A 40,422-nucleotide genomic window follows, 5' to 3' on the forward strand; every position below is an offset into this window, starting at 1 on the left:
ACGGCCAAGAGGATACGGCGCATAGGCATCAGGATTACCGTGATTATTCATTTTCATCAGTAACCTGAATCAATGGGATGGACTCCTCCTCACCTCACCGGCATCTACGTGCCAAAATGGTGAGTGATTTGGCGAGAGTCAGTGGGGCGATTTCATCCATGAACTCAACCATCATCCCTGTGTTGATTTTGCCGAGCGCAAACCGAACAACCAGCTGCATGTCGTCTACGATGGAACCCATTGGTCTCTTGACGAGTTAATGGAACTGATCAAAACCCACGGAGGCGGGTTGCAGGCCGGGTGGTGGACCCAGCGGAAACTGGCGTGGTGTCGGTTTACAGACGACAATGTTCGGGCCAACGCAAAACATGATCCGTTTTGCTGTTCCAAAATTCCACCTATGAAGCGTAAATAGAAACGACAATAACCGGAGGTTGAATGAGCAGGGAGCAAGACAGAACCACTCGCTATCAGGAAGGCAGTCTCACCCTGCCAGGAACCGTCATGCTGGGTACCGGCGTCATGATAGGCGCTGGTATTTTTGCGTTGACCGGACAGATGGCACAGATGACGGGCGTTCTGTTCCCCCTGGCGTTTCTGGCGGCCGCCGTGATCGTCAGCTTCAGTGCTTATTCCTACATCAAAATTTCCGATGCGTACCCGTCTGCGGGCGGTATCGGCATGTACTTACACAAGGCCTACGGAAACCGGCTGCCGACCGCATTTAACGCCTTGCTGATGTACTTTTCCATGGTGATCGCCCAGAGTTTTCTGGCCCGCACGTTCGGCTCCTACACCATGCAGCTCTTCGGTGGCGACGAAAGCGGGCGAATGGTGCCCATTCTCGGGGTGTCACTGATCCTGGCAGCGTTTCTCATAAATCTGCTGGGTAACCGGATGATTCAGGGTGTGGCTTCCTTTATCGGCGTCCTGAAAATCGGCGGCATACTGATTTTCGGGTTGGTGGGGGTATGGGTCGCCGACTCCATATCGGTTGACTTCTCGAATCCCGGAGAGGCCGGAACTGTGGGCAACTTCCTTGGAGCAACCGCGCTCGGAATTCTAGCTTTCAAGGGCTTCACCACCATTACCAACAGCGGCTCCGAAGTAATAGACCCCAAGCGGAACGTAGGACGGGCGATCATTATTTCCATTGCAGCCTGCGTGGTGATCTATACGTTGGTTGGTTTTGCTGTTGCCAGCAACTTGTCCCTGGCCGAGATTATCGAGACACAGGACTACTCCCTTGCCGCCGCCGCCCGCCCGGCACTGGGGGAGTACGCCGTGTGGTTCACCGTTGCCATTGCCATGATGGCTACTGCCGGAGGCATTCTGGCCAGCATTTTGCGGTGTCCCGGATGCTGGCGATGCTGACGGAAATGAAACTGGTCCCCCACCGGCATTTCGGCATGCCAGGCAGTATTCAGAAGCACACCCTGGTTTATACAGTGGTCCTGGGGCTGGTCCTGACGGCCTTTTTTGACCTCTCCCGGATTGCTGCGCTGGGTATCGTGTTCTACCTGGTAATGGATGTTGCGATTCACTGGGGTGTTCTTCGTTATCTACGCGAAGACGTGAAGGCCAGCGCCTGGGTGCCAGTCATGGCCATTTTGCTGGATTTGCTCGTTCTTGGGGGCTTTGTGTGGGTCAAGCTGAATACGGACCCGTTTGTCATCGGTGTTGCGGTGGCCACCATGATCGTTATTGCAGTGGCAGAGCAGATTTTTTTGAAAAAGTCCGAGAATTCCCGGCAATCGGGAGATGAGGAATCTCATGCTCATGATCACCATTAACCGGCATTCGACGTGGAGGGCAGTGCTATGATGGAAGATAATATGTTTGGCAACACCATGTGGGCAGGGCACTGGCTGTGGATGCTGGTGATTGCCATTGTAGTTGTGATTCCGGCCTGGCGTATTTGCCAGCGTACCGGGTATCCGGGCTGGATGGGCTTCCTGATACTGATTCCCATCGTCAATCTCGTATTACTTTATTTCATAGCGTTCAGTGACTGGCCAAGCAACAGAAACAATGACGGGAGATCTTGATGAACAGTACGAAAACACAGGCACCGCAAAGGCAAAGGGACCTTGAGCTGATTGTGCCGGGAATGGGGTCAGACCACTGCGCCGGCATTATCAACAAAACGATTGGCCGCTTGGACGGAATCGACCAGATAGAGACTAACATTGCCAAACATAAGGTGAGTGTTCGCTCCCTTGCGTCGGGGCCTGACGGGGAAGCCTTAAAACACGCTGTGGAGGGTGCCGGTTACGATGTGGCCTCCGTGAGGGAAGTGGGTGGCAGGACTTTCAGGGTCACGGTACCCGGAATGGGGTCCGACCATTGTGCGGGTATTATCAAGAGTACGCTTGCGCGACACGACGGCGTGCAGACGACGTCAACCAACATAGCCAATCACACAGTGAGCGTGGTAGTCGGCTCGGATGGGCCGACAGAAAATGAGCTGAAAGAGCTGATAGAGGGCGCCGGATATGATGTTGCTGCTGTCGCTCTTGAGGGAGATGCCAGTCAGGAGGAGGACTCGGCCGTTGAAGAGGCCTATCTGAAGCTTGCATTACGCAGGTTCTGGATCGCTGCGGTACCGACAACACTGATCATGGTGTTGATGATGTTTCATATGTTCTGGCAGCCCATTCCGGGGTATCTGGCTATTATTGCAGTGCTCGGCTTCCCGGTAGTGTTTTTTTATGGCGGTGCCGCTACCCACAAGGCTTCCTGGCGTTCACTGAAGAATGGCACCTTCAACATGGATGTGCTCATTTCCATGGGCAGCCTTCCCCCCTACCTGATTGGTCTGGTGGGCTTTGTCTATCCGATGACCTCTTTCATCGAAATGGCCGTTACCATCATGACCTTCCATATGCTTGGTCGGTACCTGGAAGCAAAAGCCAAGGGCAAGGCCTCGGAGGCCATCCGGAAATTGCTCACCCTCGGCGCTAAGACCGCCCGCGTGGAACGGGAAGGGGAAGAGGTCGAAATTCCCGTGAAGGATTTGGCTCCAGGCGACATCATGATTGTCCGGCCCGGTGACAAGGTGCCCACTGATGGTGAAGTGGTGGATGGTGAGAGTCATCTGGATGAATCCATTGCCACTGGCGAGTCTGTCCCGGTATACAAAAGCACGGGAGACACGGTTATTGGTGCCACCATCAACAAGGAAGGTCGCCTGAGAGTCAAGGCTACCCGTGTTGGTGGTGATACCTTTCTGGCCCAGGTGGTGAAACTGATCGACGAGGCTCAGGGCTCCAGGGTGCCAATCCAGGAGTTTGCTGACCGCATGACCGGTCGCTTCGTGCCGCTGGTTCTTGTTATTGCCCTGGGCAGTCTTGTGGTCTGGCTGTTTGCAGGCGATACACTCCGACCAATCCTTGAATGGGGCGCCGCTTTCCTGCCGTGGGTAGACCCGACGGCGGCCACGCCGGTGCTGGCTATCCTGGCGGCTATTGCTGTGCTGGTAATTGCCTGCCCCTGTGCATTGGGGTTGGCAACGCCGACTGCGCTGATGGTGGGTTCGGGCGTCGGCGCCGAGCGGGGCATCCTGATTCGTTCTGGAGAGGCCATTCAGACCTTCAAGGACGTCAAGGTAATGGTCCTCGATAAAACGGGCACCATTACCAGGGGTGAGCCGAAGCTTACCGATGTAGTACCCGCCGACGGCGTTTCGGAGACCGAACTGCTGGAGCTTGCCACCGCGGTAGAAAATGCTTCTGAGCATCCCATCGCCCGTGCCATTGTGGACGGTGCCCGGGAACGTGGAATCAAACCCGGGAACGTTGTTGATTTCCGCTCCACCGGCGCCAGAGGTGTTTCGGGAAGGGTCGGTGAGAGCACCGTGCTGATTGGTAACCGCCTCTTGCTGGAAGAGCAGGGCGTTAATGGACTGGAGGCCCTGGACAAGAGTCTTTCCGACCTTGAGGATCAGGGCAGAACTGCCGTTATTGTTGCCCGTGACGGCAAGGCCTACGGCATTGTCGCGGTAGCCGACACGCTCAAGGACGAATCGGTGGCCGCCATTCGGGCCATGCACGAGCAAGGACTGTATGTTGTGATGATGACTGGTGACAACGAGCGTGCAGCCAACGCGGTTGCCCGCGAAGTAGGCATCGACGAGGTTCGCGCCGGGGTGTTGCCGGAAGGTAAGGTGGATGCCATTCGGGAACTGCAGGAAAAGTACGGCAATCATGTTGCCATGGTGGGTGATGGCATTAACGACGCCCCGGCACTCAAACAGGCTAACGTAGGCATTGCCATAGGCGCTGGTGCGGATGTGGCTATCGAAGCTGCTGACGTTACCCTGGTCCGTGGCGAATTATCTGGTGTTGTTGACGCCATGGTGCTGTCACGTGCGACCTTCAAAAAGATCGTTGAGAACCTCCTATGGGCCAGTGGATACAACGCTGCGGCTATTCCTATAGCTGCGGCGGGGCTGCTGCATCCGATGATTGGTGTAGTGGCGATGACTGTCAGCTCGCTCTCGGTCATTGGTAACTCAATGTTACTGCGTCGGCGTTACGAGAAGGATCACCGGTAGGCCGGATGAGCTCTGCTGCTGGGCCGGACGCAGTGCAAAGCGCGGTGATGAGCGAACAATTTGCCATTGGCTGCATCGGCCTGGGTGCGGGGGTCATTGCGTTCGCTATGCCCGGTGGAGTGCATTGGAGTCGAGTAAAGGCCCCTGTTCGGAAACAGCGTTTAAGTGTATTTTTTAAAGTATACCTTCCGCGAGGGATGAGCCCGTATGGATATCAAAACACTCGGAGAGCTAATTGACTGGACGAGCAAGCTCCACTCGCACTTGGCGCGGTGTCTGTCCCATTGTGAAACAAAGCACGAAGACAAGCAGGCAAGGGCCCTGTTGGACTATCTGGCCACCCATGAATCTGAAATCGAGCGCATTGTGAGGGAGTTTGAGCGCCAGGGAGATGCGAAGGCATTGGAGAGTCGCGTTTACGATTATCTATCTCATGATCCCATAAAAACCCATCGGACCTGCGACGAGCCATACGTGAGGCTTGATATTGCTGGCATCTGCCGTGAAGTGTTCGACGTCCACGAGCAAATTCTTGATCTCTATCAGACCCTTGTCGAAAAAGCCGAAATTCCCGAAGCACGGGAGCTGCTCCAGTCGCTCCTGACCTTGGGAGAGAATGAAACCAAGCGCCTGGCCCGCCAGATTGGCCGTATGGATGATTTCTGACTGTGTTTGATATCTGCGACAGTGCGCAGCTCAGTACCACTTGTTAACACTGAATCTCGGCCAACCACCCTCCGTCTAATAGGGGGGGGGTACAAACTCCAAAATCGGCCGCCCCCCTTAAATTACGGCCCAGTATTCAAGCCTGAAAACCCCTGAAAGCCACGTGGCACAAGGGATACGGGCGAACGCATGGCATTACAGGCTGTGTCATAGCCAGTGGCTAAACAAGGGGGGGACCCGCGTGCGGCGGGTTCCTTGTTGGCCGAATAGACGACCAAGCAAAGTACTAAACCCGTGAAACAGAGAATCAGAGGGTTACGGCACGATTTCCACACAAAGTGCTAAACAAACTTAAAGTTGATTCTAGAATAGGGCGCTGGCCTGGGCTTCCACACAAAGTGCTAAATTCGGCGTCCGACTCGGAGTTTGGAATAGTCTCGCTGGAACGGAAAGATTGGAGGCAAACAACAAGCCTTGTAAGCAGGGGACGCAATTAAACAATAGCGAACATTGGTGAGTACGTGATCCAAGCATCGTGGCTAAGTTTGGTTAACTCCCGAGCCCAGTAATGGGCACCGGAACAGGCCTCCATGCCGATCAGGCACGGTGGCAGTTACGCGAAGAACGCCAGCAGCTTAGGGCGATTGAGCCGTTTACGAACCACGGCCTTGCCGTCTTGATTGGTGCCGTGAATACTGAACACAGTTTTCGCCAGATCAATGCCAATGGTTGTAACATTCATGATGACCCCTCCTGCTCTGGCTGAAGACGTCAGACACCTTCAATGTGGCACATCGATGCCTGGGGAGCAGGGGAAGCTTATATCATTCGTTAGGTGTTTTAATGGAGTATCTCTACAATGTACTTCTATTCCTTGCTCAAATTGTGTTCTTTTGGATTATACTTAGCGGTAAGGTTTCGATAGATAGAAGTTGGCTGGTTGTTCAATATGGCTGGGTACTCAAGGTAGTTGTGATCGTATTCACTTTGTTTTTCTCCCTTGTTTTATATTCTGCAATTCAAGAAGAGAGAGTTATTCAAGTAGTTTACTGGTTTCTTTTCTCTATCGTCGGAGTAGGGCTAGTGAGCTTGAATGAGGTCTTTCGTCGAAAAATTTGGTTCGATGAAAAGATGATTTACTACCAATCAGCTTTCGGCAAAAGAGTCAGATTACCGCTTTCGGAAGTCGTGTCCATAAGCCGTGGCCGGTATGGGTCCTCGTTTAAAATAGTCGGGGCGAAGGGACAAAAAGTTGAATGCTTCCTTCATATGGCGGGTAGCATTGAGTTTTATAATTATGTTCGCTCAATATCAAGAAATGACCAAACCTAACCAACGCATCAACCTCGCCATGGACTTCCAACTGATGCGCAAGGCGTTAATTGACATGAGCAGAGTCGTTGAGTTGGTAGATGGAGCCCATTTCGTAGCAACTCTATGGTGCTTGTCTCCCCTAATTCCGGTGTCGTTGCTGGCTTCTGAGGAGGTAGTTTGGATGCCTTACGCTGGGGCGTGCATATTTGCCTTATTCGGATATTCCGTTTGCAAGCTGCGTTCAAAACGCAAGCGCGAGTCTCGTTGGGGGTATTCTGATGCAGTTGCATATATTGTCCTACCACTCACGTTATTTGGTCTCTCGTCGTACGGAATGTTCAGCAGTGCTGTCACTTAACCAATCCCGTTAGTCCCGAGGCCTTTGAAAAGGCCTCCGTTTGAGGCTGAGGTGTGTCATATGCATCGCGGTAAGTCCAAAACGGAGACAACTCCATTGGCATTGGTCGCCTTATCCGAATGTTCGCTTTGCGACCGCCTACGCCTTCCCAACTACTCTAAATAAAAGGATTCTCGATGCCTCCTCCTCGCGATCATCTAATAACATTGGCACCTGATGTCCAATGATCCGTTCCTACTGATCGCGGAGAGGCGAAGTATTTAAAGAATATCGGGGTGTGCCCTGGTTTTTTCAGTCATACCGGCTTGGTCTGTGTGCCTGGTCATCAACCTCTGACAAGGGCCCGGGCAGCCGACAAGACGCATTCCTGAAGGGGCTGCATGAAATTGGGGCTCAGGGTGCCTGCGTCAATTATATTCATGGTCAGCAGCCTTTGCCCGGGTAGCTGATCGATTTGGAAAGGGCGAACCCTTGAGGACGTAATCGACGACTCTGGCAAAAGGGCCACTGCCAGTCCAGATTCGACCGCCGAGTATAGGTTTGCCATGTCCGAACTGGTCAGTACCGGATGATAGTCCAAGCCGGACTGCCTCAGATCCGAGGCAGCGAGATCCCGCAACGCGCAGTCGCTTTCCAGCAAGGCAACCGGGAGTGCCTCCTCTGTATTGATCGGTAGCCCGGCCGGGGCATACCAGTACAGAGCTTCCGACCACAAGTTTTTCTCCGGGGAGAACTGAGGCTCGCCCGTAACAATGGCCACATCCAGATCCCCGGTGGTTACCAGTTCCCGGAGTTTACGGCTGCGGCCACAGGTAATCCGGGGCACCAGCTCGGGAAAGGCCTTCCGAATGCGAGGAATGAACTGCTTTAGGAACGGGTGGGCATAATCTGTGGGTATTCCGAAGTGCACCGGCCCTCGCAGGGGCTCCGCGCTAAGCGCACTCAGCGTCTCATTGTTCAGACGCAGCAGTCTGTCAATGTAACTCAGCAACGTTTTACCGGGCTCCGTAAGCTTGATGCCCTGGTTACTCCGTTCAAGAAGTCGCTGCCCCAGCTGTTCTTCCAGGCGCTTGATCTGCATGCTGACAGCTGCTTGCGAGCGGTACAAGCGACTCGATGCCTCTTTAAAACCGCCTGCCTCTACCACGGCGGCGAAGGTGTTCAATAGGTCCAGATCCAGTAAGGGTTTCATAGGATTCGTCTTCGTTCATGTATCACAAAACCTAAATTATCATATCAGCAATATTCGTTTGATTGAACTACTCTGCACTTTTATGATGTCGCCATATTCATTGCAATTGACGATTTAGTGATCAGGCCAATGGGTCTGGCACGAACGAGGAGATGACACCATGAATCACATCGATATCCCTGAGACCATGACAGGAGTTGTTCTCACCGGGCATGGCGGTTTGGATAAACTCGAATTCCGGGAGAACCTTAACGTGCCCAAGGCCGGGGTGGGAGAGGTGCTTATCAAGGTCGGTGCTAGTGCCATTAACAACACCGACATAAATACCCGCACAGGCTGGTATTCCAAGGGCGTGACAACGGGAACGGATCAAGGAGCGGCATCCGGATTTGAGACGGCCAGCGAGGAAGACGGTACCTGGTCCGGAAAGCCCTTGAGCTTTCCGCGTATTCAGGGAGCCGATGTGTGCGGAACCATCGTTGCGGTCGGTGAGGCAGTGGACCGGGGACGGATCGGCGAGCGAGTGCTGGTTCGCCCCATGCAACAGTCGCCTGATAACCCGTCCTCCTACAACCTCATCACATTTGGTTCCGAGTGCAATGGCGGCTACGCCGAGTATGCCGTGGCGAGATCCAGCGAAGTGTTTGCGGTTAACAGCACACTGAGCGACACCGAGCTGGCGTCTTTTCCCTGTGCATACTCAACCGCTGAAGGCATGCTGGACAGAGCCGACCTGAAAGCCGGAGAACGGATTCTAATCACAGGCGCTTCCGGCGGCGTTGGATCAGCAGCAATTCAGCTGGCGAAACGCCGGGGTGCCGAGGTCATCGCCGTGTGCGGTGAATCCAAGTTCGACGAGGTGCGTTTGCTGGGCGCTGACCAGGTCGTTCCCAGGGGGGAATCGCTGCTGGAAGTACTGGAGCAGGACAGCGTTCAGGTAGTGGCGGATCTGGTCGCTGGCCCGCAGTGGCCGGAGTTATTGGAGGTGCTTAGCCGAGGCGGTCGTTACGTCGCCTCGGGGGCCATTGCAGGGCCAATGGTGGAGCTGGATGTTCGTACTCTGTACCTGAAAGATCTGAGCCTGTTGGGTTCCACCTGGCAGCCCAAAAAGGTGTTCGAGAATCTGATTGGCTACATTGAGCGGGATGTAATCCGGCCCGTAGTAGCGAAAAGATACGCTCTGCGTGATGTGGTAACGGCTCAGCAAGATTTTATGACCAAGCGCTTCTCCGGCAAACTCGCGATTGAAGTTGCCGAACAGAATCACTGAACAAGAGAGCAGGTAGGAAGAGAAAGCTGATAAAAACGCACCGTCCCTGGTGCCAAGACGCAAATGAAACTTCTGAAACAGGAATGCCTCAACCGTGGCTTTCGGAGCGCACCTCGCCACGGATAACAACCTGACCGCTGTAAGGGGCCGGCTCTGCGTTTTCATGGTTCGCGTTCCGGTCCTGAATTTCACCACGAATAACGACCTGGCCGCTGTAGGGCGCGGGATGGGCCTCTTCGGTGCTCGGCTGGTCTGACTTTCGGTCTGCCAGAGTTGCGTGAGCGGGAAGGGCAGTCGCAGCCATGAGTGAAGCCAGGGTAATCAGTGCAGCTTTACGCATTTCAATTCTCCAAACATTGAGTGGGTTCAGCTGATCCCGCGGCAAAAGCTGTTCGGGCATCAGATGGGAGAATTATGGAGGCGAAGGCTGCCGAAGGAATAATTCTTAAACGGTATGGCTAACATCATTTTCCGTGATGTAACTAACGCGCAACCGCACATTTAGTGGCCGTATTTATGCTTATACATAACCCTCAATGATGTTTTGAATATCAATCCATAATTAGTCCTGCCAGCCCGCTACTTGAAAAATAGCAGCCAACTTTTCGACCGATCTGAATTCGGAGTTGGCTATGTTTCGTCGTTTACTAATTGCTTCCCTCGCAACAGTTGTATTCGCTCCTTTTGCGCACGCAGAGCCTGGCGACTCGGTACTTGCGCTTTCGACAGACAATGACCTGTTTGCGCCGACACAAACAGACAGAGACTATACAGCGGGTCTCGCCATTACCTATTCATCCAACTCACAAGAATTCATTGATAACCCCGTGTCCCAGGTGAGCCAAGGCTTGGACGGTTTGTTGCTACCTATTGTGGGGGGCAGCGTCGAAATCCCCGAAAGCGCCGCGCTTGAATTCGGTGCTTATGGTTTTACCCCTGAGGAGATCAGCGCATCGGACATTGATCGAAGTGATCGGCCATACAGCAGCCTGGTCTATATGTCGTCTAGCCAGAGTTATGAATCCCCCGGTGCAGGCTCCGGTTGGACAACGTCGATGACCGTCGGGATTCTCGGGCTCGACGCGTTCAAAGCCGGGCAAAATGCTGTGCACAAGGTGGTGGGTAGCGATCGCGCAAACGGATGGGATCATCAGATCTCGGAGGGCGGTGAGCCGACGTTCCGATACTCAGCGGCGTATCACCAGTACCTGGACGCCAGCCAACCCGATCAGCAATACAAAGTGACCTATTTTGGATCAGTGGGCTATTTGACGGAATTCGGCGCGGCGCTGGTGTTCCGTGATGGACTGATTTCCTCGCCAGACAACCGTTTTAACCCTGAGCTGATGGCTTATGGCGAACGAGCGCCGGGTGTTTCGGCACCAGGTGGCAGTGAGAGCTATTTCTGGGGCGGTTTGTCCGTAAAAGCGCGGGCGTACAACGCATTTCTTCAGGGGCAGTTTCGCGATTCAGACCACGAGCTGACCGCCAATGATCTGAACATTCTGCTGGCTGAAGTCTGGGGAGGCTACACCCACAGTTTTCTCGGCGGCAGCGAAATCAGTTACGTGCTGCGAGTTCAAAGCTCCGAAATTAAATCTGGTACGGGAAACCGCACGCTCGCCTGGGGTGGCATTGTGTTTAGCAAGCGGCTGTGAAGGCCGCCGGTGACCATTCAGCAGATCACTGAATGGAACATATACCGCACCGGAATTAGTTTTAACCCCGTGAAGGCCTCATTCTTTCACTAACCCACAGGGCAAAGGAGACTGTGAAATGAGCAAGATCATCGAAGTAACCGATACAAACTTTAAAGAAGCGGTCGAGCAAAGCGAGCAGCCGGTGCTGGTGGATTTCTGGGCACCGTGGTGTGGGCCATGCAAAACTGTTGCACCAATGCTAGAGGAGATCGCCGATGAGTTCGGCGAGGCGCTAACCATCGCCAAGGTCAACGTGGACGACAGCCCCGAGATTACTGCAAGAATGCGTATCCGGAGCATTCCGACGCTGGCTCTCTTTGATGACGGCGGAATGATCGCCCAGAAAACCGGAGCCGGAAGCCTGGGTGAACTGAGAACCTTTGTAAAAGGACATCTGTAAACCGGAACCAAAGCCTCCCTAGCGGAGGCTTTCTGCGTTCTGTGGGCGGCAAAAGGTCTACAGGAATACCGCAATTGCGGTTGTGTGTAATCCGGGCCAGACTTATGCCGGTTCAATCGCCCCAGGTATATGGAATGAAAACACAAGAACTACAGTTGTTGTATATTTTTGACGCCATCATGACCGAGCGGTCGGTGACACGCGCAGCAGACCGGCTCGCCATGACGCAGCCGGCGGTTTCCAATGCTATATCGCGAATGCGTCAGATCTGGAACGATCCTCTTTTTGTGCGAAAAGGGCGTCAGATTGAACCCACGTCCTATGCATTAAGCCTCTGGGACCAGGTCAGCGATCACATGTTTGCACTGACCAACGCGGTCAGCGCAACCCAGTTTGATCCGAGCACGTCAAACCGCACCTTTCGTGTTGCGGTCACGGATGCCATTGTTGAAATGATCTGGCGTCAATTGGTGCAAATGCTTGAAAGCGAAGCGCCCGGTGTTGATGTACACGCGGTGCCTTACACACCCGAAGGCACCCACGCCGATCTGAGAGAAGCCCATGTTGATGTGGCGGTGGGCGTTTTATCTCAACACGATTACAGCCTGCGAAGCACCTGGCTTTTCGAGGGGGGCTACGTGCTCGCCATGCGCGCCGACCATCCGCTGGCCGGTCGACAGATTACCATGGAAGAATTCCTTGAGGCGCGACATCTTCTGGTAAGTATGTCAGGCGATGCCCATGGCTTCGTGGACAGCTATCTCGATCAGAAGGGTATGAGCCGCCGGATAGCGGCGACTGTTAATCATTTCTCAACAGTTCCGGTAGTACTCAGAGAAACCAACCTCATTGCTGCTGTCCCAGAATTGATCAGCCAGGATTGTGGTTTCGTGAACGGCCTATGGATGGGTGAGCTTCCCTTCGACGTCGATCCGACGAGTCTATACCTGATCTGGCACGCCCGTCATGACCGCGACCCCGGAGTCGTTTGGCTCCGGGAGAAGATGGAGAATCTGCTCCAGGAACGGTGGCATGACATTATGGTCAATTCTCCCTGTGGACGGCACCAGCTGAAGGCTGTCTGAGTCGATGCAGCGTTTCAGGCGGTGGTTTGCAGCGCCATAGTGACCGCTTGTGGTGGCTGCCCGTAAAACCGCTTGAATTCCCTGCTGAACTGGCTCGCGCTTTCGTAGCCCACCAGGGATGCGGCCTGGCTCACCTTCACACCCTGATCTGAAAGCAACTCCCGGGCTCGGGTGAGCCGGATGCGTTTGATGTACTGGATGGGGGACTGCGCAGCCACCTGCCGAAAATTGCGGTGGAAGGTCGCCGGACTCATGTTGGCAAGAGCGGCCAGCTGTTCGACATCCAGCGGTTCCGAAAAGTGCGCATGAACGTGCTTGAGCACCGGCTCCAGTCGGGAAAGTTGGGTGTTATGCCGCACCAGATCTACCAGCGAGGCGCCGTTCGGGCCCCGGAGCGCGTGCAGCAACAGTTCCTTTTTCAGGCCCGGTCCGAGGGCCTTGGCCGCCAGCGGGTCATTCAGCGCCTCGGCAAGCCGCACCACGCTGGCGTTGAAGGCGCGAGTGGCCGGAGCCACGTACAAGGTGTGCGCATTCAACGAAGGAGCGTTGGCGCCGCCGGTCTGCCGGCACTCATCAAAAATCCGCACCAGCTCATGCAATGCCGACAGATCCAGGTCCATGACCAGGGAGAGCAGGGGACCGTCGGGTGGCGTGATTGCCTCGCAGTCAGCGGGCGTGGGTAGGGTCAGCACAAGGTAGTTGTCGGGGTTGTACTCGTACACCTGGTTGTCGAGAAACACCCGTTTGGTGCCTTGGGCCATGATAATGATGCCCTGGCTGTAACAGAGCGGCTCTCTGCCCGTGGTTTCGTTGCTTCGGTAGACCCCGACGCCCTCAATCGGTGTTGGGTTGTAGCCCTCGGTCGCTGCAAGTGGGGCCAGCAGTTGGGCGAGTGTGGGCATCGGTCGGTCTCCTGAATGGGTGAAGACGCCATCTTACCTGCGATGCATTAAAATGCCTAGTCGTGTCGTTAATGATAGGAAAAGGCATGCCAGTGATCGAAATGCCCATTCTGATTTGGTCTTGCGGCGATACAATCTCTCCACGCTTTGATGAGGAGAGAGGATTATGCAAAATTTCGATTTCTACAATCCAACCCGTATTGTTTTCGGCAAAGACCGTCTGCAGGAGCTGGATCAGCTCATTCCCAAGAATTCTCGGGTGCTGGTTCTGTACGGTGGCGGCAGCGTCAAGCGGTTCGGTACCCTCGATAAAGTTCTGGCCGGCCTGGGTAATCGGACGGTGTTCGAGTTTGCCGGCATTGAGCCCAACCCGCGCTACGAAACCCTGATGGAAGCGGTGGATCTTGTCCGCCGGGAAAGCGTCGATTTCCTGCTGGCCGTTGGCGGTGGCTCGGTGATGGACGGCACTAAGTTCGTGGCCGCGGCTGCGCCGTTTGAGGGCGACGAGGAAAGTCTGCTGGAGCATGGCTTTGCCGGCCTTCCAGTGGAACAGGCACTGCCACTCGGCACCGTCGCCACCCTGCCGGCGACAGGCTCTGAAATGAACATGGGCGCCGTCGTCTCCCATAAGGGCGGGAAATGGCCGGTAATGAGCCCGCTGTTGTATCCGACGTTCTCGTTCCTGGACCCGTCGCTGACCTTCTCCCTGCCCACCAGGCAGGTCGCCAACGGCGTGGTCGACGCCTTCGTGCACGTGGTTGAACAGTATGTAACTTATCCGGTCAACGCGCAGATTCAGGACCGCACCGCTGAAGGTATTCTCAAGACCCTGATCGAGGTGGGCCCGGTCACCCTGGCCAACCCGGAGGACTACGATGCCCGTGCAAATCTGGTCTGGGCGGCTACCTCCGCGCTGAATGGCTACATTGGCGTGGGCGTTCCCCAGGATTGGAGTACCCATATGATTGGGCACGAACTGACCGCCATGTTCGGCATCGATCACGGGCAGAGTCTCGCCATTATCCTGCCGTCGGTCTGGAAACTCCGTAAAGAGCAGAAGCGGGAAAAACTCCTGCAGTACGCCGAGCGAGTATGGGGCATCGTCGACGGCTCTGAGGAAGAGCGCATCAATCAGGCCATCGCCCAGACCAGAGCCTTTTTCGAAAGTCTGGGAGTTGCAACGCGACTGGATCAATACGGGGTCAAAGAAAATCAGGTGGCCGACATCGTCGAGGCGTTGAAAGCCCATGGTATGACCGAGCTCTCGGAGCGGGGCGACATGACACCAGAGATCAGCCACCAGGTTTTGATCGATGCCTTCAGTGAGTGAGAAATCCCGGAGCATCGATCGATAACCTGCCCGAAGTGAACGCTGTTCTGTATGATGCGAAACCATGAAGAACGCGCGATCAAAAATCCAACTGAAGAGTTACAGCGATCATGGGCAAACACACGCCCATGATCATCATCAGTTGGTGCTGCCCTTGGTGGGAAAACTTTCTCTGTCGGTAAATAGTCGGGCCGGGGAAGTGGCTGAGGGCAGAGCGGCGATCATCGCCGCCGGTCAGGATCACGATTTCGAAGCCCGGGATGACAACCGGTTTGTGGTCGCAGACGTTCCAGATGGCTTGGCTCCGATGCTGGACCGGCTGCCCTGTTTCGTGCAGCTCGATGCCGGGTTGGAGCATTACGTGCAGTTTCTCCATGCCCAGTTGCAACAGGGCGCGGAAGGCTCCCAGACTCAGCACCAGATGTTGCTGTTGCTGATCCAGCTGCTGCAGGAGCGCTTTGGAGACCGTTTACGGCTGGATCGTCGAGTGGACGTGGCGAAACGCTTCATCGACGAGCATTTCCACCAAAAGATCACCGTTAATCAACTGGCCACCATCGCGCACCTGAGTGTGCGGCAACTGAACCAGCTGTTCCGGGAGCAGGTGGGCTTGCCCCCCCCATCATTACCTGACGGAGTTGCGCATGCAGACGGCGTGGCAACTTCTCGAGCGGGGTGACCTGTCGATCCAGCATATCGCCGACGCCGTCGGGTACAGCTCACTGTCAGCCTTCAGTGATAGATTCGCCCAACATTTCGGGCATTCTCCCAGTCATTTTCGCCGACTTTCTAAATAACCCTTCCGAATTCTGGAAGCCTGCCCATCACCGGCTCAATAAGCTGTTGCGTCTGAACTGATTGATCTCTGACTTAGAGGGACGCAACTATGACCGCGGCATCCGCCACCTGGATTGGCTCAATATCTGTGCTTTTATGGGGCACCCTGGCTTTGCTGACCAAGCTTACCGGCGGGCAGATTCCGGAATTTCAGCTCATGGCCATGACCTTTACACTGGCTTTTGCACTGATGTGTGTCCGTTGGTTCAAGGGCGGGCACTCGGGCATCCGCTTCGCGAAGCAATCCGCATTTGCCTGGACCATCGGTGTGGTGGGCCTGTTCGGCTATCACTTTGCCTACTTCAAGGCCATGACCCTGGCACCGGCGGTCGAGGTCAGCCTGCTGGCCTATCTCTGGCCGCTGTTCATTGTCCTGTTTTCGGCGCTCTTGCCGGGCGAGTCCTTGCGGGCACAGCACATCGCCGGGGCGGTGATGGCACTGGTTGGCTGCTGGTTGCTGATCGGTCGGAATAGCAGCGGCTTCAGTGCCCAGAATCTGGATGGCTACTTAGTGGCGTTCGCCTGCGCCTTGATCTGGTCGTCCTATTCGGTGCTCAGCCGTCTGGTAAAATCTGTGCCTACCGATGCTGTTGGCTGGTTTTGTGGTGTTACCGCGGTCCTGGCTTGGATGTGCCACCTGATGTGGGAGCAAACGGTGTGGCCGGATGGCGCAAGCCAATGGGTCGGAGTGGTCGGGCTGGGCCTTGGTCCCGTGGGCATAGCCTTTTTCACCTGGGATTACGGGGTAAAACACGGGAACATCCAGCTGCTGGGAACCCTGGCATACAGCGCACCCCTCATTTCGGTCATCTTGCTCATCGTTTTTGGCTTCGGCGAGGCAACCATGGCCGTCGCAGGTGCCAGCACGCTGATTGTGTCCGGATCACTGGTAGCTGGAAAAACCCGAAACACAGAGACTGCCAAAACTGTAAATCATGAAGCTGTGTAACAACGGAGGATGAAGAATGATTTCCTGGGAAGATTTTGAAAAAGTGGAATTAAGAGTTGGCACCATTATTGAAGTGCAGCCGTTCCCTGAAGCTAGAAAACCGGCCTACAAACTGAAAGTGGACTTTGGCCCGGAAGTGGGCGTGCGAAAGTCCAGTGCCCAGATTACGGAGCTGTATTCGAAGGAGGACCTGCTGGGCAAGCAGGTATTGGCTGTCACGAACTTCCCTCCGAAGCAGATCGGTCCGTTCGTCTCTGAGTGTCTCGTAACCGGGTTCAAAACCGAAACAGGCGTGGTAACGCTGGTAAGCCCTGATTCTGAGGTCGAGAATGGGGAACGGCTGTTTTAATCTAAAGAGTGCGGTTCGCTGCGTTCCCGGGCTTTCTCTCCTAGAGAGTCGATCAGCGCCCTGACTCTGAGGACGTTCTGGCTCTCCAAATCCCCCTCCTGCATGAATCCTGAGCATTATCACCAGTGATGATGAGTGCAATACCGCATGGTGATTATATTTACCCTGCTTGAGCAAAGATAATTCCCTCCACGAACCACTCCGGCGCGGGTCCGAGGTCCAACCTCACCGCGCCGGCTCGGAAGTCCCCATCACGAACGATTAAGGATCAAGCTCATGGCTTATCGAATTCTTGCCGTGCTCAGCGCGGCCGTGTTTGTTCTTGCCGGCTGCGAAAGCGCAGCTCAGGGCACCGCGAGCCAGCCGGAGCCGCCTTCGGTAGAGGTGGTTGCCGCCGCCAGTGCCCGGGTTCAGCCCCAGAAAACCTACACCACCCGTATTGAAGCCCCAGAAAACGTCGAGCTGCGGCCCCGACTGTCCGGTGTGGTTGATGAGGTGCGCTTCGTAGAAGGTCAGAAGGTGAGCAAAGGCGACATCCTGTTCCAGCTGGATGACCGTCACCTGACAGCCCGAGTGGAGCAACTTAATGCCGAACTGTCCCGCGCAAAAGCGGCCCTCTATCAGGCCAAGGCGGAAGCCGAACGGGCAGGGCGCCTGCTGCGGAGCAACGCCATTTCTGAAGAACAGGCTGAGCTGCGGGATTCCGCGCGCCAGCAGGCCGAGGCCGAGGTTTCCTCACTCAACGCCCAGCTCAAGGAGGCGGAACTGCAGCTGAGCTATGCCACGATCCGCTCGCCAATTGACGGGGTTATTTCCCGGGCAAACATTACCGCGGGAAATACCGTAACCGCGAACCAAAGCCGGTTGACCACCATCGCCTCGAATCAGAACCGGTACGCCTACTTCGATATGGATGAGGGCACCTGGTATCGATTCTTCCGCGCCCGCGATCACGCCCTGGGCTCGCCGGTGCGTATTCAGCTCACCGGAGAGCAGGACTTCCCCCACGTGGGCGAGATCGACTTCGTTGATAACACCATCGATACCAACACGGGCACCCTGCGTCTGCGCGCGGTATTGGCCGATTCCGGAGAGGCTCTGGTACCGGGTGCCTTTGCCCGTGTGAAAATTGCCGTGGCCGCAACCGAGCAGAAGATCATGGTTCCTGATCGTGCCATCGCAACCGATCTCGACAGCCGCTTCGTGCTGACGGTCAACGAGCAGGGGGAGACGAGCTACACCCCGGTAACCGTCGGTGAGCGTTTCGGTACCTTCCGTGTGGTTGAGCAGGGCATTGCCGAAGGCGATGTACTGGTGGCGAACGGGACGGCCAAGGTAGGTCCGGGCATGACCATCGCTCCGGTCATGCTGTCAGAGGCACCGTCCGACGTGGCCTTCACGCTTGAAGAACACGCACCAGAAGTCCAGCAGACCGCTGTCGTAAAGTTCTGAGGCCTGAGTGATGAAATTTCCCCATTTTTTTATAGACCGGCCAATATTCGCCTCCATGCTGTCTCTGATCATTCTGATCGGGGGTGGCATCTCTCTGTTCCAGTTGCCGATCAGTGAGTATCCGGAAGTGGTCCCGCCCACAGTGGTGGTCACGGCCAACTACCCGGGCGCAAACCCAAAGGTGATTGCAGAAACGGTCGCGTCGCCGATTGAGGATGAGATCAACGGCGTGGAAAACATGCTGTATATGTCGTCCCAGGCAACGGCCGATGGCCGCATGACCCTCACAGTAACGTTTGCGCTGGGTACTGATCTCGATAAAGCCCAGGTTCAGGTCCAGAACCGGGTTGATATTGCGCTGCCGCGTTTGCCGGAAGAGGTGCAGCGCCTGGGAGTGGTGACTGAGAAATCATCCCCTAACCTGAGCATGGTTGTTCACGTTCATTCTTCGGATGAGAGCCGGGACATTACCTATCTGGCCAACTACGCCGAGCTGAATCTGAAAGATGAACTCTCCCGCCTTGGCGGCGTTGGTGACGTTCAGTTGTTCGGTGGCGGTGAATTTGCGGTTCGTCTCTGGCTGCAGCCGGATGAATTGGACGCCCGGAATCTCAACGCCTCGGATGTGGTGAACGCCGTGCGTGCCCAGAATCGTCAGATTGCGGCCGGTACCCTTGGCGCACAGCCGGCACCGAACGACAACCAGTTCCAGTTGATGCTGAACGTCCGCGGGCGCCTGACCTCCTTGGATGAGTTTCGGGACATTGTTTTGAAAATTGGTGATAACGGGGCCATCACGCGGCTCTCTGACGTTGCGAGAGTCGAGCTTGGCCAGAACACTTACGCCCTTGAAGCGGGTCTCGATGGAAAGCCGGCGGTTGCCATGCCGATTTTCCAGCGCCCTGGGGCTAACGCTATCCAGCTTTCTGACGATGTTCGTTCAACCATGGCGCGGTTGTCCCAGGATTTCCCGCAGGGCGTCGAGTATGAAATTGCCTACGACCCCACCGTGTTTGTTCGCGGTTCCATCGACGCGGTTATCACCACCTTGCTGGAGGCGATTTTACTGGTTGTGCTGGTGGTGGTGCTGTTCCTGCAAACTTGGAGGGCGTCCATTATTCCGCTCGTTGCGGTGCCTGTATCACTGGTGGGCACCTTCGCCGTGATGCAGTGGTTGGGTGTTTCCATCAACACGCTGTCGCTGTTCGGAATGGTGCTAGCGATCGGTATCGTGGTTGATGATGCCATCGTGGTGGTCGAAAACGTGGAGCGGAACATTCATCGGGGGCTATCGCCTCGTGAAGCCACCAAAGTGGCCATGAACGAAGTAACCGGCCCGATCATTGCCATTGCACTGGTGTTGTGTGCGGTCTTCATTCCGACGGCCTTCATTTCTGGTCTTTCCGGTCAGTTTTACAAGCAGTTCGCATTGACCATCACGATTTCAACCGTGATCTCCGCCTTGAACTCGCTGACCCTGTCGCCGGCGCTGTCCGCGTTGCTTCTCAAGGGCCACGACGAGAAGCCCGACCGGCTTTCCCGCGGCCTGGAAAAGGTGTTTGGTCGCTTTGTGTTCCAGCCGTTCAACCGGTTCTTTGACCGCACAGGTAATGCCTATGAAGTCCTGGTCAAGAAGCTGATCCGCTACAGCGCCATCGTTGGCGTGGTGTATGTCGGATTGACCGTTTTCGCCGGAGGCCTGTTCAACGCGGTACCGGGTGGTTTCATTCCGCAGCAGGACAAACAATACCTGGTCGCAGTTGCCCAGCTGCCGGATGCGGCGAGCCTTGACCGGACCGTGGACGTGGTCAACGAAATGCAGCAGATCGCGCTGGAGACCGAGGGCGTGGCAAACACCATTGCGTTCCCGGGCCTGTCCGTGAACGGCTTCACCAACAGTCCGAACAGCGGCATCGTGTTCCTGCCGCTGACCGATTTCACCGAGCGCACGTCCCCGGAACTCAGTGCGGGTGCGATTGCAGGCAAGTTAAACGGCGCCTTTTCAAGCATCGACGAAGGGTTTGTGGCGGTGTTCCCACCACCACCGATCCTGGGCCTGGGCACCACGGGTGGGTTCAAGCTGCAGATCGAAGATCGAAGCAGCAAAGGGTTTGAAGCCTTGTTCGATACCCTGCAAACCACCATCAACGAAGCTCGCAAGCATCCGGCATTGACGGGTCTTTACTCCAGCTTCCGGGTTCAGGTACCCCAGTTTGACCTGGATATAGATCGGGAGCGAGCAATGCTGCTTGGCATTCCGCTGGAGTCCGTGTTCGACACACTGCAGGTGTATCTGGGGTCGGTGTACGTCAATGACGTGAACATGTTCGGCAGCACCTATCAGGTGATTGCCCAGGCCGAGTCCGACAAGCGCCTTGATCCGGAGCACATTCTGAATCTGAAGGTTCGCAACCAGCAGGGCCAGATGATCCCGCTGTCCGCGGTGATGAGTGTCGAATCGACCATCGGCCCGGATCGTGTGATGCGGTACAACGGCTATCCAACGGCCGAGCTCAACGGGTCTCCGGCCCCGGGCTTCAGTTCGGACCAGGCTCAGGCTGCTATCGAAGAGGTTCTAGCACAGACTCTGCCCGAGGGCATGGCGTTTGAGTGGACCGAGGTGACTTATCAGCAAAAACTCGCCGGCAACACCATGGTCTATGTGTTCCCACTGGTTATCTTGCTGGTATTCATCGTGCTGGCCGCTCAGTACGAGAGTCTGCGACTGCCGTTTGCAATTATTCTGATTGTGCCGATGACCTTGCTGTCGGCTCTGGCCGGGGTATGGGTGACCGATGGTGATAACAACATGTTCACCCAGATTGGTCTGATTGTTCTGGTGGCATTGGCGAGTAAAAACGCCATCCTGATGGTGGAGTTCGCCCGTGACCTCAATCTCCAGGGACACAGTCATTATCAGGCCATTGTCGAGGCCTGCCGTTTGCGTTTACGGCCGATCCTGATGACCTCGATTGCCTTCACTGCAGGTGTGGTACCGCTGGTGCTTGCGACCGGAGCGGGTGCGGAGATGCGTCACGCCATGGGGATAGCGGTGTTCTCGGGAATGATTGGTGTCACCGTGTTCGGCTTGCTGTTCACCCCGGTGTTTTACGCGGTGATTCAGCGTGCCAAGGCCGATACCAGGACGCCCGCCAACACCAAGGAAATACCTGAACAGATCACGGAGAATGACCATGCATAAACGGGCGGTTAGTGTCTTGCTGGGGTCTGCGCTGCTGGTTGGCTGCGCTGCAACCCCGGATTATGAGCCCCAACAGGAGGCGAACGAACGTTACCTCGACAGCCTCAGTTTCGGTGTTCAGAGCACAGACGCCACCACAGCGGAGTGGTGGAAGAGCTACGAGGATGACCAACTCAATCAACTGGTCGAGGTTGCGAAGGCCGCTAACCTCGATCTGTTGGCAACCCGGCAACGGGTCCGTCAGGCGCTTGCGGACCTGGGTGCGGACGAGAAACGGTTGCTCCCTCAGGGCGGAGTAACCGGCGAATACGAGGCGATCGATCGAAACAGTGTTCAGGAATCCTCTGCCGTCGGTTTGGCGGGCACCTGGGAAGTGGACTTGTTTGGCCGGCTGAGAGCGCTGATCGATGCCGGTGAAGCCAATCTTGAGGTTGCTCTGAACAACCAACGAGCGGTGTTGAAAGAAGTCACCGTTGGCGTTGTCCGAGCCTATCTGGAGTGGGAAGCCGCTCGCCAGCGGGTCCAGTTGATCAAGGCGGACATCCGGGCATTGGAAGACACTCGGGAAGTCATGGCCCTGCGCGTGGAGGAAGGCATTTCGCCGAATCTTGATCTCGCCCGCGCAGACACGCTGCTGGAACAGCAGCGTGCCAAGCTTCCTGACGCGCGAGCCCAGCTCTATCGGGCCAAAGCGGTGCTGTCCGTGCTCGTCAATGAAGATTCCGAATCGCTGGTCCTGAAGCCTGCCTCAGGTGCACTGGCCGCCTCCTTTGGCGTGCCGGCGGCCGGGCGGGCGAACGAAGCCATGCAGTTGCGTGCGGATATCGGCGGTGCGCTCGCAGCACTGGCCCGGGATGTGGCGGTTGGCAACGCCCTTCGGGCAGAACTCTATCCCCAGTTTTCGGTCGAGGGATTTCTGGGCTTGACCAACGTGGCGGAAGTGTCCGATGGCTTTGAGGGTACCGGCAGCATCGCTCCTCGCATCTCCTGGTCTCTGTTGAGTTATCCGGTGATACTGCAACGGGTCGAAAGCCAGAATGCAGTCTCGGAAGAAAGTTACATCCGTTATCGCCAAACCATCATTGATGCGGTCGCCAGTGCTCGGGTTGCGATCTTTGCTTACGGGCGGGCCTTGGAGGCTGATCAGGCAACGGGCAGGGCGTTTGAGGCAGCCAACGAATCGTTCACCATCGCCAGAACTATGCATCGTGAGGGTGCCATCGGCTATCTGGATTTACTGGACGCCAACCGAACCTTCATTTCCGCTCAGCAGGACCGGCTTTCCGCCAGATTGTCCTATGCGGCGGCCCAGCTTGGGGTGATTGAGGAATTCAGTGGGGTTTGGTCGTCGGAGGCGCACCGGCGAATGCTGAAGGCAACGGGTGGCGAGTCTTGAGGAAGAGGGTATGGTTTAGCTGAAAAAGGGGAAGTTCCGGGCTTTAGCGGCAAGAAAGGAAATGGCGCTTTCAAAGGTCATGTTTTCTCCGCAACGAAAAAGGGGGCTAAAAGCCCCCTTTCTATACTATGCTCCGACTCAATACTATGCTTCGGCTATTTCTTCGAGGTAAGGGTAGTCAATATACCCCTCCGCTCCCTGGGTGTAAAAAGTCGAGGGATCTGCTTCATTAAGCTCGGCCCCAAGCTTCAGGCGCTCCGGAAGGTCCGGGTTGGCAATGAAGGGCACACCAAAGGCGACAGCGTCGGCCAATCCGGATTCGATGGCCTGTTCTGCTTCTTCACCGGTGTAGCTCATGTTGAGGATCAACTTGCCCTTGAAGTGCTCGCGGACCGGGGTAATCACGTCTGCTTGCTGCTCCCCAAAAAAGTCGCTGCGCATTAAATGAACAAAGGCCAGGCCGTAGTCGTTCAGACGCTTGGCGAGCCAGGTGACCAGGCCGACCGGATCACTGTCCTTCATGCTCTGGAAACTGTTGAGCGGGCTCAGTCGAACACCGACGTTCTCGGAACCGAACACTCCGGATACGGCTTCAATCACCTCCAGCAGCAGTCGGGCGCGATTTTCGATCGGGCCACCGTAAGGGCCTTCTCGATGGTTGGAACCATCACGGAGGAACTGGTCCAGCAGGTAGCCGTTGGCGCCATGAACCTCAACACCGTCAAAGCCGGCGCGCTTGGCATTCTCGGCGGCGGTGCGGAAACCGTCGATGATGGCCGGGATTTCGTTGTCAGCCAGTGCGCGGGGAACCGTGTAGGACTTCTTGCCTTCCGGTGTGTGCACTTCATCGCTGGTGATGGCAATGGCGCTGGGCGCTACCGGATCCTTCCCGTTGTTTAACACCGGGTGACAGGCGCGGCCGCCGTGCCAGATCTGCAGATAAATCTTGCCACCTTTAGCGTGTACCGCATCACTGACTTTCTTCCAGCCTTCAACTTGCGCCTCGGAATAGATGCCAGGCTCGCGCCAGAAGGCTGAATTGCCTTCGATGGCCATGGTCGCCTCGGCGATGATCAGGCCGGCAGACGCACGCTGAGCGTAATACTCAACCATCATGTCCGTGGGAACGTGATCAGCGTCGGCACGGACGCGGGTGAGGGGGGCCATGAAGACCCGATTGGCCAATTCACTGGCGCCCATTTTCAGGGGAGTAAAAAGTGTGTTCATAGCATCCTCGGGAAATATTGTGCAAAACCATAAACTATCCGCCCGTGGGCCGGGCGGACTAATTCGGATGAGATATATCAATCATCATCCTGGCTGATGCGACAGGCTGGAATCCGCCTTCGCAAGTTTCCCTTGGGGACAGGTTCGATGATGACGTAGCCATCGCGCATCATCGTCTCGAAATCCTGCTCGATCTGCGTCTATTGCGTTCGGGACCTGGCTAGAGCCTGTGATGGGTTTTCGTGGTCGGCTGGTTGCAAAGAGCCTGCAGACCAACCTGATTTTTGCCTGAACCCCGCGCACTTCAGTAGGGCACCTACTTCGGTATACGCCTATATTTTCGGTTTGAAAATAAGTGAACGTTCATTTATTTTAGGCCGACCAATTTGAAGCGTTGAGCAGACAAATGCGGCAAAGAGACGACTCGAAACGAATAGCCTTCCTGGAAGCTACCGTGAGGGAAGTAGCAGATCACGGTTTTTCAGCAACCTCGGTTGGCAAGATAGTCAAGGCTGCGGGTTTGTCACCAGCCACGCTGTACATCTATTACGAAGATAAAGAACAGCTTTTATTGGCGACATTTTATTACGTCAGCGATCAGGTCATTGATGCGGCGCTGGACAGTTTTTCTCGCGGGAAAGATCTGCGTGAAGGACTGCGACGCCAGTGGCACACACTGTTCCGGATCGGCCTTGAGCGTCCGGAACTATTCCGCTACCACGAGACGTTCACGCATTCTGCTTGGATGACTCCCGAGATCCAGGCACGAAACGAAAGCCGAGCCGCAAATCTTTTGAATGCAGTTGATCAGGGAAAGCAATCCGGGCTGATCAAACCGGTACCTTTTCCACTTCTCGAAACGTTTATGTTCCGCCCGATTTACCACCTCGTTCAACGATGCCTGCAAGGGTCGTTCGAAGGTACCGATGAGCATATCGAATTAGCGTTTAATATGGCTTGGGATGCGGTTGCCGATCGTCGGAATACCTAATTTTTTCTGGAGAGTGACGCGTTATGAAATTCAAGATGGTCAGTACCGCCATGCCCTTGAGAGGCCTACAAGCGCTTGCAATGCTTTCGAGCCTCCTGGTGATGGGATGTTCGGCGGAGGCGCCCCCTCTGACACAGCAAACTGTCTACCCGGTAAAGCTCATGACGCTGGAGCAGGCGCAGTCAGGCACGCTCAATCAGTATCCGGGCAGAGTCTCGGCGTCTGACCATTCAGAACTCTCTTTCAGAGTGGGAGGAGAGCTGACGGAGCTGGCCGTTAAAGCAGGCGACACTGTGGAAAAAGGGGAGGTCGTTGCCCGCCTGGACGATCGGGACGCAAGAACCCGCCTGGAAAACGCCCGGTCAAATTTCAATCTGGCACAGGCCACCTTCGAGCGAATGCGAATATCGTTGGAGCGCCAGGCCATCAGTCAGGCCCGTTTCGATGAGGCCGAGGCCGAGTACCTCTCTGCCAGAGCGCAACTGGCCAGCGCGGAGGACCAACTTTCCTATACCGTTCTCAAAGCGCCATTTGATGGCGTCATTTCACGGGTGCCGGTGGATGTCTTTCAGGTTGTATCAGCGCAGCAGGCCATTGCCGAACTGCAACGGCCCGGCTCTATCGACGTCTCGTTCCAGATGCCTGAACAACAGGTCCGCCGCCTTCAACCACAGAGATCCAGGAACGTTCGCGCCAATGGCAACACTATCGCGTGGGTACAGTTTCCCGAGCTTCCCGATAAACGCTACGCCGCGAGCTACAAAGAGCATGACAGCAATGCCTCTCAGGGGTCGCTCAGTTATGAGGTTACCGTAACGCTCCCTGAACCCGAGGACATCACAGTGCTTTCGGGGATGAGCGCGACCGTTCTGCTTGATTACGGCACATTGGCTGGAGAGAGCGCCCCGTCGTGGCTGATACCAACCGCGGCGCTTGTAACACCTGACGCAGAACCCGGCACTAGCGTGGTTTGGCGATACGTGGCTGCTGCCGATGGTGAGAATGGCGATAACACGGGCAGCGTCGAGCCGGTGGATGTCGAGCCGGGTAAGAAAATGAACGATGGCGTGCTTGTTCGGGGAGAGCTCAGCCCGGGCGACAGAATCGTGGTTGCCGGCGCTCACCGGATGAACAGGGATCGTTCGGTCCGTCCCTGGGAAAAAGAGGGCGGGCTCTGAGATGGTCGATTATTTTCTTGATCGGAAGTCCATCAGCTGGATGGTCACGCTGTTGCTTGGGGTTGGGGGCATGTTCGCGTTTCTGGGTCTTGGCCAGCTTGAATTCCCGGAGTTCACGTTACGTTCCGCCTTGGTGACCACCCAATATCCCGGAGCAACGCCTCTTGAAGTCGAGGAGGAGGTTACGCTGCCTCTGGAAAAAGCGATCCAGCAGATGCCGGGCATCGATGACATTACTTCGGTGAACTCGGACGGCTTGTCGCAGATTACTGTCCAACTCAAGAAGACGGTCAGAGAAGGGGAGTTAGACCAGTATTGGGATATCCTTCGGCGAAAGATTAATGATGCCCAGCCTGGTCTGCCACCAGGCGTGAACACGTCCATCGTGAACGATGACTTTGGCGATGTCTTCGGCCTGCTGCTCACGTTGCGTGGTGACGGCTACTCGCTGAAAGATCTTGGTGACCATGCGGATCTCATTCAGCGAGAACTGCGATTGTTGGAGGGCGTCGCAAAAGTCAGTATCGGTGGTCGTGTCGACGAGCAGATGATCGTGTCACTGGACCGTGACCGTATGCGTGCTCTTGGCATCTCGCCAGAATACCTGGCAAGCCTTCTGAATGCGCAGAATACGGTGGGCAACGCTGGCCACCTGCGCAGTGAAGGGCTGTCGTTATCCGTTCAGCCAACCGGTCAGCTTGATTCCGTTCAGGCACTTGAGCAACTGGCAGTTGGAAGCGCTGATTCGGGTATTATCCGGCTCAGCGATCTGGCCGAAGTTCGCAGGGTGACCAATGACTCACCCGCCTTGCTTTACCACTCTGACGGATTGCCTGCTTTGACCATCGGCGTGTCATTTGCAGAGGGCACCAACGTTGTTGATGTAGGTGAGAGTCTCAATGAGGCTTTGAAACGCCTGGAAAAACAGCAACCCATCGGCATGACACTGAACACAGTGTATAACCAGCCTGAAGTAGTCGAGGAGGCAGTATCTGCTTTTCTCATGAACCTTGCTCAGGCGGTGGGCATTGTCATTATTGTGCTTTTGCTGTTCATGGGGCTGCGAAGTGGCCTGCTCATGGGGCTGATCCTGCTGATTACCATCATGGGTACATTCGTGCTTATGGCAATACACGGTATTCAGCTCCAGAAGATTTCATTGGGTGCGCTGATCATTGCGCTGGGGATGCTGGTCGATAATGCCATCGTCGTCACCGAGGGCATGATGATTGGCCTTTCCAAGGGCAAGTCCAAAAGGCAGGCAGCCAAAGAAGTGGTCTCGCAGAACCGGTACCCGCTGCTCGGCGCTACCGTGATTGCCATTACGGCCTTTGCTCCTATCGGCCTTTCACCAGACACCACCGGAGAATTCATTGGCTCCCTGTTCTGGGTTCTGTGCTACTCGCTTTTCCTGAGCTGGCTGACGGCACTCACTCTGACCCCGTTTTTCTTTGATATGTTCTATCCCGACAAGCTCGAGAGTGTCGGGCAGTCATCCGATAACGACCCCTATAAGGGAATTGTTTTCGTCGTCTTCCGCCGCCTGCTGACCTACGCGATTCATTATCGCTTCGTGACATTAACACTTGCGATCGCGCTTCTGGCTGGGGTTCTATCGTTCTCGGGACAGGTTAAGAATGCTTTCTTCCCGAATGCCACAACGCCACTCTTCTTTGTTGACCTTTGGTTGCCCGAGGGCGCCGACATCTTGCAAACCGAAGAGACCGTAAAGCGGCTGGAATCGCGCGTGAATGACATGGACCAGGTCGTTCAGGTGACCAGTGTCACCGGTGGCGGAGCCCAGCGTTTTACGTTGACGTATTCACCGGAGCAGCGATACGCCAGTTTTGGCCAATTGATCGTAGAGACCCGGGATAAGGCGTCGAGAGAGGCCCGTATGGAGGAAGTCATTGAGCAACTGCGTACAGACTTCCCGAACGTGCATTACAAAGTGCAGGCTTTGCAGGTGGGGCCCTCAGCCAAAGCCAGTCTTGAAGCTCGTATCTTTGGAGAAGATCCCGAAGAACTCCGGAAAATCGGTGTGCGCGTGCAGGCAATTTTTGAAAATGAACCTCTGGCCGACAGCGTGCGCTTGTCCTGGGGTAACCGGGAAGCCGTGATCGTACCGGAGTTCCTCGAAGAACAGGCCCGGCGCCTTGGCGTATCTCGCGAATCACTGCACCAGGCGTTGTTGCTGAATAATCAGGGGCAGCAGGTTGGAGTGTACCGTGAGGGGAGCGACCTCATTCCGATCATTATGCGGTCAAGAGAGGAGCAGCGTTTTGACATCGAAAACCTTACCTCGATCAATGTCTGGAGTGAAGAGCAGGGCCGCTATGTCAGCGCGGGCAACGTCATCAATGCCATCAATACGGAACTGCGGGATCCGTTGATAAAACGCAGAAACAGGGAGCGGATGTTGGCGGTTTATGCCGAACCCATGCCTTTGTCGGGGGAGACGGCGGCGAGTGTGCTGGAGAGGATCCGCCCGCAGGTCGACGCGCTGGAGCTTCCCCACGGCTATTCGATTGAGTGGGGTGGAGAGTACGAGACCTCATCCGAAGCTCAGACTTCGCTTTTCTCCTCGCTGCCTCTTGGACTGCTGGGGATGTTCATTATTTCGATGCTGTTGTTCGGTAGCTTCCGACAGGCTCTGTCTATCTGGATGATTGTTCCTCTCATGATGATTGGAATCATTGGTGGACTGGTATTGCTCGGCGCGCCTTTTACATTCATGGCGCTGCTCGGGACTCTGAGTCTGATCGGTATGGTACTGAAGAATGCCATTGTGCTGGTTGAGGAGATCAATATTCAGTTAGAACAGCAGGATGATGCATTCACTGCGGTGGTTGAGGCCGCGGTAAGCCGGGTACGACCTGTGCTTATGGCGGCCGTAACCACCATGTTGGGAATGATTCCTCTGTTCAGCGATGCCTTCTTCGCGAGCATGGCGGTGGTTATCGTGTTCGGTTTGGGTGTTGCAACGGTATTGACGTTAGTGGTGCTGCCAGTGGTGTACTGCACGTTAATGAGAATTTCTTATCATCAATAACGCACCCGCTGTTTTTCAGGCGTCTTTTTTTCCTCCGGACAAGCGATCCGGAGGAAAAAAGCCTCCGGCAATCATTGCATTCATCAGTTCGCCTACTTTTGCACGCAGGTCATCCCTCAACAACCTCATTGCCGGCGTTATTGACTGTCGGGTAGGACAAATCAGCCACAGCTCGGATACCGGCGGCGCATAGTCCGGCATGATTGTGGTGACACGGCCTGCAAGCAGATCATCCGACATATCAAGACACGATTTTATCGCAAGACCGCGACCAGCGACGCACCACCGGCGAACCAGATCGCCATCGTTTGAGGCGCGATCGCCCGTCATTTTGACTCGATATTCCTCGTCTCCCCGTTTGAACGTCCAGAGGTCAAATGGGATGTCCTGCAACTGATAGAACAGTCCGTTGTGGTTCTCAAGGTCATCAGGATGAATGGGGCGACCATGACGCGAAAGGTAATCAGGAGATGCGCAAAGCAGGCGCGGCACATCGCAAATTTTGAAGCCATACAGGTTGGTGTCACTGGGCGCGCCGTAGCGAAGCGCCATGTCGACCGAATCCCGGTAAAAGTCCACGTTGGTGTCAGTAATCTGAACTCTGAGATTCAAACCTGGATGCGTTGCCATCAATTCGTCGATCCAGGGCACAACGCGGTTACGACCAAGATCGGATGAAACCGAAAGCCGGATTTCGCCTGTTACAGAGTCAACTTCAGATCGAAGGTTCTGTTGCGCCTGGCTCAACAAGTCAATCGCTTGTTTGCAGTGAGGCAAGTATTTCTCGCCGGCGGCAGATAACCGCAACCTTCGCGTGGAGCGTACGAATAACTCTACACCCAGCTCCTGTTCTACGCGCTTTACTGCGGCGCTGGCTGTGGCAGCTCGCATATCAAGGCTGGTGGCGGCAGCGGTAATGTTGCGGAATTCAGCGACCCTCAAAACCACGATCAGATCATCAAGACTCATTTTCAAAAATTCTTTGAATATGTTTAACAAATTTTCCCGTTTATCCGAGTGTAAACGGCGACCATACTGTGCGCTACTCGAAAGTCATTGCGGAGACAGATAATGAAAGCTGTTGGATATCGGGAATCTCTTCCTATCGAAAACCCTGATGCGCTGCAAAATGTTGAGATGGAACGTCCCGTCGCAAAAGGCCGGGACCTGCTGGTCAGAGTCAAAGCCATCGGCATGAACCCTGTTGACTTCAAGGTACGCCAGCGGGCGGAGCCGGAACCAGGCCAGATCAAAGTACTTGGATGGGATGCCGTTGGAGAGGTAGTGGCAACAGGCGAGGGCGCTTCACTCTTCAAAGAAGGTGACACCGTATTTTATGCCGGTGACGTTACCCGTCAGGGCAGCAACGCCGAATACCAGGTTGTCGATGAGCGTCTGGTTGGTCGGAAGCCTGCCAGCCTGTCCGACGCCGATGCTGCAGCGTTGCCCCTGACCACGATAACAGCATGGGAAATGCTGTTTGACCACCTGCAACTTGAGCGACAGTTGGCTGGGTCCATCACTCCAAGCGACGACGTGGTCCTTGTGATTGGCGCCGCAGGAGGCGTGGGTTCAATTCTAGTTCAATTGATCAAACAGCTAACAGGCGCGAAAGTACTCGCTACGGCATCTCGCCCGGAATCGAAGGCCTGGGTTGAATCATTGGGTGCGGATTTTGTTCTGAATCACCGTGAACCCTTGCAGCCCCAGATCGAAACACTGGTGTCTGCTGGCAAAATTGGTTCTGTAACCCATGTGGCCAGTCTTAACGCCACAGATCAATACTTCGACGATTATGTGGCGGTGCTTAGGCCGTTTGGAAAGATTGCCATGATCGACGATCCCGCAAGTCTGGACGTAATGAAAATCAAGCCGAAGAGTCTGTCATTACACATTGAATTCATGTTCGCCCGCTCAATGCACCAGGCGGATGATATGCAGGTTCAGCACGACTTGTTGAATGAGGTCTCACGGCTTGTAGATCAAGGCTTCATCCGCACAACTGCAGGGAAGCACCTCGGAGCGATCAACGCCGAGAATCTACGTGCCGCACACGCCGAACTGGAATCAGGAACCGCCGTTGGCAAGATTGTGCTGGAGGGTTTTGCCTGACGTAAATTCCAACTCACCGGCTCGTATAACAAACCATGCGTTCCGATCACGGAACTACCCCGATAGACATGGCATACCAGAGCCGGCCGTCAGCTTGCTTTTTCAGTTTGGCTCCACTGCTTGGGTGACAGGCCATACAGGCGTTTGAACTCCCGGCTGAACTGAGACGAGCTCAGGTAACCCACGTCCATGGCGGCAACGCTGACGTTTTGGCCTTCAGCAATTTTCATCGCGGCCTTGTTGAGCCGCATGGATTTCAGAAACTGAATGGGCGACATGTTTGTCGCCTGTTTGAATTTGCGATGGAACACCGCCCGGCTCATGCCAGCCTGATCAGCCAGGTCTTCAATTGTGACAGTTTTGTCCAGGTTGGATGACAGGAACTCAATCGAGCGGGCGATTTCGTTCCCAACACCAAATGCGTTTCTGAATGAATGGCCGGCTTCACCTTTCAGTAATTCGTAGTAGAACTCATGCAAACGGCTCTTCCCGAGAATTGATAGATCGACCGGGTTTTCATCGAGCTGCAGAAGGCGATAGAGGGCATCCGCAAACCCCTGGTTCCAGCGGGCTGTGGATAACCCCTGTGGCCGGGAGCTGTTTCTGGCGGGGCGCAGGGGGCCGGAAGGCGGCTTAGCCCAGGCGTTATTGCCTAACCTGAATGTTCGCTTTGCGACCGGACGGCGAAAGTCTAGCTGCATCCTTACCGCGATCAACTGATGCATATTCTTGGTACGCTGTAGTGCTTTCGGTGAGCGAATCACCGATTCAGTACTCATGAAAAGTGAAAACGCATTTCACGTTTAACGTGTAACGTGATAAAGTGAGCAGCTATGATCAAGAGCTTTAAGTGCAAGCGCACTCAGAAGCTGGTTGAAACCGGTCGGACTCGACGTTTCAGTGCGATTCAAAGACCGGCAGAGCGGAAACTGCAACAGCTTCTAAGTGCTGAAGCTCTCAAGGATCTGAAGTCGCCGCCCGGGAACAGACTAGAGCAGCTTTCTGGAGACAGAGAGGGGCAATACAGTATCCGGATCAATGACCAGTGGCGAGTGTGTTTCCGCTGGACAGACGAAGGGGCGGAAGATGTCGAGATTGTTGATTATCACTGAGGAGGTCGCGCAATGGTTACTGTAGGTATGCGCCCTATCCATCCAGGAGAGATTTTACTTGAGGATTACCTTAAGCCTCTTGGCATGAGTGTGAATGCGCTTTCAAAAGAACTTTATGTTCCTGCACAGCGCCTGAACGAAATTGTTCGCGAGCGTCGTGGTGTGACCGCGGATACGGCCATGCGTTTGGCTCGTTACTTTGGGACTACTGAGCAGTTTTGGCTCAATCTGCAGACCGATTACGATCTGCGCCGAGCCCGTGCGGAGAAATCCGATCAAATCAATAAACTGATTACGCCTCGCAAGCCTGATCATGAGGCTGCCTGAGCTTCGCTCATCACCGTTCTAGTCTGTCTGCACGTAAGTCGCGATCGCCGGAGTCCGTCCTTCGGGGCGGGCTTCTCCGGGCTCGCTATTCAAGACCACGGTTAGCCTCACGACAGTCGCAGCAGCAGAAAACACTCTTCTGGACCATACTTATAGGCCCTTCCCCTCCAAAGAGGGCTGCATCATGACATTTCCCATCAGCAAAACTCCCTGGAATCAGGGAAAGCTCGTAGGCCAGAAACTACCGCTCAAACTCGAACAAATATGGGCTATCCGCATTCGGTTGGAGATTGCAAATAACATCCGCGAGCTGGCGATGTTCAACATGGCGATTGATTGCAAACTCCGGTCTTGCGATATGGTGAAGCTCCTGGTTCGAGATATTTCCAGAAACGGAGAGGTTTTGGATCGGGCGCAAGTCATTCAGCAGAAAACCAGTCAGCCTGTTCAGTTTGAGATAACCAAAAAAACGCGTGAATCGGTCGAAGCATGGATTGAGTCTCGCCACCTTTCGGGTATGGATTATCTGTGGCCGAGCCGAATCAGAAAGTTTGACCACATCACTACTCATCAATACGCCCGTATCGTCAAGAAGTGGATAACCAGCATTGGACTGGATCCTTCTGTCTATGCCACCCACTCAATGAGACGGAGCAAAGCGACATTGATCTACAAGAAGACAAAAAACCTTCGAGCTGTACAGTTGCTACTGGGACACACAAATATGTCCAGTACCGTGAGATACCTTGGTGTCGAGGTGGAGGATGCTCTGGAGATCGCTGAGAGCATTGAGATCTAAGTGCGTAACTTTTCTCCTTCGTCCCTGGATGCCGCAGACGCTGCCAGCTCCAGTCGATGATTACCGTCGGGTTTCGATCAGGCTCCTCCAATCCTAAATTAAAGCGAACTGGACTTACATCGGTCCACTATAAACTCCTGGCCTATTTCCTCATGCGCAGTTTAAAGTTCAGCAAAATTACCATCGCTAAATAACAATTATATTTCAATTGTTCAATTCCATGACTTAGTTCATATTTGAGATTTGGAAGAACGTTCATGAACTAGAAAAGATTGGGATTCAAAATCTTTTACTTAATTCTATCCGAATATCCGCAAGTACCGTTTCAGTGAACTATCAAACCATCTTTCTTCTGTGTACCGTCCAATTAATGATTTATAATGAAGTTCATTATCTGAAGGCGTACGGCCAGATAATTCCGACAACGCGTGATAGGTGGCAACAATTGATGACTCAAAAGGTGAATGACCATTCAAGAGGAGCTTGATATTGAACCTTGAGTACATCTCTTCCGTGAGTGTATTTTTTCTACCGTAGTTAATTAGCATCTTTGGCTTACTGCTGGCTTTTGATATCAACTCCAACTGCTCGGGATCATTCACGCCAGCGAGACATATACCATCGACACCAACCTCAGAATACTGAAAGACTCTTTCTGCCACCGCCCCAATGTCTTCACCAGAAACGATCTGCGTTCTCGCGATTATGCCGAAACTATCAGAACGTCTGGCATCGAGCGCAGCGGACAGTTTATCAATTTGCTCCTGGTCAGGCGCTAGCCACAATAGATTCTCGGTTCACTATCTTCTGAAGTATGAATACTGCACCTGCAACTCCAAGACCCACCAAGTCTGTAATCAATCCACCTGAAATCATTAGGAAAGCTGCGGCTGCCAAAGTCAGGCGAACAATGAAACTTGCGCAATTTCCTACAAACCACCCCTGAACAGCACATGCGAGCAAGAAAATACCGAATACAGCGGTGAATCCTGAACGAAGTACATGTAACCATTCACCTTCCATTAGTAGTGTAGCGTTGTAGAAAAACATGAACGGTACAACAAAGGCCGCGATGCCAATTTTGAATGATGCTAGGGACGTTTTTAGAGGGTTAGCTCCCGAAATCCCGGCCGCCGCGAAGGATGCCAGAGCCACAGGAGGTGTGATCGCTGACACGACCGCGAAATAGAAAACGAAAAAATGCGCTGTCAGCAATGGAATGCCTAAATCGACCAACCCCGGGGCTACAACTGATGCGGCTACGGCGTAGGCTGCTGTAGTTGGCATCCCCATACCCAAAAGAATCGCGATACACATGGCAAAGAAAAGCGCCAGCAATTGTGACGTATCAGCCAAGCTCAGGAGCAGATTGGAGAAACGAGCGCCGACACCTGTGAGCGAAATCACACCAACTATAATGCCTGCGCATGCACAGACTGCAATAATTTGAATCGACATGTGCCCCGCGATTTCAAACGCACCGTAGACTCTTCTCAAATTCATTTTGTAAGGAGTAAACCAACTAACGACAGCTGCCGATATTGTAGCCAGGGTGCCCGCACGGATTACCGAATATCCCATAAAAAGTGCCACAATCAAGATCAAGATTGGAACAAACAGGTACACTTGGCGCACCATGTTGGAAACGCGGGGTAACTCTTCTTTTCGCATTCCCTTCATGCCTAATTTGGCCGCTTCAAAGTCAACCATAAAGAAAATCGAGACAAAGTAGAGAATGGCCGGAATGATCGCTGCGATGGCAATATCCGAATAAGGAATTCCCGTCACTTCAGCCATAATGAATGCACCGGCACCCATAATTGGCGGCATAATTTGACCACCTGTCGATGCAGCAGCTTCGATCGCACCGGCTGTGCTCTTCTCGTACCCGACCTTTTTCATCAACGGAATCGTTAATGAGCCGGTCGCAACAACATTGCCGGCAGACGTGCCATTGATCATGCCCATGAGGCCCGATGCAAAAATGGCGACCTTCGCTGGCCCCCCCGGGCCTTACCTGCTATCGCAAAGGCGAAGTTCACGAAATAATCGCCAACTTTGGATGCTTGCAAAAATGCCGCAAAAATTATGAATAGAATGATGTAGGTTGAAGATACAGCAGTGGTTGGGCCCAATACGCCGGCGTCAGTGTATACCTGGCTGAAAAAGCGCTCCCAAGTAATAGCGGGTGAGTTAAGAAAGCTGGGTAGAAATTCACCGATAAACACGTAAATCAAGAACACGGTGGCAATCACAACCAAGGCCATACCTGCCACGCGTCGCGTGAGTTCCATTATCAACGCTGTTCCGGCAACGGCCGCCATAGAGATACCAACTGGAGCAAAGGCAGTTCCAGTTGAATTTCTCATCTGTGTGCCATAAATCGTAATTAAATAGACTGCAACGGCAAGCGTAGATACTACGAGGACAAAATCGTGTGGAGCGAACCTACCACGGCTTTGTTTATCAAACCATGAGAGGATGATAGAGCCTCCTGTTGCTCCCCATAATGGGGCGCCATACAGCCATATTTCATTGAATCTGATGTTTTTGTTTATTCCATTCCAGTTAGATCCAGAAGCGATCTCCCATGCAAAATAAAAAGCCATGCCGAGCGAAAATAGCCCGCAAATCAACAATGGATAGGCCGCGACACGAATTGCTCTCGAACTGGGCTTCTGACCGTCAGCGAATCCCGTCGCCGAGAACATTAAGAAGCCGAGTATCAATGCGCCTGCGACGTGTGCAATACGGAAGTTCCAGGTTTCAATGGGGAAGTCGGGTAGAAATGGAATGTCGACCAAGCCGCCCGTCATTGCCTTAATACCTATTGTAGTGGTTCAATGATTCCGGACACCAACGTAGGTGGTAATATCGCCACCATAAACGAGGTGTCTGATGACCAGAAAGCGACGTTCTTTTTCTCCTGAGTTCAAACAGGAAGCAGCCAGCTTGGTGCTGGATCAAGGTTACACGATTCCCCAGGCGAGCGTGTCTCTGGGAATTGGTGAAAGTGCTATCCGGCGCTGGGTTAACCAATTGACCGAGGAGCGTGACGGTGTCACCCCGAAGGGCAAGGCGTTAACCCCGGAGCAGCGCCGTATTCAGGAGCTGGAAGCCCGCTGCAAGCGCCTTGAACAGGAGAAAGACATACTAAAAAAGGCTACCGCTCTCTTGATGTCGGACGACATGAATCGTACGCGCTGATAGACCAGTTGAGTGAGCGAATACCTGTTGAAATGGTCTGCAATGCGTTTGATATCAGTCGTTCTAGTTACTACGAATACCGCCAACGGCGGAATCGTGTGGATGTTGAGCGTCTGGCCCTGAAGGCCCAGGTAAACCGGCTGTTCACGAAGAGCCGCAGCTCTGCCGGCAGCCGGACAATAAAGGGCTTACTCAGCGAAGAAGGCATTGTCGTCGGGCGCTTCAAGGTTCGACGTCTGATGAGCGAGTTGGGGCTGATCTGTAAGCAGCCAGGCCCTCACGCTTACAAGCAGGCCACGGTCGAACGACCGGATATCCCGAACCACCTGGCCCGCGAGTTCACGGTAGACCGGCCCAATCAGGCTTGGTGTGGTGACATCACCTACGTCTGGAGCGGCCAGCGGTGGAGTTATCTGGCTGTCGTGCTGGATCTGTATGCTCGCCGCGTTGTTGGTTGGGCGTTGTCATCCAGTCCGGATGCAGATCTGGTCGTCAAAGCTCTGGACCACGCCTGGGAACTGCGCGGTCACCCAGAGAAAGTTATGTTCCATTCGGACCAGGGAAGCCAGTATGCAAGCCGTAAGTTCCGTCAGAGACTATGGCGCTATCGAATGACACAAAGCATGAGCCGACGTGGCAACTGCTGGGACAACGCACCGATGGAGAGGCTGTTCAGGAGCCTGAAATCTGAGTGGATACCGGCCTTGGGATATCGGAACCTGCCTGAGGCCAAAAAAGATGTTGGTGGCTATCTGATGGACTACTACAACCGGCAACGACCTCACACGTTCAACGGTGGTATTTCTCCCGTTGCCGCTGAGGAAAACCTTAAAATACTGTCCGGGATTAGTTGACCACTACATATTCCGTTTAAGGCGAGCATATGAAATGCTGCATACACCACCGCAATGAGCGTTACGATTTGATAGGAGCGCCCTTTAAAGAGTCGTAGATTCGACTCTACTGGTTCATCATCCACCCCTTGGGCGATAAGGTGGTCTGGCTTCTGAGCCAAATTCTTGTCGTTATTCATGACTAGACCTTTGCTTGATTTAGCGCCACATTAAGGTTTAAAACGCGTGGCACCCAAAAAAGCCAAGATGCCACGCAAAAATCTAATTAGTTATGAATTAAATTCGGAGAAATGCTGCCCCCATTTTCATTAAACCAGCGCGCAGCTCCAGGGTGCCATGGCAGGAAGGTATTCTTATCCCAGTGCTTTGCCAGTGTGGTGCGAGCTCCTTTGTGGGCTTGAACCATGCGCTCATTGTCACCCATCACTGCTTTTACAGCTTCGTATACAAACGACTCTGGGAGATCGCAATTTGCTATTGCAAAGTTCCACATAGCGACAGAGCGAGCTGGAGTTTCAAGGCTCTTGTATACGCTAGCTGGGATTTCGTAGTCACTCACAGGAAGGGCGTCGATAATTTTTGCTTGTTCTTCTTCGGTAAACTCAATAATGTTGATATCAGTTTGTACCTCAAGCTGACTGACTGCTGGAACTGGCACACCAGCTGCAAATGCAACCACGTCAAGCAGTCCGTCCTGAAGTTGCCCGCCAAGATCTGACCACCCTCACGATTCACTGGAAGACCTGACGCCATGGGAATACCTGGCGAAACACCAACGAGCGGAAAACTCTAATCAGCGGTGCAACTGAAACAGGGATGTTTACACAATGACGGCGCCATCGGGAATGTCTGAGATGGAAGTAATGCCAGATGACGTCAATGCAGTGATAGAGAACGGCGTCTGGTACATGGGAAACATTGCACAGGCATTGTCCAATTGTATTCCTGGTGCTATGGCATTATTCCCCTCAAGCGATTCTCTTGCAGGGCCCATGGTTGTCATGCCGAAATGGTTATCGCCTGTATGAACTAAGGCCATGTTTTGCATGGGGCCTCCGGTTACTTCAGCACCACCCGTTACGCCTGTTTGTTCAGATACAATGTTTGCCCAAGCGGTGCCGTACCCAAAATATGCGCCACCTTGTGACCCAGTGCCTACTGTAAAGCTCTCCGGCCACGCGGATTTGTCTTCCGCAAACAGGGAAGATGATGCGGCTACTAGAGCCACAGAAAGAACAAAGGTTTTAATTGTTTTCATGACAATCTCCAATACTTATTTGTTTTTAGATATTGCTTCGTTAGGAATTAACCTTGATATCTAGATCGATTAACGAGGTAGCTTATTTTATGAACTTAACCTGCTCGCTGATTCGTTCTAGTACTGAGGACTTTCGCTCGTTGTATGTTTTTTTGTTTGTTTCGAATAGGTTGTTGCCGTGGGTATCAATCGAAATAATCAGAGGGCCAAAGCCTTTTACTCGGTTTATCCAGAGTGTCTCTGGCATACCTAAGTCCTTCCATTCAGCACCTTCTATCGCTTCAACCTTCGTTGCGGCGACAACTGCACAGCCGCCTGGAAAGACCGCATGAACAGCCTTGTTTTCTAAGCATCCAGCGGCTGTTTCCGGACCCATTCCTCCTTTACCGATAATCAGCCTGACGCCAGTCTTTTTTATGAACTCGCGCTCAAACTTCTCCATTCGCATACTGGTAGTTGGTCCAATTGAGACCATTTCGTAGCTACCGTCATCTTTTTCTCGAACGATTGGGCCTGCGTGAAAAATTGCGCCACCGGCAAGATCAACCGGGAGTTCCTGTCCATATTCAATTAGACGCCGGTGAGCCACATCCCTGCAGGTGACAAGGGTTCCATCGAGGTAAACAATGTCACCTACCTTCAGCGCTTCTAGGTCTTCGATGGAAATAGGGGTTTTTAATACCTTTTTCATAGCTTGACGTCCTGATGAGAGATGATTTCGTAGGAAAGGTCTGCGTTGATCTTGATTTGGCCGCGGCGGTGAGCCCAGCAACCAGTTGAAACGGCAACGCCAATTGTTGAGGGGTGACGAGCAGACCACTCAATATTTACTCCCATCACGGTGTTGTCGCCGGTTAGACCTTGCGGACCAATACCCAAATCATTGATGCCCTCTGCCAGAAGCTCCTCAAGGAGCGCTGCCTGTTCGTTTGTATTGCGAGCGGTAACTGGTTTGAGAATCGCCTTTTTGGACAATCGAGCAGCCGTCTCAGCGGATGTCGACACACCAACGCCAACTAGGAGAGGGGGGCAAGCGTTCAAGCCTCGGGAGGTCATTACATCAAGAACGAACTCGGCCACACCTTCGTAGCCTTGACCTGGCATCAATACCGTCGATGCTCCGGGTAGCGTGCATCCACCGCCGGCCATGTAAACATCAATAATCACATGGTCTTTTCCCGGAAGAATTTCCCAATCGAGCCATGGAATTTTCGAACCTGTATTTGTACCCGTGTTTTTCTCAACAAATGCCTCGACCGCGTTGTGGCGAAGAGGACCAATTTCAGTTGCACCTATGGTTGCTCCTTCCAGAATGGATTCGAGCTCACCAAGCAAAGGGAAAGACGAT

The 40,422-nt window shown here is 54.2% G+C and carries 33 protein-coding genes and 5 pseudogenes; 26 read left to right on the top strand and 12 right to left on the bottom strand.

From position 1 onward, the window contains the following. Nucleotides 1-130: 130 nt before the first annotated feature. The 5 genes and pseudogenes from KYE_RS22320 to KYE_RS08180 form a co-directional block, all read left to right on the top strand. Nucleotides 131-415 (top strand): annotated as a pseudogene (locus tag KYE_RS22320) (hypothetical protein); the annotation flags it as partial. Between the two features lie 23 nt (nucleotides 416-438). After that, nucleotides 439-1,793, top strand: a pseudogene (locus KYE_RS08165) (APC family permease). 27 nt (nucleotides 1,794-1,820) lie between these two features. Next, the gene (locus KYE_RS08170) at nucleotides 1,821-2,048 is read left to right on the top strand and encodes a hypothetical protein (protein WP_008172241.1); all 228 of its coding nucleotides are present in this window, start codon (nucleotides 1,821-1,823) and stop codon (nucleotides 2,046-2,048) included. Continuing rightward, entirely contained in the window at nucleotides 2,048-4,555 is a 2,508-nt protein-coding gene (locus KYE_RS08175) for a heavy metal translocating P-type ATPase (protein WP_008172242.1), read from the top strand. The genes KYE_RS08170 and KYE_RS08175 overlap by 1 nt, the downstream gene beginning before the upstream one ends. Nucleotides 4,556-4,762: 207 nt before the next feature. Continuing rightward, nucleotides 4,763-5,221: a hypothetical protein gene (locus tag KYE_RS08180; RefSeq protein WP_008172243.1), complete on the top strand. Its 459-nt coding sequence runs from the start codon at nucleotides 4,763-4,765 to the stop codon at nucleotides 5,219-5,221. 532 nt (nucleotides 5,222-5,753) lie between these two features. On the opposite strand, the pseudogene KYE_RS21100 reads toward KYE_RS08180, so the two are convergent. After that, a pseudogene (locus KYE_RS21100) lies at nucleotides 5,754-5,963 on the bottom strand (IS110 family transposase); the annotation flags it as partial. A gap of 101 nt (nucleotides 5,964-6,064) precedes the next feature. Between KYE_RS21100 and KYE_RS22325 the strand changes: the two are divergent. Next, on the top strand, nucleotides 6,065-6,553 hold the full coding sequence (locus KYE_RS22325; protein ID WP_008172247.1) for a DUF6560 family protein: 489 nt from the start codon (nucleotides 6,065-6,067) through the stop codon (nucleotides 6,551-6,553). A 665-nt stretch (nucleotides 6,554-7,218) separates the two neighbouring features. Here the strand turns inward: KYE_RS22325 and KYE_RS08200 are convergent. Next, on the bottom strand, nucleotides 7,219-8,085 hold the full coding sequence (locus KYE_RS08200) for a LysR family transcriptional regulator (RefSeq protein WP_008172249.1): 867 nt from the start codon (nucleotides 8,083-8,085) through the stop codon (nucleotides 7,219-7,221). A gap of 160 nt (nucleotides 8,086-8,245) precedes the next feature. On the opposite strand from KYE_RS08200, the gene KYE_RS08205 reads away from it, so the two are divergent. Beyond that, entirely contained in the window at nucleotides 8,246-9,355 is a 1,110-nt protein-coding gene (locus KYE_RS08205) for an alcohol dehydrogenase family protein (protein ID WP_008172251.1), read from the top strand. Nucleotides 9,356-9,443: 88 nt separating this feature from the next. Here KYE_RS08205 and KYE_RS08210 read toward each other — a convergent pair whose 3' ends face one another. Next, entirely contained in the window at nucleotides 9,444-9,695 is a 252-nt protein-coding gene (locus KYE_RS08210) for a hypothetical protein (RefSeq protein WP_008172254.1), read from the bottom strand. Between the two features lie 292 nt (nucleotides 9,696-9,987). Between KYE_RS08210 and KYE_RS08215 the strand changes: the two genes are divergently transcribed. The 3 genes from KYE_RS08215 (at nucleotide 9,988) to KYE_RS08225 (ending at nucleotide 12,540) form a co-directional block, all read left to right on the top strand. Then, a complete protein-coding gene (locus KYE_RS08215) occupies nucleotides 9,988-11,013 on the top strand; it encodes a lipid A deacylase LpxR family protein (protein ID WP_008172257.1) in 1,026 nt (341 codons plus the stop codon). A 118-nt stretch (nucleotides 11,014-11,131) separates the two neighbouring features. Continuing rightward, on the top strand, nucleotides 11,132-11,455 hold the full coding sequence (trxA, locus tag KYE_RS08220) for a thioredoxin (RefSeq protein ID WP_008172259.1): 324 nt from the start codon (nucleotides 11,132-11,134) through the stop codon (nucleotides 11,453-11,455). A 134-nt stretch (nucleotides 11,456-11,589) separates the two neighbouring features. Then, entirely contained in the window at nucleotides 11,590-12,540 is a 951-nt protein-coding gene (locus KYE_RS08225) for a LysR family transcriptional regulator (protein WP_008172260.1), read from the top strand. Nucleotides 12,541-12,554: 14 nt separating this feature from the next. Here KYE_RS08225 and KYE_RS08230 read toward each other — a convergent pair whose 3' ends face one another. Continuing rightward, nucleotides 12,555-13,442: an AraC family transcriptional regulator gene (locus KYE_RS08230; RefSeq protein WP_008172262.1), complete on the bottom strand. Its 888-nt coding sequence runs from the start codon at nucleotides 13,440-13,442 to the stop codon at nucleotides 12,555-12,557. Between the two features lie 166 nt (nucleotides 13,443-13,608). On the opposite strand from KYE_RS08230, the gene KYE_RS08235 reads away from it, so the two are divergent. From KYE_RS08235 to KYE_RS08265, 8 genes are all read left to right on the top strand, one after another. Beyond that, nucleotides 13,609-14,772, top strand: a complete 1,164-nt coding sequence (locus KYE_RS08235; protein ID WP_008172264.1) for an iron-containing alcohol dehydrogenase — start codon at nucleotides 13,609-13,611, stop codon at nucleotides 14,770-14,772. Nucleotides 14,773-14,836: 64 nt separating this feature from the next. Further along, nucleotides 14,837-15,451, top strand: a complete 615-nt coding sequence (locus tag KYE_RS08240) for an AraC family transcriptional regulator (RefSeq protein WP_008172266.1) — start codon at nucleotides 14,837-14,839, stop codon at nucleotides 15,449-15,451. After that, complete coding sequence (locus KYE_RS22330) at nucleotides 15,417-15,569, top strand: helix-turn-helix domain-containing protein (protein WP_202945857.1); 153 nt, start codon at nucleotides 15,417-15,419, stop codon at nucleotides 15,567-15,569. The genes KYE_RS08240 and KYE_RS22330 overlap by 35 nt, the downstream gene beginning before the upstream one ends. 89 nt (nucleotides 15,570-15,658) lie before the next feature. Beyond that, complete coding sequence (locus KYE_RS08245; protein WP_008172268.1) at nucleotides 15,659-16,558, top strand: DMT family transporter; 900 nt, start codon at nucleotides 15,659-15,661, stop codon at nucleotides 16,556-16,558. 16 nt (nucleotides 16,559-16,574) lie between these two features. Continuing rightward, the gene (locus KYE_RS08250) at nucleotides 16,575-16,907 is read left to right on the top strand and encodes a tRNA-binding protein (protein WP_008172270.1); all 333 of its coding nucleotides are present in this window, start codon (nucleotides 16,575-16,577) and stop codon (nucleotides 16,905-16,907) included. A gap of 276 nt (nucleotides 16,908-17,183) precedes the next feature. Next, the gene (locus KYE_RS08255; RefSeq protein ID WP_008172274.1) at nucleotides 17,184-18,359 is read left to right on the top strand and encodes an efflux RND transporter periplasmic adaptor subunit; all 1,176 of its coding nucleotides are present in this window, start codon (nucleotides 17,184-17,186) and stop codon (nucleotides 18,357-18,359) included. A gap of 10 nt (nucleotides 18,360-18,369) precedes the next feature. Beyond that, entirely contained in the window at nucleotides 18,370-21,561 is a 3,192-nt protein-coding gene (locus tag KYE_RS08260) for an efflux RND transporter permease subunit (RefSeq protein WP_008172276.1), read from the top strand. Then, nucleotides 21,554-22,957 (top strand): TolC family protein, encoded by a 1,404-nt coding sequence (locus tag KYE_RS08265; protein WP_008172277.1) that lies wholly within the window; start codon nucleotides 21,554-21,556, stop codon nucleotides 22,955-22,957. The genes KYE_RS08260 and KYE_RS08265 overlap by 8 nt, the downstream gene beginning before the upstream one ends. Before the next feature lie 144 nt (nucleotides 22,958-23,101). On the opposite strand, the gene KYE_RS08270 is transcribed toward KYE_RS08265, so the two are convergent. Beyond that, nucleotides 23,102-24,184: an alkene reductase gene (locus KYE_RS08270; RefSeq protein WP_008172279.1), complete on the bottom strand. Its 1,083-nt coding sequence runs from the start codon at nucleotides 24,182-24,184 to the stop codon at nucleotides 23,102-23,104. Between the two features lie 454 nt (nucleotides 24,185-24,638). Here KYE_RS08270 and KYE_RS08275 point away from each other — a divergent pair, with 454 nt between their 5' ends. The 3 genes from KYE_RS08275 to KYE_RS08285 are packed head-to-tail and all read left to right on the top strand — an operon-like array spanning nucleotide 24,639 to nucleotide 29,405. Beyond that, nucleotides 24,639-25,175 (top strand): TetR/AcrR family transcriptional regulator, encoded by a 537-nt coding sequence (locus KYE_RS08275; protein WP_264622593.1) that lies wholly within the window; start codon nucleotides 24,639-24,641, stop codon nucleotides 25,173-25,175. Nucleotides 25,176-25,198: 23 nt separating this feature from the next. After that, on the top strand, nucleotides 25,199-26,353 hold the full coding sequence (locus KYE_RS08280; RefSeq protein ID WP_008172291.1) for an efflux RND transporter periplasmic adaptor subunit: 1,155 nt from the start codon (nucleotides 25,199-25,201) through the stop codon (nucleotides 26,351-26,353). A gap of 1 nt (nucleotide 26,354) precedes the next feature. After that, nucleotides 26,355-29,405, top strand: a complete 3,051-nt coding sequence (locus KYE_RS08285) for an efflux RND transporter permease subunit (RefSeq protein ID WP_008172293.1) — start codon at nucleotides 26,355-26,357, stop codon at nucleotides 29,403-29,405. Between the two features lie 15 nt (nucleotides 29,406-29,420). On the opposite strand, the gene KYE_RS08290 is transcribed toward KYE_RS08285, so the two are convergent. Then, nucleotides 29,421-30,374: a LysR family transcriptional regulator gene (locus KYE_RS08290; RefSeq protein ID WP_008172295.1), complete on the bottom strand. Its 954-nt coding sequence runs from the start codon at nucleotides 30,372-30,374 to the stop codon at nucleotides 29,421-29,423. A gap of 102 nt (nucleotides 30,375-30,476) precedes the next feature. On the opposite strand from KYE_RS08290, the gene KYE_RS08295 reads away from it, so the two are divergent. Then, a complete protein-coding gene (locus KYE_RS08295; RefSeq protein ID WP_008172298.1) occupies nucleotides 30,477-31,517 on the top strand; it encodes a zinc-binding alcohol dehydrogenase family protein in 1,041 nt (346 codons plus the stop codon). Between the two features lie 89 nt (nucleotides 31,518-31,606). Here KYE_RS08295 and KYE_RS08300 read toward each other — a convergent pair whose 3' ends face one another. Further along, nucleotides 31,607-32,296, bottom strand: coding sequence for an AraC family transcriptional regulator (locus KYE_RS08300; protein ID WP_081467521.1), 690 nt, complete (start codon nucleotides 32,294-32,296; stop codon nucleotides 31,607-31,609). 54 nt (nucleotides 32,297-32,350) lie between these two features. Between KYE_RS08300 and KYE_RS08305 the strand changes: the two genes are divergently transcribed. The 3 genes from KYE_RS08305 (at nucleotide 32,351) to KYE_RS08315 (ending at nucleotide 33,755) form a co-directional block, all read left to right on the top strand. Next, the gene (locus tag KYE_RS08305) at nucleotides 32,351-32,629 is read left to right on the top strand and encodes a type II toxin-antitoxin system RelE/ParE family toxin (RefSeq protein ID WP_008172303.1); all 279 of its coding nucleotides are present in this window, start codon (nucleotides 32,351-32,353) and stop codon (nucleotides 32,627-32,629) included. Nucleotides 32,630-32,641: 12 nt separating this feature from the next. Beyond that, nucleotides 32,642-32,956, top strand: coding sequence for a HigA family addiction module antitoxin (locus KYE_RS08310; RefSeq protein ID WP_036211519.1), 315 nt, complete (start codon nucleotides 32,642-32,644; stop codon nucleotides 32,954-32,956). Between the two features lie 184 nt (nucleotides 32,957-33,140). Then, nucleotides 33,141-33,755 (top strand): tyrosine-type recombinase/integrase, encoded by a 615-nt coding sequence (locus KYE_RS08315; protein WP_008172305.1) that lies wholly within the window; start codon nucleotides 33,141-33,143, stop codon nucleotides 33,753-33,755. A 299-nt stretch (nucleotides 33,756-34,054) separates the two neighbouring features. Here the strand turns inward: KYE_RS08315 and KYE_RS08320 are convergent, their stop codons facing one another. Both KYE_RS08320 and KYE_RS22335 read right to left on the bottom strand, forming a co-directional pair. After that, nucleotides 34,055-34,540: an isocitrate lyase/phosphoenolpyruvate mutase family protein gene (locus KYE_RS08320; protein ID WP_008172306.1), complete on the bottom strand. Its 486-nt coding sequence runs from the start codon at nucleotides 34,538-34,540 to the stop codon at nucleotides 34,055-34,057. Next, nucleotides 34,524-36,529: pseudogene (locus KYE_RS22335) on the bottom strand (TRAP transporter permease); the annotation flags it as partial. The pseudogene KYE_RS22335 and the gene KYE_RS08320, both read right to left, overlap by 17 nt. A gap of 124 nt (nucleotides 36,530-36,653) precedes the next feature. On the opposite strand from KYE_RS22335, the gene KYE_RS08335 reads away from it, so the two are divergent. Further along, a protein-coding gene (locus KYE_RS08335) for an IS3 family transposase (protein WP_085986438.1) occupies nucleotides 36,654-37,816 on the top strand; the annotation gives its coding sequence in 2 pieces (ribosomal slippage) (nucleotides 36,654-36,909 and nucleotides 36,909-37,816; 1,164 coding nt in all). A 265-nt stretch (nucleotides 37,817-38,081) separates the two neighbouring features. Here the strand turns inward: KYE_RS08335 and KYE_RS08340 are convergent. From KYE_RS08340 to ttdA, 3 genes and pseudogenes are all read right to left on the bottom strand, one after another. Beyond that, nucleotides 38,082-39,074 (bottom strand): annotated as a pseudogene (locus KYE_RS08340) (TAXI family TRAP transporter solute-binding subunit). A gap of 82 nt (nucleotides 39,075-39,156) precedes the next feature. Beyond that, nucleotides 39,157-39,765, bottom strand: a complete 609-nt coding sequence (gene ttdB / locus KYE_RS08345) for a L(+)-tartrate dehydratase subunit beta (protein WP_008172310.1) — start codon at nucleotides 39,763-39,765, stop codon at nucleotides 39,157-39,159. Then, nucleotides 39,762-40,422: L(+)-tartrate dehydratase subunit alpha (gene ttdA, locus KYE_RS08350; RefSeq protein WP_008172312.1), on the bottom strand; the 661-nt coding region annotated here is incomplete at its 5' end. The genes ttdA and ttdB, both read right to left, overlap by 4 nt.

Source organism: Marinobacter manganoxydans MnI7-9, from assembly GCF_000235625.1.
GTDB lineage: Bacteria > Pseudomonadota > Gammaproteobacteria > Pseudomonadales > Oleiphilaceae > Marinobacter > Marinobacter manganoxydans.

Bases quoted from the DNA above. Each gene is read 5' to 3' on its own strand.
- KYE_RS08170 (WP_008172241.1), top strand. From the start codon at position 1,821: ATGATGGAAGATAATATGTTTGGCAACACCATGTGGGCAGGGCACTGG.
- KYE_RS08175 (WP_008172242.1), top strand. From the start codon at position 2,048: ATGAACAGTACGAAAACACAGGCACCGCAAAGGCAAAGGGACCTTGAG.
- KYE_RS08180 (WP_008172243.1), top strand. From the start codon at position 4,763: ATGGATATCAAAACACTCGGAGAGCTAATTGACTGGACGAGCAAGCTC.
- KYE_RS22325 (WP_008172247.1), top strand. From the start codon at position 6,065: ATGGAGTATCTCTACAATGTACTTCTATTCCTTGCTCAAATTGTGTTC.
- KYE_RS08200 (WP_008172249.1), bottom strand. From the start codon at position 8,085: ATGAAACCCTTACTGGATCTGGACCTATTGAACACCTTCGCCGCCGTG.
- KYE_RS08205 (WP_008172251.1), top strand. From the start codon at position 8,246: ATGAATCACATCGATATCCCTGAGACCATGACAGGAGTTGTTCTCACC.
- KYE_RS08210 (WP_008172254.1), bottom strand. From the start codon at position 9,695: ATGCGTAAAGCTGCACTGATTACCCTGGCTTCACTCATGGCTGCGACT.
- KYE_RS08215 (WP_008172257.1), top strand. From the start codon at position 9,988: ATGTTTCGTCGTTTACTAATTGCTTCCCTCGCAACAGTTGTATTCGCT.
- trxA (WP_008172259.1), top strand. From the start codon at position 11,132: ATGAGCAAGATCATCGAAGTAACCGATACAAACTTTAAAGAAGCGGTC.
- KYE_RS08225 (WP_008172260.1), top strand. From the start codon at position 11,590: ATGAAAACACAAGAACTACAGTTGTTGTATATTTTTGACGCCATCATG.
- KYE_RS08230 (WP_008172262.1), bottom strand. From the start codon at position 13,442: ATGCCCACACTCGCCCAACTGCTGGCCCCACTTGCAGCGACCGAGGGC.
- KYE_RS08235 (WP_008172264.1), top strand. From the start codon at position 13,609: ATGCAAAATTTCGATTTCTACAATCCAACCCGTATTGTTTTCGGCAAA.
- KYE_RS08240 (WP_008172266.1), top strand. From the start codon at position 14,837: ATGAAGAACGCGCGATCAAAAATCCAACTGAAGAGTTACAGCGATCAT.
- KYE_RS22330 (WP_202945857.1), top strand. From the start codon at position 15,417: ATGCAGACGGCGTGGCAACTTCTCGAGCGGGGTGACCTGTCGATCCAG.
- KYE_RS08245 (WP_008172268.1), top strand. From the start codon at position 15,659: ATGACCGCGGCATCCGCCACCTGGATTGGCTCAATATCTGTGCTTTTA.
- KYE_RS08250 (WP_008172270.1), top strand. From the start codon at position 16,575: ATGATTTCCTGGGAAGATTTTGAAAAAGTGGAATTAAGAGTTGGCACC.
- KYE_RS08255 (WP_008172274.1), top strand. From the start codon at position 17,184: ATGGCTTATCGAATTCTTGCCGTGCTCAGCGCGGCCGTGTTTGTTCTT.
- KYE_RS08260 (WP_008172276.1), top strand. From the start codon at position 18,370: ATGAAATTTCCCCATTTTTTTATAGACCGGCCAATATTCGCCTCCATG.
- KYE_RS08265 (WP_008172277.1), top strand. From the start codon at position 21,554: ATGCATAAACGGGCGGTTAGTGTCTTGCTGGGGTCTGCGCTGCTGGTT.
- KYE_RS08270 (WP_008172279.1), bottom strand. From the start codon at position 24,184: ATGAACACACTTTTTACTCCCCTGAAAATGGGCGCCAGTGAATTGGCC.
- KYE_RS08280 (WP_008172291.1), top strand. From the start codon at position 25,199: ATGAAATTCAAGATGGTCAGTACCGCCATGCCCTTGAGAGGCCTACAA.
- KYE_RS08285 (WP_008172293.1), top strand. From the start codon at position 26,355: ATGGTCGATTATTTTCTTGATCGGAAGTCCATCAGCTGGATGGTCACG.
- KYE_RS08290 (WP_008172295.1), bottom strand. From the start codon at position 30,374: ATGAGTCTTGATGATCTGATCGTGGTTTTGAGGGTCGCTGAATTCCGC.
- KYE_RS08295 (WP_008172298.1), top strand. From the start codon at position 30,477: ATGAAAGCTGTTGGATATCGGGAATCTCTTCCTATCGAAAACCCTGAT.
- KYE_RS08300 (WP_081467521.1), bottom strand. From the start codon at position 32,296: ATGAGTACTGAATCGGTGATTCGCTCACCGAAAGCACTACAGCGTACC.
- KYE_RS08305 (WP_008172303.1), top strand. From the start codon at position 32,351: ATGATCAAGAGCTTTAAGTGCAAGCGCACTCAGAAGCTGGTTGAAACC.
- KYE_RS08310 (WP_036211519.1), top strand. From the start codon at position 32,642: ATGGTTACTGTAGGTATGCGCCCTATCCATCCAGGAGAGATTTTACTT.
- KYE_RS08315 (WP_008172305.1), top strand. From the start codon at position 33,141: ATGACATTTCCCATCAGCAAAACTCCCTGGAATCAGGGAAAGCTCGTA.
- ttdB (WP_008172310.1), bottom strand. From the start codon at position 39,765: ATGAAAAAGGTATTAAAAACCCCTATTTCCATCGAAGACCTAGAAGCG.